Here is a 47,724-nt window from a genome sequence, read left to right as displayed (position 1 = left end):
AAAAAAAAAAAATATCAATCTTTATCTCTAGAAAGAGTATGTTGTAGCAATTAAGGCATAGAAAGAGCCTCCTGTTGGTAAAGCATCTTTATCTAAAAAGATATCTTCTGATGATGCATCATATCTTAACTCAGGAATTATTGTTAGTTTTCCAACTTTATAATTCAATGAAACTGTATTTGCAAAAACGCTAGTTCCTGTTAATGTTCCTAAACTTGGAGCAGCATCTTTAGCATCAAAATATTCTATTCTATATGCTAAAAGCAAAGATGGTTTAAATGAATAATTAGCATATCCTACTAACGAAAACCATTCTCCGTCTAAAGTACTGTCAAAATCATTTTTAGTTTTGGCATACGTTGCGTTAAAACCAAGACCGAAACTATCACTTATTGTTTTTGAAGCGGTTAAATCAAACTGAGTTTTATTTTCATCAGATGGCACAACTAAACTTCCCGGCGTAGGGTTAGTACTGCCTGTTGTAAAATTCAAATAAGCACTTCCTGTTTCTCCTATATAGCCCAATTGTCCTATATATGTTTTTTGGCTTGAACCGGCATCCATTGCTGATTTAAAATCAGTTGGATTTGTTATTCCAAGCATTGCCGTAAATTTTCCTGCGGTATATTGTGCTTTTACCCCAGTATTAAAGAATGGCCCATATGAAAATGCATAAGACATGCTATAGTTTTTATTATCGACTGCATCTAATACTTCATAACCTATATGTGTACCAAAACTACCGGCTACTACTTTAAATTCTTCTGTAATCTGATATGTAAAATATAATTGTTTAATTAAAAATTTTGCGTTAATATCTTTATCTGTTGTTTCATTATATGAAAACTCTCCTGCTCTTTTTCCGAAACCTAAATCGACGAAAACAGAAGCTTTACCAAATGTGTGTGATGCTTCAACAGAAGCCATTCCTAATTCGAATGAATCTTGTGAGTTGGTAAAGCTCGTTAATCCATTCATTTGTTTTGAAAAATCATACTTATAATATGCATCTGCAGATCCTCCCCAGGTCGTTGCAGGTGATGTAGCTGTTTCAGTTTCGTCTTGTGCAAAAGCAAAAGAACTAGTTAACATCGCGGCTAAAATGTGAAAAGCTTTTTTCATTTTTAAATTGGTTTTAGTTAATAATTGATTCTGGTTAGTTAAATCTTTATATATGTATGTAATACTATAAGCCACTTCTAAAACCTCTTTTTCCCCTTTAAAACCTCTTCATTTTCATTAGCGAATTTATTAACTTTTGTATGAGTAAAAGAATTGATATCTGTTTTTTTGACGTTTTAGATAAAGAATTATGGATTACAAAAATTATTTTAACAATAATCGTGATTTGACATTTATAAAGATTTATTTTTGAAAATTCAATAACGGTTTTTCGTAAAAATCCATTAAAAAAACATGGTCAACAACAAAATTGAAACCATAAACAACCAAAAAACATCTACAAAAAGAAACAAAAACTATCACACCCCATAAAAAATAGGGGTGTGTGATTTTTAATTAAAATAAAAGAAAAATAACACCCCCTGAAACCGAAGCTTTATCGGTTATTTTTTTTAATTCAAAATTCTTACAAAATAAATTCAGCTTTAAACTCCAAAAAATGCTTTATGAATGTTATTTATAAACAAAAGACAAACAAAAAAGCCTGCTCAAAAATGAACAGGCTTTAATTATAAAATAATATACAGAAACTATTCTTGCGAATTGTATCTTCTTAAATACTCGCGAACTTTAATTCCGGATTCTTTTAAATCTTCTTTTTTCCATTTTCCTTCAGACTTCGCTGATTTATTCAGGATAGAACAAGTTTCATCTTTATCAGATACAGACCATGTTATCCAGCTTAGTTTACGTTCTTCCATCCAATCCATATATTCCTGCCATGCCTGATAATTTAACGGTCCATCGCCGGTCGCCTCCATTCCTGCAGATTCTGAAACGAAAATAGGCAATCCACTTTTTATAGCTTCATCCGTTTTTTCCCGTAATTCTTTTCCGTGCGTAGCTGCATAAAAATGCATAGTGTACATTAAATTATTGTATCCTTTTATAGGATCTGCTGCCGGAAGATTAACATCCTGATCCCAATGCGGCGAGCCAATCAAAATTATATTATTAGGGTCATTTTCTCTTATTACCTTAATTACCTCTTCGGCGTAAGCCTTAATTTCCGGCCAGGTTTCATGATCGGGCTCATTAAAAATCTCATAAATTACATTAGGGTATTTCGCATATTTTTTAGACATTTCTGCAAAGAATTCTTTGGCTTCTTTTAAATTAACATTATGACTATGCCAGTCAATAATTACATATATATCTGATTTTATTGCTCCCTTAATAACCGCTTCAATTTTTTCTTTTGAAAATTGTGGCTCTTTCATATAAGACATTTTCCCTAATTCAATACCCATTGCGGCACGAACAACATTGCAGCTAAAATCTTTTTTAAGCCACGCGACTGCTTTTTCATTATAAAATCTTGGCCACATGCTATGCCAGCCAAAACTCATTCCTCGAAGTACAATCGGATTATTATTTTTATCGACCAACTGTGTTCCGGAAACACTAAGCTGACCATGCTTTTTTACAAATTGTGCATTTGAAAAACAAAAAATCAACAAGAAAATAAAAGTAAAAAATTTAGTTTTTGATTTCATTATAATTGATTTACGGAATTAATCTCAGTGTAATTACATCGTGAGCAACAAGATCTGAAACGAAATTTTTCTTTGTGTTTCCAATTTCTTTATTTTTCCAAAGATCTTTTAATTTAAAAACTGTCTTGTTGAAATCGGCTTCATAACCAAAATCTGCATCCTTAATAATATGTTTTTTCCAATCGAAACTGATTTTTTTTGCCACTTCGCTTCTGTTTAAAAAAGTAACGGCCCAATTTCCATCCGATAAAGGTTTAACCCAAACTTCTAATCCGTCTTCAGCAGAATATTTAAATCCCTGAATCCCTAATTTATCCTGATCGACAGCTATTAATTCTTTATTAGTCAAAATTGCCAATGTTTCTTTTGACATTTTTCTGAAATCATTTCCCGCAACAAGCGGAGATGCCATCATACACCACATTGAAAAATGCGATTTATCTTCGGTATCATTCATTTCGTTGCCAACTTCCATCATGTCAAAATCGTTCCAATGGTCGGGGCCGGAATATTTACGAATGTCTTTTCGCATTTCTACGATTTTCATAAATCCCCAAGATGACCAATTTTCGGGATGTTTGAATTCACAATCAAAACAAGGATAAATATCTCCTGAGATTCTCCATAGATTTCCAATTGGTTTTCCCCATTCCCAAGGCTGATTGTCTCCCCATTCGCAAAGACTGAAAACAATTGGCCTTCCTGCGGTTTTCAGGGCGTTGCTCATTGTTGTGTATGCTTCTGGTGCGGTAATTCCTTTTGTATTGCACCAATCATATTTTAAAAAGTCTATTCCCAGTTTGGCATAAAAACGGGCATCCTGATATTCGTAACCACGTGTTCCGGGATAACCGGCACAGGTTTGAGTTCCCGCGCAATTGTACAAGCCAAACTTTAAACCTTTGCCGTGAACATAATCGATTACGGCTTTCATTCCGTTAGGAAACTTTACCGGATCAGGAACCAAATCTCCGTTAGCATCGCGCTCTTTGGTCATCCAGCCATCATCTAGCACAATATAATTATAACCTGCAGCTGCCATTCCAGAGGAAACCATTATATCAGCAGTTTCTTTTACCAGTTTTTCATCAATATTTGTTGCAAAAGTATTCCAGGAATTCCAACCCATTGGCGGAGTCATGGCTAAACCTTCAAATTTTCCTCCAGATTGCGTATGTGTATTTCCTTGGCTAAAGCCTAAAAATGAAATACTTAATATGAATATTAAAATTATTCTTTTCATCATAAGTGAATTTAAAAATATACTATAAAAAAAGTATTCCCTAATTGAGTAGATTAGGGAATACTTAAAACAAAACTCAAAATATATAATCTTATAAAAATCCTATATCATCAAAATAAAGAATGCTTGGATTTCCCGGATCTACCGTAATTCCGTTGGAGTATTCTTTAATAAAAAGCGTATTAAAAGTTGCGCCAACTTTATCTGTTTTCAAGTCAGAGAACGGAATAGAAATATTATTCCATTGTCCGGCTGTTAATGTAACGGTTGTCCCAAACTCATCGGCAAAATCAGAATTTAATGAAACTAAGATTTTAGTACTTTGGGTTGGATAAACAGAAATTTTTAAGTAGCCATAATCAGCTATATTTAATGTATTGAATCCAATATTAAAACCACTCCATGCATCGGCATATTTTTCAATTGCATACGTTCCTCTGCTTACTTTTACTGTACTTTGAAAATCAGAAGATCCTCCCCAGCCTCCAGAAGATTCTGGTGTTGCAGATCCTGAAAAATCATCTCCGTAAAGTAAAAATTTAACTCCAACAGTGGCCGTATTTGAGGTACCAAAAGCAGTTTGTACCTTTATAAGTGCATAAGATCCAAAATCAGCAGGAACAGTAACCTCAATTTTTGAGTTTGAAACTGTTTTGAATGTAGCCTCTTCTTCTCCAAATTTCACTGAAGTTACATTTACAAAATTGGCTCCATTAAGTATTAAAACATCACCAGGAGAAGCAAAAGCCTGCGAAACACTTGTAATTGATGGTGATGGAGGAATTAATGAAATGACATTATCCAGAACATGTACAAATCCATTTGTTCCATAATAATCCAGACCAACTGCTGCTTTATCAGAACCATTAACTTTTAGAACACCTTCTTCAACTTTTACATCAAGTAAGTATAAATCTGAATTTGCGAGGTTTGCCAATGTTGTTAATTGGCCCGTTTCCAGATAATCTGCCTCAACTCCTGTTAACTTTCCTACTCGTTTTTTGACTCCTTTTACAACATGACTTAAAACGATTTGTTTTAAAACATCGACAGGAACGAGATTAATATCAGGATAACCAAGTGTATTTACATAACCGTTTTTTACAAGAAATGCTTCAAATGCGGCATCTGTTGGCACAAAAAAGGTAAAACTATCTGCGGTATCTAATGTTGTCTCTAATTTTGTTAATCCAATTGCTTTATAATAAAGACTTAGATTCGTATTTGCTTTAAGTAAGCCGTAAACCGAATTATAATTCTGCTCTGCGCCACCAACATCCGGCAGTGAATCGTCGCATGAAGCCGCCATGGCAACCAAACACAAACACATTGCAATTTGCTTAATTTTATATATTATTTTCATAAGTTTATTTTTGATATTAAATCACTTTCTAAAAGATTCCAATTCAATAAATGAAAATCATTAGAAAGTTTTTAAATTATTATTTTAAGACAAAACCAAAATCATCAATAAGAATTGTATTTCCTCCAAAATTTCCAGACTCCTGAAACGTAATTTCTGTTATTTCTGTTGGATTTCCCACTGCACTAAAAGGAATTTCAATATAAGTCCAATCTGTTTTGAATGCTAAACTGAATGTTGCGCCATAATTTCCGTTTACGATCATATTCGCTGTTCCTGTTTTTTCTCCTTTTAAATTAATCCTAATACCCTTGTATTTAGTCATATCCACCTTAGTTTTGTCGATACCAACATACAAACCATTCCATCCGCCAGCTTTCCATTGAATACTTTTAGTTCCTTGCTTAGCATCTTTATCATAAGCTACATTATAACCATCGGCAGCATTCCATAAACCATCATATGCTTTTATCGAAGTATAAGCATCATCGTAAATAGCGCTTCCAAAAGATTGCGAAGCAACAGTAGTTCCTGAAACATTCGTTATTGATAAGTTTTTATATTGGATATCATTTGGAACCTGAACTTTAATTTCTGTCAACGTAGAAGATATTGGCTCTACAGTAGTAGTGCCAAAATTAACTACAGGTCTAAGAAAATATTCTCCTGTTATGGTAATAATATCACCTGGATTTGGGTTAATTGGAAATCCATTAATATTAGGAAATGGAGGTCTTATTTTTACATTATATACTAATGTACCAATGTTGGTTACGATTTTTAATTCGTCCATTTCATTGTAATACGGTGTTTTTTGATCTACACTAACTACAATAGCATTATCAGTAACAAAAGTTGGATTAAAAGTAGATTCTAAACCATTAAAAGAAATCGATTTTAAAGTTGCAAAACCGGAACCTCTAATAATATAGGTATTTCCTGCATTAATGACATCAGTAGGTACATCAACTTGCCTGTCACCTTCTATTAAAGGATCATCAATAACTGATTTGCTAATTCCGGTAACGGCTAAAGTACCCGATGAACCTCCATCATCATTGGAGCAAGCACTTAGTAAGATTAAAATTGAAGCCAGAAAATAAAACTTCAACAACATTATATTTTTTAGATTTTTCATAATTGTTTTCTTTAAAGTTTATTTAAAAACATAAGGAACCGGAGCTTCTTTTAATTTTGGATTTTTTCTAACATCATTTGCTGGTTTAGGAAAAATAAAATCTGTTTCTACCGGCGTATAATGTTTTACTCCTTCATAATCCGAACCTCTGTCTTGTTTCGAAATAATATCAATTGCCTCTGCTCTTGGTAATCTGCCTAAATCATACCAGTACTCTCCCTCAAAAGCAAATTCAACTCTTCTTTCATGAAATAAACCTGTATGTGTCAAAGGTGTATTTGCATCTAATTCGCTCAAACCTGCTCTTTTTCTAACAAGATTGTAAGATGCTTTTGCAGCAGCATTATTAGTTTCATCTGCACCTGCCATAATTGCTTCGGCATGAATTAATAAAAGATCAGCGTAACGCATGATATAATTACAATTACTCATAGACGCCCAGTTGTCTGCAGGTCCCGTTTCTCCGGTAGCCTCACCTACAACATATTTTTTTACTGCCGCGCCTGTTGCATCCAAAGCGTTTGGATATTTTGTTTTATCAAGGGTGAAACCAACAACGCCGTCTCCTTGCATTCCAGGATATGTGTCACCGTAAATCATATAAGATTCTTTTCTTCTTACATCTCCGGTTTCAAATGCTTCCTGAATATCATTTGAAGGAACGTAAACAGCTCCATAAGATGCATTGTTTAAAATTTCCAAACCATATTGCACATTCGATGGGTTCCCTGCCTGATACTCATTTACAGCACCAGACCATTGCCATGAATAAATAGACTCTTCGTTATTGTTTTTGCTTGTTAAAAATAAATCTGAATAATTTGGTACAAGTGCAAACTCGCCAGAATTAATTACTTTTTCTGCCATTGTTTTTGCATTTGGATAATCTTTTTGATAAAGATAAATCTTTGCCAAAAATGCTTCAGCAGTTCCCTGAGAAACAAAAACATTTTCTGAACTTGCGCCTCTGGCTCTAACTTTTGCTTTAAGATTTGCTGCTGCATATTTTAAATCATTTTCAATGAACTTATATACATCTTCAATTCTGTTATTGTTTACCAACGGATTTTTTGCAAGTGCTAAATTATCCTCAATAATTGGCACAGGACCAAATAAACGCACTAAATAGAAATAAGAAATTGCTCTGAAAAAATGCGCTTCTGCAATTGTATTTTTAATTACATCAGGGCTTACACCAGCTTTAGCATTATTATTTAAATTATTAATCAAATCATTTGATTGTGCAATGACTCCAAAACATGATCTCCACGGATCTGATAATATATAACTATCAGAAGTTAATTTAAACTGAATAACTTCATTTCCGTCAACATTCGACCAGCAATTTCCCGAAGACATTTCTGAAAGTGCAAAAAAACATTTTGTGAAAAATGGCGCCCACATTCTTCCATACATTCCATAAGTAGTACGCTGAACTTGTTCATCTGATGTATAAAAGTTATCACTTACATAACCATCCTGGGTAGGTCGATCTAAATAATCTTCACTACATGAAGCAGATAAAGTAAGCAAAACGCAAAGCGCTACGCTTTTAAAATTTATTTTATATATTTTCATAATCGTTTTATTAAAATTCTACATTCATTCCTAAAGTAATTGTTCGGTTCGTTGGGTAACGTCCGGAATCAATACCGCTCAATAAAGCATTTTGGTTATAATCTCCAATCTCCGGATCATAACCCGTGTATTTTGTGAAAGTGTATAAATTTTGAACACTTGCATAAAATCTAAGTTTACTTAATTTAGTTTTAGAAATAACATCCGATGGTAAGCTGTAAGCGAAAGTTAATTGCGAAATTTTCAAATAAGAACCATCTTCAACATAACGGTCAGAAATTGCAATATTTGGATGTCCGTCTCCGCCATCAGGTCTCGGATATTTAGCATTCGGATTATCCGGTGTCCAAAAATCAGCAGCTTCAGCCAATTGGTTTTCATATAAACGCTGATTTTTTGTAGCAGCTCTTCTGGTAAGGTTCATTACTTTATTACCTTGAGATCCTGTAAGGAAAATGGTAAGATCAAGATTTTTGTATCTAAATGAATTCGAGAAATTATAAGTAAATTTAGGTGCCGGATTTCCAATATAAGTCAAATCTTTTTCATCAATCAATCCGTCTTTGTTTTGATCTACATACTCAACATCTCCCAAAACACTTTTTACTGCTTTGTTTCCTGTAAATGGAATTGGTGCATTTGCCAATTGCTCATTTGTTCTGATAATTCCAACCGTTTGATAGCCGTAAAACTGACCTATTGGCTGACCAACTTCACTTTTTGTTACCGTTTTTGTGGTATAACCATTAACCTGAACATCTTTAATTAAGTCAAAGTTATCAACCAGACTTAATAATTTATTGTTGTTTTTTGCGAATGTAACCGTAGCATCCCAAGAAAAATCTTTACTAAAATTGTTAGAATATTTTAAAGTAGCTTCGATACCTTGATTTCTTAAACTTCCTAAGTTTACTGTAGGAGCCGCCAAACCACCTTGATATTGTTCTAAACCTGTAACATAAGTTGGCAAAGGCAATACAAACAAAAATCCTGATGATTGTTTTCTATATACATCTACACTTGCATTCAATTTAGATTTAAACAAACTAAACTCTAATCCCAGATTGGTATCTTCTGCCGTTTGCCATGTCAAATCAGGATTTGCAATATTACCTGCTGTAAAGAAATTTCCTAAAGCCGATTTAATGGTTTGGATGTTAGAAGCGTATAATCCGCCGCTAATATTTTGGTTTCCTGTTTCTCCATAACTTGCTTTCAATTTAATATTATCTACAAAGTCTTTTGTTCCTTCCATGAATTTCTCATTAGACAATTTCCAAAATCCTGAAATCGAAGGAAAGTAACCCCATCTTTTATCTTCGGCAAAATTAGAACTGCCGTCAGCTCTTATTGTAGCCTGTAAATAATATTTATTGTCATAATTATAGTTAAGAGAACCTGCAAAAGAGTACAAAGCATTTGCACCTTTATATTCGCTCGCTACCAAAGTCTTTTGATCTCCAAGGTTTATAGAGTGTACATCATTACTTAACAATCCGCTTATAGACTGGCTTCCGCCAAACCAATGAGAATCGTTTGCTTCCTGAATACCCATTAAAGTAAAATTATGTTTTCCTAAAGAAGTATTGTACGTCAACATATTTTTAAGCGTTAAACCATACCAGGTATTCGCTCTTTCCTGAAGATGATTAACTTTATTTACAGCTGCTCCCCATGTATAAGTAGGTTGAAATCCATCAAAATTTTGAATATTGGTAGAACCACCAAAATCAAAACGATAATCCAATCCTTTTGCCAATCTAATGGTTGAATAAAAATTACCCTGAAAATTCTTTTGAACCAATTTATTGGTATTCATCAAAGTACTTGCAACCGGATTAATCCAGGCTCCCTGTGATCCGTCTTTTGGCGGACCAGCATAAGTTCCGTCTAAATTTTTAACTGCAACATCAGGAGTCGATAATATTGTAGTACCAATAATACCATCGCTATAGCCTTCGATAGTTATATTTTGATTTGTTATACCAGCTGTTATAGAAACGCCCATTGTTAACCAATCTTTTACCTTTGATTCCAGATTAGTTTTAAAAGTATATCTTTTAAAATCAGATCCAATAACAACACCTTCCTGATTTAAATATCCACCAGAAATATAATAATTATTGTTATCTTTTGCTCCTGAAAAAGACAATTGGTGACTGTTCATTAAAGCAGTTCTGTATATTTCGTCCTGCCAGTTTGTCCCACTACCCAAAACAGAAGGTACTGCAAACTCATCTCTAGGCGCAACACCATAATAACTTGCCAATGCATTTTGCTGTGTGGCGTATTGGCTTAAATTCATTGTATCCAGCAATCTCGTAACCTTTTGAGTAGAAAGTGCTGTGTCATAAGTTATTTTTCCTGTACCTTTTTTACCTCTTTTAGTCGTAATAATTACAACTCCGTTTGAAGCTCTTGAACCATAAATTGCAGTTGCTCCGGCATCTTTTAAAATATCCATGGTTTCAATATCACTAGGATTCAAAAAAGCCAGCGGACTATTGGTTACAGAACCTGTATTTGTACCTATATAACCACTTACAATTGTTCCTCCAGTTGACTGATTTGTTGCATCTCCTGAAATAGGAAGCCCATCTACAATATACAAAGGTTCATTTGATCCGCCTAAAGAGGCAGCACCACGAATTTTTACAGAAACATTTCCTCCCGGCCTGCCAGAGTTATTTGTAACTACAACACCTGCAGCTCGTCCTTGCAATAATTGTTCTACCGTAACTTGTTGGGAATCTTTAAAATCTTTGGCTGTTACAGTAGAAATTGAACCCGCAACATCTTTTCGTTTCTGGCTTCTATATCCTACGTTTACAAGTACTTCACGCAAATCTTCAGCACTAAGCTTTAGAACAACATTTATTTTACCTCCGCTTTTAACGTTTATAGTTTGGGAAACGTATCCAATAAATGAAACCGAAATATTTGAATTTGCAGGCACATCAATAGAATAATTTCCATCAAAATCTGTAGAGGCAGAAATTTTACTTCCTACGACCATTATATTGGCTCCGGGTATAGAAAGTCCCTGAGCATCAGAAACTATTCCTGTTACTTTTACCTGAGCCGTAACAAAATTACATGTCAGTAACAAGAATAAAATCAAAGGAACTAATCTGTGGTTAGCGTTCCAATGAATGAAGTTAGTCATTAGTCTTTTCATAATAAATGTTTGGTTAGTTTAAATTTGTTATTCATAATTCAGTAATAAAGGGTTGTGGTTTACTTTCTAAATTATTTAACAAATCTATAACACAAGAAACGATTAAATTAATAGTATTATATCATTTGATGATAATATTTTTACTATAGCGCTTTAAAAAAACATATATGAAAAATAAAATGAATCTTTTTTACATTATTCGCAATGACTTACCCTTAAACAACTTGAAATTATAAATAAAAATTAACGAATGAGCGAAATGCAAACGTTTTCGTTAAAAATAATATTTGTTTGTGCAAAAAAAGTATCACTATAAAATTCGCTTTAATCCAGAAAAATCTTCCCTATACTGACTTGGTGTACAATTTTTAGTAGCTTTAAAACTACGATTGAAGTTGGCAATATTGTTAAAGCCTGATTTAAAGGCAACTTCAGAAACACTCATGTCTTTTTCTACAAGCCAGCGAGCTGCATATCCTATCCTAATATCATTTATGTAATTGACAAAAGTTTTTCCGGTGCGCTTTTTAATAAAGCGGTTAAATGAAATAATAGACATGCTCGCAACATTAGCAACATCCTCTAAAGTGATCTTTTCGGCAAAATGTTTCTGCACATATTCATAAACCAATTTCATTTTATCATAATCATCAAACGTATCATAATCTACTGTATAAGTAGAAAGCAGACGCTGATTTCTTGAATTTGCCAGATCATATAATAAAGAAGTAATTTCCAAAAAGTAGTCCATACCATCTAGTTTTGAGAGTTTTACTAGTCTTGGCGTTAATTCTTCAGTAACTTTTTTAGAGAATAAAATACCATGAATCGATCGATTAAACATATCACGGATCGGATTCATAATTCGTCTCGACAATAAAGATTCATGAAATAAATCATTATGGAACTGAATCGTAATTTCATGTATTTTTTTACTCGTGCACTTACTAAGCTCCCAACCGTGATATAAATTGGGACCAATCAAAACCAGTTCAACATTGTCAATTTCTTCAATATTATCTCCAACAACACGCTTCACTCCTTTTCCGTTTAAAATAAAATTGATCTCAAATTCCGGATGATAATGCACCGGAAAATCAAAATTATCTTTTACTCTGTCAAACACCAAAAAGCTGTCTCCCGCAGAAAGCGGAGCAATTTCTCTGTAAAAATTCTTAGCATTACTCATCCTGAAAACTGTTTTATAAAAATGACACTCAATTTTTTATTTGCAATAATATGATATATAATTGATAAAATAATATTAAATAGACTATAAACATCCGTTTATCTTTGAAAAATAGAATTATCATTATTTCAAAAACAACATCAATAATAAACATTAATCATTTTTAATAATATATCTTTTTAAAGTTTTAATAATTTTATATAAAAAACAATATCAAATTAAAGATCGAAAATTGAATTATAAAAAAGTCATTATTAATTTACCTTTTTATATCATATTACAGGAAAACAACTAAACTCTAAAATGAAAAAAAACATAATAACCTTAATAATTGCAGTATTTATAGGCGGTTCTTGTTCTTCTCAAAATAATAAGGCTAATACTAATTTGTCACTTTCAGATCATAAAGCAACACCTGAAACCGTTTTTCTATACAAAAAACTCAATAAACTAAGTCAGAAAGGATTTCTTTTTGGGCATCAGGACGATCTCGCGTATGGTGTAAAATGGAAATATGAAGATGACAGAAGCGATATAAAAGATGTTGTTGGAGATTACCCCGGAGTTTATGGCTGGGATTTGGCAGGGCTGGAAAAAGACAGCCCTAATAATATAGACGGAATTCCATTTACCAAAATGAAGCAATATATAGAAGAAAGTCACCAAAGAGGCGGAATTACAACTATAAGCTGGCATTTTGACAATCCTGCAACAGGAAAAAGTGCCTGGGATAACACACCAAATTCATTGAAAACAATTTTACCAGGCGGGGAAAATAATCAAAAATTTACCGTTTGGCTGGATAAAGCAGCCGCTTATTTGTTATCCTTAAAAGATAAAAAAGGGAAAAACATTCCAGTTCTTTTTAGACCCTATCACGAACTTACCGGCGGTTGGTTTTGGTGGGGAAAAGGAAACTGCACGCCGGAAGAATTTAAAGCTGCATGGAAATTTACCTTTGAATATTTACAGAAAAAGGGCGTTCACAACTTAATTTATGTCTACAACACAAGCAGTTTCAACACAAAAGAAGATTTTTTAGCTCATTATCCCGGAGACAATTACGCAGATATGATAAGCTTTGATTCTTATCAGAATAATGACGACAAAGAGGGGCAAAAATTCATCACCGAAGTTCAAAATCAGTTGAAAATCATTAACGAAATTGGTATTGAAAAGCACAAATTAATTGCTGTTGCAGAGGCTGGTTATGAAGCAATTCCTGATCCAAAATGGTGGACAGGAACTTTACTTAAAGCCATTGGGGATTATAAAATATCGTATGTTTTATTATGGCGAAATCACGGCTGGCAGGAAAAAGAACAAAAAATGCATTATTACGCACCCTATACCGGACAAATAAGTGAGAAAGATTTTGTTGATTTTTATAATTTGGACAAAACTTTATTTGAGAAGGATATCAATAAAAATTGAGAATTAAAAATTAAAAATCCGCTTAAATCCGCGTCATCCACGTGCTAAAAATTCAACACACAGAAACATTAAAACAACTAACCAAATCTAACCACAACCATAAAAAAAGACCTAAATGCACGATAAAATTAGTTTAAAAGAAAAAATAGGTTACGGTCTTGGAGATGCCGCATCATCCATGTTCTGGAAAATTTTCAGTATGTATCTTTTATTTTTCTATACCGATGTTTTCGGATTGGCGCCTGCCGTTGTAGGAACCATGTTTTTGATTACCAGAATCTGGGATTCCTGTTTTGATCCGATTGTGGGAATCATTGCCGACAGAACAAAAAGCAAATGGGGAAAATTCAGGCCCTATTTATTATGGGTTGCCGTGCCTTTTGCCGTAATTGGCGTATTAACTTTTTACACACCTGATTTTGACGAAAAAGGAAAAATAATCTACGCATACGTGACATATTCCGCAATGATGATGATTTATTCATTAATCAATGTGCCATATGCATCCCTTTTGGGCGTAATGTCCTCTGACCGAAAAGAAAGAACCACTTTATCATCTTACAGAATGGTTTTTGCCTTTGGCGGAAGTCTTTTGGCACTTTGGTTAATCGAACCTTTAGTACAATATTTCGGCGGAAGCCTAAACTCCAAAACAGGCTGGCTGGCAACAATTTCCGTTTTTGGAGTTATAACAACCGCTTTTTTCTGGGGATGTTTTTTCTTTACCAAAGAAAGAGTAAAACCAATTGGTGATGAACAGGCGAATTTAAAAGAAGACTTAAAAGATCTACTACAAAATAAACCCTGGTGGATTTTACTCGGAGCCGGAATTGGTGCTCTGGTTTTCAATTCCATTCGTGATGGAGCGGCCGTTTATTACTTTAAATATTATGTAAGCAGCAGTGTAAACTTTGATTTTTCACTTTTCGGAACCGATTTTCATATGACACCAACTTCTATTTATTTGGTTTTAGGGCAAGCAGCAAATATCATAGGAGTTATAATTGCAACGCCAATTGCAAATAAAATTGGCAAAAAGAAAACCTTTCTGGGCGCAATGGCATTGGCTGCACTTTTAAGTTTAGTTTTCTATCTCTTCGGAAAAGAAGATGTTTTCTTAATCATGAGTTTCCAGATTTTAATCAGCATTTGCGCAGGTTGTATTTTCCCGTTAATCTGGTCTATGTATGCAGATAGTGCCGATTATTCGGAGTGGAAACAAGGCCGAAGAGCGACAGGTTTGGTTTTTTCTGCCTCCTCAATGTCACAAAAATTTGGCTGGACAATTGGCGGTGCGGGAGCCGGATGGCTTTTAGGGTATTTTGGTTTTCAGGCCAATGTAGAACAAACCGTTGCCACCCAAAACGGAATTCAATTAATGTTAAGCATACTTCCTGCTCTGGCAGCATTTATATCAGTCGCTTTTATTTTTTTCTATCCTTTATCTGAAGAAAAACTTCAAACGATCGAACAGGATTTAAATGAAAAAAGAGACCTGACAAATTAAAATATTACGGATACAGAAATCGATTTATATGACTACAATAACATCTTCGACTATTTTTCAAGACAGAAAAATAGCATTAGAAAAAGAACATACAACACTGATTGAGCAAAAAAATAAGCCTCAGGATCAGGCTGGAAACGGGATATATGAACGTTACAAAAACCCGGTTGTGACTGCAGCTCACGTACCATTAAACTGGCGTTTTGACCTCAACGAAAAAACAAATCCGTTTTTACAGGAACGAATTGGCATGAATGCCGCTTTTAATGCCGGAGCCATCAAGTGGAACGGAAAATATTTACTGGCCGTTCGTGTAGAAGGAATAGACAGAAAATCTTTTTTCGCTATAGCGGAAAGTCCAAACGGTATCGATAATTTTAAGTTCTGGGAAAAACCATGTGTAATTCCACAAACTGAAGAACCGGACACCAACGTTTATGATATGCGTTTGATCAATCATGAAGACGGTTGGGTTTACGGTATTTTTTGTACCGAAAGAAAAGATCCAAAAGCACCAAAAGGCGATACAAGTTCGGCTGTAGCCAATGCCGGAATCGTGCGCTCAAAAGATTTAGTAAATTGGGAAAGATTGCCCGATTTAATTTCAAATACCGGACAACAGCGCAACGTGGTTTTACATCCTGAATTCGTAAACGGAAAATATGCTTTATACACACGTCCGCAAGATGGCTTTATTGATGTTGGTGCCGGTGGCGGAATTGGCTTAGGTTATGTTGAAGATATGACAAACCCAATTGTAAAGGATGAAAAAATCATCTTCGGAAAACAATATCATACCATTTACGAATTGAAAAATGGTCTTGGCCCAGCTCCTATCAAAACAGAAAAAGGCTGGTTGCATCTCGCACATGGCGTTCGTAATACCGCTGCAGGATTACGCTACACTCTTTATATGTTTATGACAGATTTAAACGATATTACAAAAGTAACACATGTTCCGGCAGGTCATTTTATGGGGCCAGAAGGCATTGAAAGAGTTGGCGATGTATCGAATGTTTTATTTTCAAACGGATGGATTGAAGATACTGATGGAACTGTTTATGTATACTACGCATCATCTGATACGAGAATGCACGTTGCTGTTTCATCTGTAGAAAAATTAGTTGATTATGTGACCAATGCTCCCGCAGATACTTTTATTTCTGCAGGTTCTGTAAAAACGATCATCAATCAAATTGAAAAAAATAACGCAATATAATTCACCGTGTCAACAAAACTAAAGCAACTTAAAACCGAATTATCAGCTGAATTGGATTCAATTTTAGACTATTGGTCGAAAAATTCAATCGATACTAAAAATGGTGGTTTTATTGGTCAGATTGATAACGATGAAAATGTTATTGAAGATGCAGAAAAAGGTTCTGTTTTAAACGCCAGAATTTTGTGGTCGTTTTCATCAAGTTATCAAATCACAAAAAATGAAGAGCATAAAGAGATCGCAAAACGCGCTTTTGAGTTTCTTTCAGCTTATTTTTATGATATTGAATTTGGCGGATTATTTTGGAGTATCAATGTTGATAAATCACCAAAGGATACAAAAAATCAAATCTACGCTTTAGCTTTTGCCATTTACGGACTATCTGAATATTATGCTATCTCTAAAGATGAAAAAGCTTTGGCAATAGCCATAAATTTATATTTAAGAATAAAAAAGAATAGTTACGACCCAATAAACAAAGGTTATCTGGAAGCTTTTACAAGAGATTGGCAATCTATCGATGATTTGCGTTTGAGTGAAAAAGATGCCAACGAAAAGAAAACAATGAACACACATTTGCATATTGTTGAGGCATATGCAAATTTGTTTAAAGTTTGGAAGGACAAAGCCCTTCAAAACGATATTATCGAATTATTACAAACTATAGAAGAACATTTCATCAATACCGAAACCGGACATTTACGTTTGTTTTTTGATGAAAACTGGATCGAAAAACCAGATGTGATTTCATACGGTCATGACATCGAAGCAGCGTGGCTTTTGCTGCAATGCGCCGAAATTTCTGAAGATGAAACTTTAATCGCCAATTACAAAAAACACGCCATTCAAATGGCAGAAGTGACCAAAGAAGGTTTAGATACTGACGGCGGTTTATGGTACGAATTTGATCCCGAAAAGAATGAACTAATTGCCGAAAAACACTGGTGGGTTCAGGCCGAAGCTTTAATTGGCTTTTACAACGCTTATCAATTAACAGGAAATGAAATTTATTTAGATATAGTTTTGAAAAACTGGGATTTTATAAAAAACCACATTCTGGACACTAAAAATGGCGAATGGTTTTGGGGTATTTATCGCGATAATTCCCTGATTGAAAAAGACAAAGCCGGATTCTGGAAATGTCCGTATCATAATAGCCGGGCTTGTATGGAACTTATTCACCGCATTAAAACAGCATAAAAATGAAAAGTACTTTTCTCAAAATAGCATGTTTAAGTCTTTTTGTTTTGCCTTTTATAAATTGTTCTTCGGATAAAGAAGCAGAAAATGAAATTATAGTAGATCCTCCTACACAGGATGATGCTTTGACAACGCAAAATGTTACCAATTATATGGTTGATGCTAATGCTACAAAAGAAACTATAGCTTTATTTTATAACTTAAAAAATCTTGCAAAAACAAAAGTTGCCATTGGTCAGCAAGATGCTTTTAATAGTTTTTACCAAGATGTTGCAGGCGACTCTGACATTAAGAAAAATACAGGTTTTGATCCAGCCGTTTTAGGCTCTGATTTTATGTTTATTACCGATAAAAACAACAATAATCAGGCTGATAACTGGTTTTATCAGCAAGAAATAAAAATTACAAATGATGTGAAAATTGCTTACGCCAAAGGCATGATAAATACTTTTAGCTGGCATTTGAGAGAACCTAACAATGAAGATTCTTTTTATGCTGCCGATATGTCATCGGAACAAAAAACCACTGCTTTTAAAAGTATTTTGCCTGGCGGAGCAAATCACGAATGGTACAAGAAAAAACTCGATAAAGTTGCCAGCGTTGTTTTAAATTTAAAAGGCGCAAATGGAGAATTGATTCCGATAATTTTCAGGCCGTTTCATGAATTTGACGGAAGCTGGTTTTGGTGGGGCGCTAATTTTTGTACCCCCGATGAATACAAAACCGCATATCAATTTACGGTTGATTATTTGAAAAACACAAAAGGCGTTCACAACATTTTATATGCATTTTCGCCTGACAACTCCTATACTACAGAAACCAATTATTTAAGCCGATATCCAGGAGATAAATATGTAGATATTCTGGCAATGGATAATTACGGAGATTTTGACAATCAAGGTTCTGCCGGAGCTGCAAAAGCAAATTTGAAACTAAAAACTATTTCTGATATAGCAAAAACGAAAGTAAAAATCGCCGCTTTGTCAGAAACTGGTTTTCGCGTTACAAGTTCTAATTCGCCTATAACGGATTGGTTTTCGTATTATTTATATAGTGCGTTAACATCAAATAGCGTAGAAATCAGTTATGTAATGTTCTGGAATAACAACACTGACGGCTATTATGTCCCGAATGGTTCTGTTTCGAATGCAGCTGATTTTAAAACATTTGCAACAAAGCCAAAATCGGCATTGGTGAATTCGTTGCCGAAAATGTATGAATTGCCGAAGTAAATTAGTACAGAAATAGCACGCGGATTTGACGGATTAAAACTAATTTACACAGATTTATTCTTATTTTTTGTCTTTTTTTGTCATTCCGAGGAACGAGGAATCTTCGTAAGAAGCTCGACAAAGATTGGCGATTCTCTGGATGGAGTTACTTGCGGAGATTCCTCGTTCCTCGGAATGACAAAACAGTGGAATTGGAATCAATTAACGAAACTGACAAAAAAGAACTTCTTATGAAACCTAAAGCCATAGCCCTGATAGAAGTGAAAATCCTTTTGTGAAATGAAATGGAACAAAAGATTGTAACGGATAGCAGGAAATAGCTCCTAAAAAAGATAATAATGAAAAACACATTTTTAAAAACCTTCGGATTAGCTTTAATTTTTTCTGTAGTCGCTTGTAATGCGCAGGAAAGAATTACGGTAAAAGGAACGCAATTTTATAAAGGCGACAAACCATATGCCTACATTGGAACCAATTATTGGTACGGAAGTTTGCTGGCTTCAAAAAAAGTGGGCGACCGAAAAAGATTGCTTCGCGAACTGGATTTCATGCAAAAAAATGGTATTGATAATTTGCGTATTCTGGTTGGTGCCGATGGTGGAAAATACGATTTTACGGTTCGACCGGCGCTACAATACGAGCAGGGAAAATATGATGATGATTTGCTTGACGGATTGGATTTTTTGATTGCTGAAATGAGCAAACGTAAAATGTATGCGGTTTTGTATTTGACGAATAACTGGGAATGGTCTGGCGGAATGTCGCAATATCTGGAGTGGAATGGCAAAGGCACAATTCCGGTTCCGAATATTGCTCCAAATACCTGGCCTCAATTTATGTCGTATACAGAGCAATTTCATAGTTGTGAACCTTGTATGAAAGCTCTGGAAGAACATGTGAAATTTATTATTGGAAGAACAAATCAATATTCTAAAAAGAAATACAACGAAGACAACACCGTTATGGCGTGGCAGGTTGGGAATGAACCAAGACTTTTTACGGTTGAAAATGAAAAGAAATTTACAATTTGGCTAAACAATATTGTCGATTTAATTGATAGTTTAGATAAAAACCACTTGGTTTCGACCGGTTCTGAGGGAAAAAACAGTTCGAATGACAGCATGGAAATTTTTGAACGCACACACCAGAATACGAATATCGATTATTTGACGATGCATATTTGGCCTAAAAACTGGAATTGGTTTAAAGCAGAAAACGCTGAAGCCACAATACCAAAAACAATCGAAAATGCAGGAAAATATATTGACGATCATATTAAGGTTGCTAATAATTTAAAAAGACCGATTATTATTGAAGAATTTGGTTTACCAAGAGAAAATGAAAATTTGAATGCGGGAGCTTCTTCTGTTTATCGCGATCAGTTTTACAGTTATATTTTTGGAAGAGTTCTAGAAAGTCATAAAAATGGCGGTCCGTTACAAGCAGCAAATTTCTGGGGATACGGTGGCGAAGGAAAAGCAGTCAACGAAACTGGAAAATGGAATCCCGGCGAACCGCTAACAACAGATCCTCCGCAAGAACCGCAGGGTTTAAATTCTGTTTTTAATGGAGATAAATCGACTTTGGAAATTGTGAAAAAATACAATAAACAATTGAAGTAGTTAAAATTTTAAACCATATAAGTTCATTTAAGAGATTATAAGCTGAACTTTGCGCTATTAATTAAATGAACTTATATCACTTATATGGTGAAAAATATTCCAATATGAAAAATCTATTTGTTCTTTTTTGTTTCTTTTTCTTAAACCTTTCTTTTTCGCAAAAGAAACAAGACTTTATTTTAAAATCTCCTGATGGAAAAATTGAAATTAAAATTACTGTAAATGATAAAATTTCGTGGACTATTTCACATGAAAAAGATTTGATTTTGGCACCTTCTGAAATGTCTATGACTTTAGAAGGAAATACTGTTTTAGGAAAAAATGCTGTAGTTATAAATTCGAAAAAAGAAAGTGTTGATGCTTCATTTGAAACTCCGTTTTACAAAAAGAAATCGGTTCAAAATAAATACAATCAACTGGTTTTAGATTTTAAAAATGATTTTAGTATTGAATATCGTGTTTTTGATGATGGCGCTGCGTATCGTTTTATTACCAGAAAGAAAAAAGAAATTACAGCAATATCTGAAGAAGTTATTTTGAATTTCGATCAGGATTATAATTCTTTGATGCCATACGTTCGTGATTTAAGAAATCCGAAAGATCTTTATATTTCTTCGTTTGAAGCGCATTATGAGAACAAAAAAATCAGTGAATTTGCAAAAGATACTTTGGCGTTTTTACCATTTTTAATTGATTATAAAAACCATAAAAAAGCGGTTTTTCTTGAGGCGAATTTAGAAGATTATCCGGGTTTATTTATAACGAATAATAGTTCTAAATCTGGTTTTGAATCACGCTTTTCTAAATATCCGTTAAAAGAAACAAACGGTGGATTTAACAACCTCAACAAACTAATTACCGAAAGAGCTGATTATTTGGTTAAAACCAAAGGAGCGAGAACTTTTCCGTGGAGAGCAATTGTGATTTCTGAAAATGATTCGGCGTTAGCCAATAATGATATGGTACAGAAATTATCTGAACCAGCAAAAATAAAAGACGTTTCGTGGATTAAACCCGGAAAAGTTGCCTGGGACTGGTGGAATGACTGGAATATTTATAATATTGATTTCAAAGCCGGAATCAATACGCAGACTTATAAATATTACATTGATTTTGCATCAAAAAACAAAGTAGAATATGTGGTTTTGGATGAAGGTTGGAGTGTAGAAACAGATATTATGAAACACAATCCTAATGTTGATCTCGAAGCTTTAATCGCCTACGCGAAAGAACGAAACGTTGGTATTATTTTGTGGAGTTCGTGGATGGCGTTAAATAATAACATTGATGGCATTTTTGAAAATTATGCTAAACTCGGAATCAAAGGTTTTAAAGTTGATTTTATAGATCGTGACGATGCCAAAATGGTGAATTCCGTTTATGATATTGCACAAAAAGCAGCCAATCATAAATTGCTTTTGGATTTTCACGGTATGTACAAACCAACAGGAATTCAGAGAACTTTTCCAAATATTCTAAATTTTGAAGGCGTAAAAGGATTAGAAAACAATAAATGGACGCCAAACGACGATGTTCCATTATACGATACAACAATTCCATTTATCAGAATGATGGCCGGGCCAATGGATTACACACCGGGCGCAATGCGGAATGCTACCAAAAGCGAATTCAAACCGAGTCATTCTAATCCGGTAAGTCAGGGAACGAGATGTCATCAGCTGGCATTGTACACCATTTTTGAAGCGCCTTTGCAAATGATGGCCGACAGCCCAACGGCTTATATGAAGGAACAGGAATGCACTAATTTTATTGCTAAAGTTCCGACTACTTTTGATGAAACAGTTTCCTTAAATGGCGAAGTTGGAAAGTTCGTAACAATTGCCAGAAGAAAAGCAAACACTTGGTATTTAGGCTCGATCACCAACTGGGATTCACGAGAAATTACAATTGATTTTTCTTTCCTTGAAAAAGGCAAAAAATTCGAAGCTGAAATTTTCTCTGATGGATTAAATGCTGATAAAGCTGCAAACGATTATAAAAGAGAAATTATTACGGTTGATTCTAACACGAAATTAAAATATAAATTGGCAAGTGGTGGCGGTTTGGCAATGATTATAAAATAAATAGAAAATCCGTATTCTATGCTTTTTCAAACCCGACATGTTTTTAAAACCTGTCGGGTTTACGATTTTTTAATCCCACAAAAAAAACTGGACTAAGGTCCAGCTCTACAATATGGATCGAGCCAAAGGCTCTTTTACAGTTCCGAAGGAACAAATTATATTGTAGGGCTGGACTTCAGTCCAGTTTAGATTATGTATTGGAAATTAAGATAATATCTTTTCAATCGCATTCAATTCATCTTGTTTAAATTCCATGCTTTGTAAACAATCAATATTATTATTTAATTGACGTACAGAACTTGCTCCAATTAAAACCGACGTAATTCGTTTGTCTTTTTGCAACCATGCCAAAGCCATTTGTGCTAAAGATTGATTTCTGTTCTGCGCAATTTCATTTAGCTGCACTAACTTTTGAATGCGTTCCTGTGTAACCTCATCTTCTTTCAAATGTCCGTTTGGGTTATGTGCTCTGGAGTTTTCGGGAATTCCGTTTAGGTATTTATCTGTCAAAAGTCCTTGTGCCAAAGGTGAAAACGCGATACAGCCTACTCCTTTTTCTTCGAGAACATCTAGCAAACCGTTTTCTACCCAACGCTCTAACATTGAATATTTTGCCTGATGAATCAAACATGGCGTTCCCAATTGTTTTAAAACATCAACTGCAACTCTTGTTTGTTCTGCCGAATAATTACTGATTCCAACATACAAGGCTTTTCCGCTTCTTACCGCGTAGTCTAAAGCCTGCATGGTTTCTTCAATTGGCGTTTCGGGATCTGGGCGATGCGAATAAAAAATATCAACATAATCGACTTTCATTCTCTTTAAACTCTGATCTAAACTGGATAGTAAATATTTTCTTGAACCCCAATCGCCATAAGGCCCATCCCACATAGTGTAGCCAGCTTTTGTTGAAATGATGATTTCATCACGCAGATTTCCCTGAAAATTATGCCAAAGGATTTTCCCAAAATTAGTTTCAGCAGAACCTGGAACCGGACCATAATTGTTCGCTAAATCAAAATGCGTAATTCCTTTATCAAAAGCTTCGACAGCAATACATTCTGCATTTTCAAAATTATCTACCGATCCGAAATTATGCCATAATCCTAAAGAAATTTCAGGTAATAATAACCCGCTTTTTCCGCATCTGTTATATTTCATTGTTTTAATTTATAGGTTGTAGTTTTAATAGATTTTAAAAATACAAAAAACTCTTGAAGTTTGGCCACAAAGACACTAAGACGCTAAGCATTTTATTCAAATTAAAAATCGCCACGAATTCACGAATTAATTGTTTAAAAATTCATGGAGAAAAATAAACTACAATAATTAAAAATCTAATTCGTTTTTAATATTTTAAATTTGTTTAAATAATAAAACTATGGAAAATAGATCCCAAAATTTAATTTCGATAAACCCAGATATCAGATTTGGCAAACCTACGATTACAGGAACCAGAATTTGTGTTTCAGATATTCTTTTGTGGTTGTCAAAAGGAATGTCTTTTGATGAAATTATTGAAGATTTTCCTCAATTAAAAAAAGAACATATTCTTGCTGCTCTGGTCTTTGCTTCTCAAATATAATAACTCTCGCAGATTTTGCAGATTTAGGAGATAAAAAATCTGTCGAATCTGCTAAATCTGCGCGAAAAAAAAATCGCCAAAAATTCACGAATTTTTAAACAATTAATTCGTGAATTCATGGCGAAAAAAAAACTTCGCGTCTTAGCGCCTTCGTGGCAAAAACTATTCTTTTATCTCAAAACCACTCTCCAAACCTTTATCAGAACTTTCTCCAACCATGATTTTAAAAGTTCCCGGCTCAACTAAATAATTCCCTTCATTATCATAAAAACCAAGTTCTTTATTTGTTAAAGTAAAAGTTACCATTTTAGTTTCCCCTTTCTTCAAATTCACCAATTCAAAGCCTTTTAATTCTTTTATTGGGCGAACGATACTGGCAAATTCATCGTGAATATATAATTGTACGACTTCTTTTCCATCATAATTTCCAGAGTTAGTAACGGCAATGCTAACCTGAACATTTTCTCCTTTGGCAAAAGCCGTTTTATTTATTTTTAAATCTTTATAATCGAATTTGGTATAGCTCAATCCAAAACCAAACGGAAATTGTGGCGTTTTCTCCACATCCATATAATGTGACCAAAACACGTTTTTATCACTGTCAATTGGTCTTCCTGTACTGTATTTGTTGTAATAAATCGGCACCTGACCCACATTTCTAGGGAAAGACATTGGCAGTTTCCCACTCGGGTTATAATCTCCGTATAAAACCTGCGCAACGGCATTTCCGGTTTGAGTTCCCAATTGCCACGCTTCAACAATTGCCGGAACATTCTCTGCAGCCCACGGAATACTCAACGGACGGCCATTATTTAAAACCAAAACGATATTCGGATTCACTTTATAAATTTCTTCTAATAATTCTTGTTGTAATCCCGGCAAATTCAAATCGGTTCTGCTTCTTCCCTCACCGCTTTGAAAACCATATTCTCCTAAAACCATTACCACAACATCAGCATTTTTCGCAGCGTTTTTCGCAGCTTCAAATCCGCTTTTTTCTGTTGTATTAAAAACTGTTTCTGTCAGGAAAGTCGCTTTTTGAGATAATAAATCGACTCCTTTTTCAAACACCAATTGATTGTCTTTATATTGCTGCATTCCTTCTAAAACCGAAACCGCCGTATTATCATCAGCCGCAATTCTCCAGCTTCCAAGCGGACTATTTTTGTCATTTGCCAAAGCGCCAATCAAAGCAATTTTTTGTCCTGATTTCTTTAGCGGAAGCAAATTCTTTTCGTTTTTCAACAATACAATCGACTTTTTGGCCATGTCCAAAACGCCTTCATTGTTTGCTTTACTTCCCACAACTTCTTTTTCGCGCTTTTCATCGCAATATCGGTACGGATCATCAAATAATCCCAATTCAAATTTCACGCGAAGAATTCTGCGAACGGCATCATCAACCAAAGCTTCTTTTATTTTTCCTTCTTTCACCAAACCAGTCAATTTCGCCACATACAAATACGATTCCATATCCATGTCTGAACCTGCAATTACGGCTTTTGCCGTTGCATCGGCTTCATCTTTTGCGTAGCCGTGCGCGATCATTTCGCGAATCGAAGCATAATCTGAAATTACAAATCCGTCAAACTTCCATTTACCCTTTAAAATATCTCTTTGCAAAAACACATTTCCCGTTGCCGGAACGCCATTCAACGTATTAAATGAATTCATAAAAGTACGAACTCCCGCATCGACCGTAGCTTTAAAAGGCGGTAAAACAGAGTTGTACAACTTAGAATTACTGATATCTACAATATTATATTCCAATCCCGCTTCAACATAACCATACGCTGCAAAATGTTTCGCACAAGCCGCAATCGTATTTACTTTAGCCAAATCAGCGGTTGTTTCACCCTGAAAACCTTTTACTCTCGCGTAACCCACTTTGCTTCCTAAATACGGATCTTCACCCGCACCTTCCATAACACGTCCCCAGCGCGCATCGTTTGCAACATCGACATTAGGTCCAAATGTCCAGTTTATTCCAGATGCCGAAGCTTCATCAGCCGCAATCGCCGCCGATTTTTTAATCGCTTCCAAATCCCAACTCGCTGCTTCTGCCAACGGAATCGGACTTAACGTTTTATAACCGTGAATAACATCAAAACCAATAATCAACGGAATTCCCAAACGGGTTTCTTCAACCGCAATTTTCTGAACAGCGCGAACATCTTTTACACCACGAACCGTCAGCATTGAGCCAACCCAGCCTTTTCGCAAATGTTCGTATTTCAGTTCTGCTGTTCCGCCTTTTGGAGCCGGACCTGTTACATCCCAAAATCCATTATATTGATTCATTTGCCCCACTTTTTCTTCCAGCGTCATCAAAGACAAAAGCAAATCGATACGTTGTTCTATGGTTTTATTTTTATCTAAATAAGGTTTTTTCTGTGCATTCATATTTCCAACTGTAAACAGGGCAAAAACCCCAATAGTTATTATTTTTTTATTTTTCATTGGTTAGTTAGTTTAGTAATTTGGGCGTGTCCCTCCGGGTCGGGCTATTCGCTACAAGTCCTCGCACTTCCTTCGTCAGGCTGTGGGCTTTCCACTGCTATCCCTCACGCAAACCAATACACAAGAGCTTTTCGAATTATTTCTTTTTCCACAAATTTTGTCATTTTGAGGAATAAGAAATAACAAACTTTGAGTGCTTCACTTTGCGGGACTTCGACTCCGCTCAGTCTGACAAAAAAGGCGCTAAAAATCTAAGGTCTAAAATCTTTACTCTTTGTTCTTTTCTCTATATTCTCTCACTCCGTAATAAAACAAGACGCCGGCAAATTCGCTTTATTAAACAAATCAGATTGTATTGTATTTCCCCAAGCGAATCTTACTTTCACGGGATTTTCAACTTTCTTGCTTACCAAAATCACCTGATTATTTTTTATCGAAGCTTCTGCAGGAAAGAAAACCCCATCGGCTCCAGCCAATTCAAATTGATTCGAAATTTTGTTTTTAAAATGCAATCCTTCTGCATAATCAAACGAAACAATTACTTGATTTTTTTCGACTTTAAAATCTTTAAAAAGTGGTCCGTTTACCAAATTAGAATTTAGTCCCGAAGCTTCGGGATACGTTTCTGCCAAAGCCAAATTTGCCAAACGAATTCCGACATCTTTTTTATTCTTTGGATGAATATCAATTGTATCAGAAATATCAGAAGTTAAAACCATTCCAGTTTTCGGAACTTCTTTTAAAATTTTTCTTTGAGAATTTCTCACAATAACATTTGAGAAGTTGTTACTTCCGGTTTTATAAGGCGCGATTTGAACGAAATAAAAAGGAAATTCGTCCTGCCAAACTTTTCTCCACGAAGTAATTAAAGCCGATAATGTTTTATCATAAACCAATGAACCAACATTCGATTCGCCCTGATACCAGAGTGTACCTGCAATTTTAAATCCCGTAATTGGGTAAATCATAGCATTATAAGCACGTCCCGGTTGGCGTGGTCCGTATTCCTGTTCGTTGAGTTTTTTGGCATTTTCTAATAAAAGAGGATCATTTTGAACGACTTCTTCCGGCATCCAGATTTCTGCCGGAGTTCCGCCCCAGTTGGAAGATATCAATCCGATTGGAACATTTTTTAAATCTTCTCTTAAACGTTTGGCAAAAAAATAGCCAATTGCGCTGAAATTTTTCATCGTTTCCGGAGTCGATTCGACCCAATTTCCCAGCAAGTTATTTTGTGGCGTTGTGGCAGTTAATTTCGGAACGGTAAAAAATCTGATATTAGGAGTCGTCGCATTTTTCATTTCTTCTTCGCCATTGTCAATTCCCCAGCTTGCAGACATTTCCATGTTGGATTGTCCGGTGCAAAGCCAAACTTCGCCAATCAGAATATTTTTCAGAACAACTTCATTATATCCTTTTATAGAAATCGTGTAAGGTCCGCCAGCTTCTGGCGTTTTAATATGCAATTCCCATTGCGCCTGATTATTGGCAACAACTTTATATTCCTGATTGTTCCAGCTCGAAACCAATTTGATTTCTTCTTTAGGATTTGCCCAACCCCAAATTTTCACTTCAGCATTGCGCTGTAAAACCATATTATCGCCAAAAATATTCGGAAGTGTAACGTTTGCCATCATAGTACTGGAAATCAATAGAAAGAAAACAAACTTAAATATATTATTTTTCATTTAAGAGCTTTTTTAGAAATGGAGCATATTCAGCTGCTAAAACTTTGTGATCATTGACATCAGGATGTCCTAAACATCCTTTTGGAGTCATTGGTTTAAATTTAAAAATCAAGATTGGTTTATGTGTTTTGTCTTCTGCGAAAGCGTTTTTAACTTTCTTCAGACAATCTTCAAAAACTAATGCTCTTTCTCCGCCTACCATTGGGCTGTTTGTGATCACAATTTGTGCTTTCGGATTATGTTTGTACAACATTTTGATAAAGTTGATGTAATTCGAAACATACTTTTCAGCATTAAAAGGAAGACGCTCTTTTTTACCATCTCCACCAGAAAAATCATTGGTTCCCAAAGCAATACTGATAATATCAGGCTGAAAAGCAAAATCGTATTTAGGTTTAGAATTGTCTTTGGTTAAATATAAATTCTGATAAACATCAGGCATTATCGCTTCGTCTTTGTTCTCGTCGTTCCAGTTTCTATACATTCCAATTCCGGAAACAGAGCTTACCAAATAATCAACATCAATTTTTCTTGAAATTCTAGGGCCATAAGCAAAATAACCATTATGATGATCCATATATTCTCCCTTATCACAATCAACTGAATCACTCGCAGCAGCACAAGTAATGGAATCGCCAATAAATTCGATTTTCTTTTTCTTCTTTGTAGAAATTGAACTCAGTTTTGCGGTTGTCCCGGCAAATAAAATATTTCCGCTTTGAGCCTCGGTATTTTTATAAATTTCAAGTCTATGGACTTTTTTGTTAGTTGTAGTTTTTATTGGAAAAGACTGAACTGCGCCTTTTTCAATTCTTATTTTTCCCAAATATTTTCCGTCTAAGACCAACGAAACATAATTATGATGTTCGTATGAATCAACACTTTGAAGCGAAACTGAACATTCAGTTCCAGTAAAATTAAATGAAACAGAAGAAGCGGTTCCAATTAAAATTACTTTATTATTTTCAAGTTTATCAACTCTGCCGTGATAAAGAAATGTATTGGTTTTGTTTTGAGATTGAGAAACAACCGAAACCATCAAAAACAGAATTAAAAGCGGTATTTTTTTTAGAAACATAATATTATTCGTTAAATCTAAATGAGATTCACAAATATATCTGAAATAAGGTTTTAAAAAAGATACTAAAACATCAAAAGGCAATAAAAAATCACCAAAATAATTATATCATTTTTACGTTTTATTATTCACATAAAAACCTCGTAAAGAACTATTGCTTTGATATTCAAAAGCTACGTGCTATCTTTATAAATTAATGTTCTGATTCAACTTCAAAAAAAATGAAATCAAGTCTCTATATATTATTCTTTTCTGCCATTTTATGTTCTTCGTTTACTTGTAAAAAAGAAGATAAAACAGAGGCAATTCAAATTCAGAAACCATCAACTAAAATCGACCGCGATTCTATTGTCAGTTACGCTAAAAACTATATAGGCGTTCCGTATGTATATGCAGGAAGTGATCCGAAAAAAGGATTTGACTGTTCTGGATTTGTAAGTTACGTTTACAAAAATTTCGGAATGACTTTACCAAGAAGCTCCAGTGGTTATAAAGATTTGGGAACTGCATTAAATCCTGAAGAATTTAAAGTTGGTGATATTTTGGTTTTCTACGGCTATAAAGACAGAACTGTTGTGGGGCATCTCGGCATTATTTGCGAGGCGAACGGAATGCAATCTAAATTTATTCACGCTTCATCTGGAAAAGTGCAAAGCGTTACTATTACTTCATTAGACACGGAACATTACACAAAACGTTTTTATAAATGTATTGATGTAATTTCTAAGTAAGGTATTTTTTTGCCACGAATTGCACGAATTATCACAAATTAAATATCATGCTTTTCCGCCCATAAAATTGGTGGAAATTCGTGAAATTCGTGGCAGAACTTTTTTAAAATTTATTCCTCAGTCAATAATTTGATTAAACTATCATCTCTCTTGTAAACATCTTTATAAAAATTCAAATTTCCGTCTCGATCTACCCAGGCGGTAAAATAACCAATGTAAACGGGAACTTTCTTTTTTAGACTCACCCAGTTTTCTTTTCCTGCGTGCATTGCTTTATCAATTCTGGCAGGCGTCCACGAAGGATCTTGTTTTAAAAGTTCGATTGCCAATTCTCTTGGTTTTCCTACACGAACGCAACCATGACTAAAAGCTCTGTTTTCTCTTTCGAACAAACTTTTTGCCGGTGTATCGTGTAAATAAATATTATTTGAATTTGGGAATAAAAACTTTACTAAACCAAGCGAATTATTTTTTCCGGGTAATTGACGAACAGCACCATTATTCCACTCCAGATTTTTCTGAGCCAGGTAATTCTTGTTCTTAGCCATTCCGGGTTTTATTTCACTTTTAATGATACTTGGAGGAACATTCCAATACGGGCTAAATACAATATTGTTCATCATTCCGCTAAAAATAACGGTTTTATTCATTGTTTTTCCGACCACGACCGGAGACACAAATGCGATATCATGATTGCGAATTAAATACAATCTAAATTCGGGAATGTTCACTTCGATATATTCTTTTCCTTTTTCAAGTTCAGGATCTATCCATCGGCAACGCTCCATATTGGCAATTATCGTTTTGATTCTTTCTGAAACTGTAACGTTCAACTCAGCAATATGTTCTGGTAAAATCGTATTTTTTGGAGTTAAACCATGGTGTAATTCGTAAGTTCTAATAGCTTTTATTAAAGTAGAATCACATATATTACTTTTAGTATCTTCTTTAAGATCTCCGGTTACGTAAAGTCTTTCTCTTATTTGCCCAATTGAAGCTACAGAATCTCCTAATTTAAAACTTTTAAAATCGACATCAGTCTGAATGGCTTTCCATCCTCCTTTTTTTTCAATTTCTCTGTATTCATGCAGTGCGTCACGAAGCTTATAATATTGACTGAACATCTTGCTCTTTTTGTCATCGCTAATCGTAGCTTTGTTATAAATAGAATCTGAAAAAACCTGATAATTGACTTTTTTACGAGGTAAAAGCCATTCCAGCGCTCTTGAAGTTTTTTCATCTACTCCGGAAACTTTCTGAACGTAATAAAAATACAAGTTTGAAATCATTAAATCGGTATCTGATTTTGATAACTTATTTTCAACAGTATGTTCAAAAACTGGACTAATTTGTTCCTTATACGGGAAATTAGCTTTTAAACCTTCCTGATCCAATCCTTTGTATTTATTGAATAACGTATTTCCGTACTCAACAACACCTTTGTTGTCCAGCCACAATTGAGTCGATTTATTTTTCTTGTATAAAGCAAAAACCTCATTCTGAAACTTAATCAGTTTAGGATATGTTTTATAAAAAGCGGAAATACCAGAACTATCGATTTTAATTTTCAGTTCAGGAACTACTTCATCTGAAGGTTTTTTTAATATTTCTTTGCTTTCTTCTTTCTTATTACAAGAAAAAACAGCCATAAGAAGCACAAAAGCAACAATCGAATAGAAAATTTTCATAATGATTTTTTCAATAAAAATAGAAAAGTTTTGATACAAATAACGCTTTTACAAAAAATAAAGTCACTCACTTACGAACAATTATATTCTTTTAAAACAATTTAATTAATGAGCATAAAAAAACTCCGGATACATTACATATCCGGAGTTTTCCCCTTTATAATCAACCTTTTATTTTTAGATAACTGTTCCTTTTAATGTAAGGATTTTTGGTGTTTCTTCTGCACTTGTTGTTACAGTAACTGTTTTTGTAAATGCACCTTTATTAGCTGCATTATAAGTTGCTGTTACTTTTGCTGATTTACCTGGTAAAATTGGCTCTTTTGTGTAATCTGTTGCTGTACAGCCACAAGATCCTTTTACATTGGTAATTACAACGGCAGTTTTTCCTGTATTTTTAAATTCGTAAACAATTGCTTTTGGTGTTCCTTGCGGAATCTCACCTACATCAACTGTTTCTGCTTTCCAAACTATGGTTGATGCTGCAATTGTACTGTTTTCATTTGTGCAAACTAATGACTGAACTGGTGCTATAGCAGAGAAAGACATTAATCCTAAAGCTAAAGCCAGCATTGAAATTTTGATAATTTTCATAATAAATTTATTTAAAGTGGTTTATGGTTAAATTTCCTTTATCAAAAGTAGTTTAGATAAAAACAATTCGCTGTTAAGCGGTTTCAAATGTTTGTTAACGACTTGTTAACGGATATTTTTCATTTAGTTTCTTTGAATTTTTAGCTATATTACACTATCAAAATACTTTTCATTGAAAATAAATAAACTCAACAGTATCATTCTTTTAGGACTTATTGCTATCATAGGTATTTTGGTGGCACAATTACTTTGGACCAGAGAAGCCTTTACTTTAGAGCAAAAAAAATTAAGCCAAAAAACCCATATTGCATTGCTTGAAGTAGCAAAAAAGCTATACGAAGGCACCAATCACGAGTTGCCGGCACAGAATCCTGTTCAGAAAATTGCCAATGACTATTATATAGTAAATGTCGAAAATGATTTTGAACCTGATATTCTGGAATTTTACCTGAAAACGGAATTCAAAAAAATGAATATCACCACTGATTTTGAATATGCTATGTACAATTGTCAAAGTGACGAAATGGTATATGGAAATTATATTTCATTATCTAAACAAGAAAAAGGAAAACAATCCGTTTATTTTCCGAAGCATAAAAATCTCGTTTATTATTTTGCTGTTCGTTTCCCCAATGAAACATCTTATCTGTTTAGTTCGATGCGTTTTTGGTTTGTACTTTCAATCGTATTGATTCTTATTCTGTTAATTTATGTCTATTCTATTTTTACGCTTTTACAACAAAAAAAATATTCTGAATTACAGCGCGATTTTATCAATAATATGACGCATGAATTTAAAACACCGCTCTCTTCGATTTTAATCGCCTCGAAGTATTTAATTGAACAAAATCCGATTAAAGAAGATAAAAAACTGCATACTTATACAGACATTATTATAAAGCAAAGTCATAAATTAAACCATCATATTGAGAAAATTTTAAATACTTCAAAGTCTGATTATAAGACTTTGGAACTAAAAAAAGAATCTATTTTGATTGTTCCTGTTTTGGAAGAAACAATTGAAAATATTGTATTAAAGTACCCTGAAGCAAACATAAAAATAAGCAGTAAATCAAATGATTATAAAATTGAAACCGATGTTTTTCATTTTACCAATTTGGTTTACAATTTATTAGACAATGCAGTGAAATATTGTAATGAAAAACCTGAAATTACGATTGAGATAACTGAAGAAAATCAGGTTTTAAAATTAGCTTTTATTGATAACGGAATCGGAATTTCGATTAAAAATATATCTTTAATCTTTGATAAGTTTTACCGCATTCAAAATGAAAAAAGCAATGAAGTCAATGGTTTTGGCCTTGGTTTATACTATGTAAAAGAAATTTGCAATTTGCAAAACTGGAAAATAAAAGCCGAAAACAACGAAATAAAAGGTGTTACTATCACCATATCAATTCCTTATAAAAAATGAAAAATTTTAAAATTCTTTATACCGAAGATGATGAAACATTAGCGTTTCTGACCAAAGACAATCTCGAACAAAATAATTACGACGTAGTTCATTGCTGTGATGGAAAATCAGGTTTGGAAGCTTTTAAAAAAGAAGATTTCGACATTTGCATCCTTGATATCATGTTGCCAAAAATGGATGGATTTGAACTGGCAACCGAAATTAGAAAAAGTAATACCGATATCCCGATTATTTTCCTTTCGGCCAAAACCTTAAAAGAAGATCGCATTAAAGGACTGCGTTTAGGTGCCGATGATTATCTCGTAAAACCGTTTAGTATTGAAGAATTGTTATTGAAAATTGGAATTTTTCTGAAACGTTCGCAGAAAAATAATCAGACAGAAAGCATTGTTTATACTATTGGAAAATACCAATTTGATTTCACTAATTTCTTTCTTTTTAATGAAGATGAAAAAATAGGCCTTACACAACGGGAAGCGGAACTTTTAAAATTATTTTTTGATCATAAAAATATGGTCCTAAAAAGAGAAAAGATACTTTCGGCACTTTGGGGAAATGACGATTATTTTACAGGAAGAAGTCTGGATGTTTTTATTTCGCGGTTACGAAAAATTTTAATCAATGAAGAAGGCATTGCTATAGAAAACATACACGGTGTTGGTTTTCGTTTTAAGATGTAATTTATTGCTACTATTTATTTCAAAATTTTGTATTTTTAATATCTAAACTTTTTCAGATATGAAATTTCATCATTTAAGAAATGCCACTTTAGTTATAGAAACAGATGAACATGTTATTTTAGTTGATCCGATGTTAGGAAAAAGAAAAACGATTCCGCCTTTTACCATCTTTCGATACAAACCTAAAAGAAATCCATTAGTTGCTCTTCCTAAAAATAGTAGGGATATTTTAAGTAAAGTTACACATTGCCTGATTACCCATTTACATCCTGATCATATTGACAAAGCCGGCGAAGTTTTTTTAAGACGAAAAAACATTCCTGTTACCTGCAGCATTAAAGATGAAAAAACACTAACAACAAGAGGTTTAAATATTGTTCAAAGTTTGAATTATTGGGAACCACAAGAATTTTTAAACGGGAAAATTACTGGAATTCCTGCTATTCATGGTTACGGATTTATTGCAAAATTAATGGGAAATGTAATGGGTTTTAATATTGAATTAGCAAATGAAAAATCCGTATATATTAGTTCTGACACTATTTTTACAGAGCATGTTCAAAAAGTTCTTGTTGAATTTAAACCTGAAATTGCCGTTGTAGCCTGTGGAACTGCTCGACTTGACATTGGTCAGCCTTTATTAATGCGAATGAACGATATTTTGAAATTTGTTGCTTTGGCACCAAATCAGGTTTTTGCAAATCATTTGGAGGCTTTAAATCATTGTCCCACAACTAGAAAAGAATTAAGAGAAGCATTATCAGAGAATAATCTTTTGGATAAAGTTTCGATTCCTGAGGATGGGGAGAATGTTTCTTATTGAATTAAAATTTTGTTTTAAATTTTGTCAATCTTTGTCGAGCTACTTGCGGAGATTCCTCCTCCGTCGGAATGACAAACTTTGTGACAACTTTGTGTAATAAACTTAGATAATACGTTCTGTATGTCATTCCGACGGAGGAGGAATCTCCGCAAGCAACTCCGCAATACTATTCAAATAAATAATTCAAAAAATCGAAATCCGGATTACTTGTTTTTATCAGTTCTAATTTTTTTTCTCTCCTCCATCCTTTAATTTCCTTTTCACGAGTAATTGCATCCTGAACCCATGTGAACTTTTCGTAGTAAAGTAAAAACTCAACAATATATTTTGAAGCAAAAGTTTTATTCTTTAATAAAATATTTTCTTTATGTTGATTCAGTCTTATCCTTAAGTTATTTGTAACTCCAGTATAAAAAACCGTTTTGGTCTTATTTGTTATAATATAAATATAATAAGTATGAAAACCTTCTTGAAATTGCATAATTAATGAATTCTTATTCTGATGTAAAAATAAGAAAATTCTTTAATTTAAAATTTTATTTACGATTAAAAAAATCTACAAAACCAACAATCCAAACTCGCGTAAAATATTAATTGGTTTTGAATACCAAAACAATTCAAAATCATCTAATTGAGTTTCAAAGTCAGCTTTTATTTCTTGGAAAGTATAATTTTTACCGTTTGAAATAGTAATCTTTTTTAAGATATCAACTAGCCATTCTCCTTCATTTTTATTGGTTTGAATGTTGAAACTTTCTTTTTTATCATGAAAAGTAAAAGTCATCATTTCCCATGTTTGGCCTTTTTTTGATTTTGTAAAATATTCAACAGAAGGTTTTCCGCCCAACCAAACCACTTTTGCATTTGGTTTTGTGTTGAAATCGGCATTCTCTTCTAACGCATTAAAAATAAAATACGGGTCAATTTTAGTTTTCGGAATTTTAAAGTCGAACCAATCCTGAAGTTCATAATCAAAACAAATTCCGTGCATGAAATTAAAAAGCGATTTCTTTAGTCCGAAACTAAATTTATCGTGATTGATTCCTGTAGAATCGGTGTAATCAATATCATTATTGGCAAAAGTTCCAATGGTTTCTGTTGTTTTTGTTACGCCAAATTTCTCCGGATATAACCCAACCGGACTATGTGCTGTCATCGCAAATTGATGCCAAAAACCAGATTGTAAAATTCCGGCTTCGAATAACTGACGAACCATTTCTAAGCTGTCAATTGTTTCCTGAACAGTTTGTGTTGGATATCCGTACATTAAATAAGCATGAACCATGATTCCGGCTTCGGTAAAATTTCGGGTTACCTTTGCAACTTGTTCAACCGTTACGCCTTTGTCAATTAATTTTAATAATCGGTCCGAAGCAACTTCTAATCCTCCGGAAACGGCAATACAGCCCGAAGCTTTTAGTAATAAACATAAATCTTTAGAAAAACTTTTTTCAAATCGAATGTTTGTCCACCATGTAACGGCTAGTTTTCTGCGTATAATTTCTAATGCCAAAGCACGCATTAAAGCAGGTGGAGCAGCTTCGTCAACAAAATGAAAGCCATTTTGACCCGTTTGCTGCATCATATCTTCCATTCGATCACACAACAAATTAGCAGCAACAGGTTCATACACTTTTATGTAATCTAAAGAGATATCACAAAAAGTACATTTTCCCCAATAACAGCCGTGCGCCATTGTGAGTTTGTTCCAGCGTCCATCGCTCCACATTCTGTGCATTGGATTTACTATTTCGATAACCGAAATGTATTTATCCAAAGACAAATCAGAATAATCAGGCGTTCCTACTTGTGCTTGTTTATAGTCGTGTTTTAAGGAATTATTTTTATAAACCACTTTTCCATCTTCTAACAAAAAAGTTCGCTTATATGAATTGGAGTTTGGGTTTTCCAGATTAAAAATTAATTCTTCAATTGGCACTTCGCCATCATCTAAAGTAATAAAATCAAAGAATTCAAAAACACGAGCGTCAGAAAGAGAACGTAATTCGGTATTTGGAAAACCGCCGCCCATTGAAATTTTAATCTCCGGATGGTTTTGTTTTATCCATTGTGCACATCGAAAAGCGCTGTATAAATTCCCCGGAAAGGGAACAGAAATCAGGAAAAAAGTTGGTTTTATAATTTCAATTTTTTCTTTTAAAATCGAAATTAAAATTGAATCTATATAAGTTGGTTTCTGCTGTAAAGCTTCATAAAGTTCATCAAAAGAATTGGCGCTTCGGCCTAAACGCTCTGCATATCGGCTAAAGCCAAAATTTTCATCAACACATTCTACAATAAAATCCGAAATATCTTCAAGGTATAAAGTCGCTAAATGTTTTGCTTTATCCTGCGTTCCCATTGTTCCGAAAGCCCAATCAAGCTCTTCCAATTGCGCAAAACGAGAAGCTTCGGGCAGAAAATCTTCCTGACAAATCTGTAAAGCCAAAGTTGGATTTTTTCCCTGCAAAAACTGAATTACTGCATCAATCGTTTTAATGTATTCATCTTGTAAAGCAAAAATACGTTTTGAATTATCGGAGATTTCGTTTCCAACAACCTGACCCGAGACTGAAAGTCGAACTGGCGGAGCAAATCTGAAACCTGAAACTTCAAACAAATCAATTAAACCTTTCTTCGAAAACAACTCTAAAATCACATCAATACCCAAATCCGCCTGAACCGATTCGATATTTTTTGTATTTAAAAATCCTTTTATATACGCAGTCGCCGGATACGGAGTATTCAGCTGTGTAAAAGGAGGTGTAACGATGAAGAGTTTGCTTTTCAAAAGAATTATTTTTTGCAAAAATACGGGATATTTAGAGACTTTTTGTGAAAAGATTAAAAGGAGTTTTTAGTTTCATTTTTAAACCACAAAGTCCGCAATCCCGATAGTTATCGAAGTTGTGGACTTTGTATATGTTTTTGCAAAACTTTGTGGTTAAGATCCTAAAACTTATGCTCCTCTTTACTAATTACCAAAAATGAGATCAAAGAAATAAATGCTGCTCCCATTAAATAAAAGCCTACATAACTCACACTATATGTAGATGCCAGCCAAATTGCAATCATAGGTGCAAATGCCGCACCCAGAATTCCGGCCATATTAAAAGTTAAGGATGCTCCGGAATAACGAACATTTGTTGGAAACAACTCTGACAGAAAAGTTCCTAACGGACCATAAGTAAATCCCATTAAAGACATTCCGATACAGGCAAAAGTCGTCACCAAAACAATATTACCAGAACTTAAAAAGTATGAAAAGAAGCAGCCAAAAACGGCAATAGCTGCTGTAGCTATAATAAGCATTTTACGACGACCTATTTTATCTGCAACTACAGCCGAAACCGGAATAAAAAGGGCAAAAAACAATACCGAAAATAATTGTATTAATAATCCATTTCTTTTAACAATTCCTAAATCTGATGTAGCCCAGCTCAATGTAAAAACGGTCATTAAATAAAATACTAAAAAGGTTGTAATGGCAGAGAATGTCCCGAAAATTAATTGGTTTTTATAGGATTTAACCAGCGTTAAAAACGGAATTTTCACTTCTTCATGCGCATTTTTAGAATTCTCAAAAGAAGGTGTTTCTGTAATTTTAGTTCGGATATAAAAACCTACCACCACCAAAAGTGAACTGGCAATAAACGGAATTCTCCATCCATAATCCATAAAATCTTCATTGCTCATTGAATCTGTTAACAATAAAAAAGTTCCTCCTGAAAGCAGTAATCCTATTGGAGCTCCCAATTGCGGAAACATTCCATACCAGGCACGTTTATTCGGCGGTGCATTTTCGATGGCCAATAAAACAGCTCCTCCCCATTCGCCTCCTAAACCAACACCTTGTCCAAATCGGCAAAGCATTAACAATAAGGGAGCAGCAACACCAATACTGGCATAACTTGGCAAAAACCCAATGGTTACTGTTGAAATACCCATTGTTAGTAAAGCAGCTACTAAAGTAAATTTACGTCCAATTTTATCTCCATAATGCCCAAAAAAAGCAGAACCCAAGGGACGCGATAAAAAGGCAATTGAAAAAGTAGCTAAAGATTCCAGAGTTGCCATCGTCGAATCTGCACCCGGGAAAAATAATTGTGGAAAAACCAATACTGCTGCATTGGCATAAATATAAAAATCAAAAAACTCGATTGTGGTTCCAATTAAGGATCCAAAAAGAATATGTTTTAAGGAATTCTTTTGGGCAGGATTATTTTTCATGCAAAATTAGGTATATCTTTTTTTGATTACAAAAATATAGTTTCGTTGTGAATATTTCACATTTAGAACAATTAGTTTCAATACACTTATGCTTTTTTAACAAATTAGGCTTATTTTACATTTTAAATAAATTTGAATTTAATCAAAACTAAAAACTTGATTAGATGAGCTTTAAAACAAAAATCAAAAATCAAATCTTAAGCATTCGTTAAAAACACTTTTAAGTATATATTTTCATTAAATTTACAGCTGTCAAAAATAAATCTAAAATTATGCCCACCGACTGTATCAGCTACCAAAACTCAGGATATTTTTCTAAATTGATACAAGATTACTTAGATCAAAAACCCGAACTACAATCCCTATACAATCATTTTCCAACGCTGGAAAACTTTGAAAAACAAATCGTTGAAAAACAATCGAATTTTAATAACAATAACCGAATTCCGCTTGTTGCCACTTTAAAAAAGCAATATCAAAACATTGAAATTTCTGATTCTACGAAGCAAAATATCGAGCTTCTGTCACTAGAAAATACTTTTACAATTACTACAGGACATCAATTAAATTTGTTTAGCGGTCCGCTGTATTTTTTATATAAAATTATTTCAACGATTAATCTTACCAAAGAATTAAAATCAAAATATCCGACATATAATTTTGTTCCCATTTATTGGATGGCAACAGAAGATCACGATTTTGAAGAGATTAATTATTTTAATTTTAAAGGAAAAAAATTCAGATGGAATAAAGAAAGTACCGGTCCAGTAGGAAGGCTTTCAACAGAAGGCTTAGCGGAGTTTTTCGAAATTTATTCCTTAGAATTAGGCTCAAGTACAAATGCCGGCGTTTTAAAAAAGCTTTTTGAAGAAGCTTATTTAAAACACCACAACCTTGCCGATGCTACACGTTTTTTGGCTGATAAATTATTCTCTAACTACGGTTTAGTAATTCTTGATGCCGATGATGCCGATTTAAAACGTGCTTTTATTCCTTTTGTAAAAGAAGAATTAGAAAATCAAACTTCTTTTAAAGCTGTTCAGCAAACGATAGAACAATTGAAGGATTACACTGTTCAGGTTAATCCACGTGAAATCAATTTATTTTATATTGAAGATACTTTGCGTGAGCGAATTATTTTTGAAAATGATAAATACTTTGTAAACAACACTAAAATTTCATTTTCAAAAGAAGAAATTTTAAAATTATTAGAAAGTAATCCTGAAAAATTTAGTCCAAACGTAATTATGCGTCCGCTATATCAGGAAATTATTCTGCCTAATTTATGCTACATTGGCGGAGGCGGAGAAATTGCATATTGGCTGGAATTAAAATCATTTTTTAATGCCGTAAACATCACTTTTCCGATGCTTTTGGTTCGAAATTCAGTTCTCTTAAGCACCGAAAAACAAGCTAAAAAAGCTGATAATTTAAATTTAAGCTGGAAAGACCTGTTTACAAAACCTGCTGATTTAGTTAATGCAATCACACATAAATTATCTGCTTTTCCTATTGATTTAACGTCACAAAAAGAAACGTTGGAAAAACAATTTGAATATCTTTACGAATTAGCACAGCAAACCGACAAATCATTTACAGGAGCTGTAAAAGCGCAAGAAGTAAAACAAAAAAAGGGTTTAGAAAATCTTGAAAAAAGATTATTAAAGGCACAAAAACGAAAATTAGATTCAGAATTACAGCGCGTTACAGATTTACAATGCGAGTTATTCCCGAATCAAAGCTTACAGGAACGTCAATCTAATTTTTCTGAATTTTATTTAGAAAAAGGCGAACAATTAATTCCGCTTTTAATTCAAAAACTAAAACCGTTAGAAACGAATTTTAATATAATTATGATATAAAAAGTTTGCCACAAATTACAACTTATTCATTCTTATAATTCGTGGCAAACAAAAACAATAAAGTAATAATCATCAGAATAAATAACCGCCTCTTCTGAAATTATTGCCTCTCTAAACCAAATAGTAACCTTTAAAACAAAAACTAACCTATTACCAAAAAACTATGACCAGAGAGCGCTTGATTTCATTGGATGTCTTCAGAGGATTAACTATTTTATTAATGACTATTGTAAACAACCCCGGCGATTGGGGCAATGTTTATCCGCCACTTTTACACGCCGAATGGCACGGCTGCACCCTAACAGATTTGGTGTTTCCTTTTTTTGTTTTTATTATGGGAGTTGCAGTTCCGCTTGCAATGCCAGATAAAATCTACGACGAAACAACCTTCAATAAAATTTTGGTTCGTTCCTTACGAATGTTCTGTTTAGGGATATTTTTTAACTTTTTTGGCAAAATACAATTATTTGGACTGGAAGGAATTCCGCTTCTTATTGGTCGTTTAGCGATTACAATTGCAGTTGGTTACGCCTTAATGGGGAATTTCAGTTCTAAAGTCAAAAATATTCTGGCTTTTTCTATTCTATTTATATACTTATTTTTAGCCTATAGCGGAATTGAAGCGTATCACGACGTACGTCTTCCGGGAGTTTTACAACGAATTGCCATTGTGTATTTTGTAGTTTCACTGTTGTATTTAAAAACCTCTCAAAAAACACAAATTATAACAGGAGCTGTTTTATTATTGGGTTATTGGGCATTAATGACATTAATTCCTGTTCCGGGATTTGGTGCTGCCAATCTGGAGAAAGGAACCAATCTAGCAGCATGGCTTGATAGCGTTTTATTAAAAGGCCATATGTACCGCGGAACCGTAACCTGGGATCCGGAAGGAATTCTGAGTACAATTCCTTCAATTGTAAACGGAATTATCGGTTTATTAATCGGCCAAATATTAATGCGTGAAATATCTAAAACGCAAAAAGCTACAAAAATAGCCATTGCTGGTATAGCACTTATTATAGCTGGTTTACTTTGGAATATTGTTTTTCCAATCAACAAATCAATCTGGACAAGCAGTTACGTTTTATATACCACAGGATTAGCAGCCACATTTCTATCTATTTTATATTATGTAATTGATATCGCTGATTACAAAAAAGGGTTTAAACCATTTTTAATTTGGGGCGTAAATCCTATGATTGTGTTTTTTACTTCTCAGATTATTCCACAGGCTTTAGTAATGATCGAATTCCAAAATCCGCATAATCCTGAAGAAAAAATCAATCTTTTAAGTTATCTGTACGGTTTCGGAATCGCTCCATTCTTCAGTAATCCAATGACAGCTTCTTTGGCAGGCGCATTGGTATATGTTTGCATCTGGACATTCATTTTATGGATATTCTATAAAAATAAACTGATTTTCAAAGTCTAATTATTTCTTTTCACCATATAAGTTATATAAGTTCATTTTAGTAATGCTGCATATTTTTTAGATCGACAATCTATACGTAAGTAATTAAATGAACTTATATGGTTTAAAAAAATTACTCAAAACATCATTCTGTAGTGTTTTAATTATGAATTTATTAAAATCAATTCATAAAAAAGTCTATTTTTGCACAAAATTTAAAAACACAAAAATGGCAACAAATAGAACTTTTACAATGATTAAGCCAGATGCTGTAGCAAATGGACACATCGGGAATATCTTAGCAATGATTACAAACGGAGGTTTCAAAATCGTTTCATTAAAATTAACTCAATTAACTGTAGCCGATGCTAAAGCATTTTACGCAGTTCACGCAGAAAGACCTTTCTACGGAGAATTAGTTGAATTCATGTCACGCGGACCAATTGTTGCTGCAATTTTAGAAAAAGACAACGCTGTAGAAGATTTCAGAACTTTAATTGGAGCTACAAATCCTGCTGAAGCTGCTGAAGGAACTATTCGTAAAGCATATGCAACTTCTATTGGAGAAAATGCAGTTCACGGTTCTGATAGCGACGAAAACGCTGCTATCGAAGGTGCATTTCATTTTGCTGGAAGAGAGCAGTTCTAAATTTTAGATTTCTGAATTTAGATTTTAGATTAAAATAAAAAATCCCGTTTCAAATTGAAACGGGATTTTTCTTTATAAGCTATTTACAAAGTTCAGCCAATCTAAAATCTGAACTCTAAAATCTAAAATTATCTAAGAACAACCTCTTTAACAACCTCTCGCCCTAATTCCTCATTAATCATTTTAACGATTTTCGATTTTCCGTGACTCAATTCTTCTCTCAAAACTGCCGATCCAAGTTCAACATACAAAGTACTTCCCTTTAAAACTACATTTTTTGTATATGTGTTTACACCATTCCCCATCAATTGTCTCCAGGCTTCTTTTACATCAATCTGATCCATTCCCGGCTGCAATTTATTCACCTGGATAATCTGTTGCAAAACAGCCCCAATCGTACTTTCGTTATTTAGTCTTTTTGCCATCGTTTAAAATATTTATTGGTCCTGCTTTTTTATAATGATATTCTTTATCCTGATCATTCTTTACCACAAAAGTTTCATCAGAAATTGAAATTAATTCCTCGCTCCACTTTGCGTAATCTGTTTTATAATCCAGAAAAGTTCCTTTATCTGTAAATCTAACCGAAACATTCTCAAATGTATCCGTTGTCAAAAAAGTTCCGTCAAGCTGCGCCATCACTTTCGTTCGGGTTCCTTTATTTCCTTTCATCTGAAAAAAATCAAAGTTCTCATTCATTCCATACGCTTTTTCTTCACCTTTATCAAAAACCACTTTTTCAATTTCCCAGTAACCATTTAGTTTTGAAATATCCGCAGGTTTAATTTCTTGCTTACAGCTTACAAACAAAAGCGACAAAACCAAAATAATAAAGGTGTTTTTCATATAATAATATTTATAAGGAGCTATTTCCCGCTGTCCTTCCAATCTTTTGTGCTGAACCCCAGCACAAAAGGATTTTCCCTCCCATCGGGGCTAGGGCTCCAGTTTTCAAAAGAAAATTTAGTGAACTACAAAGTTAACTTTATATCACTCTAAAAGAAATAAAAATTCACAAAACCCATTAAACTATTTTACATATTTTTGGTCAAACCCTAAACCAAAACCAAAAAACATGACCAAAACTATTTTTAGCTTCCTGACAATCTTATTTTTGGCAGGATGCAGTTCAGATCCAACGGAACAAACACCAGCAGAAACTCAAAGCATGTACTTTCCTCCTTTAACAGGAAATACTTGGGAGACAAAATCTATTTCAGATTTAAAGTGGAATCAAAACGCAGTTCAGCCGCTTTTAGATTATTTAGAACTCAAAAATTCAAAGTCGTTTATAATTCTGGTCAATGGGCGAATCGTAATGGAAAATTACTTTAACGGACATTCTGCAACCACAAACTGGTACTGGGCAAGCGCCGGAAAAACATTAACCTCTACAATAACTGGAATCGCTCAGCAAGAAGGTTTATTAAATATCAATAATAAAGTTTCACAATATATTGGTACAGGCTGGACAAGCGAAACATTAGCAAAAGAAAACCTGATTACCTGTAAACATTTATTAACCATGACATCAGGTCTAGATGACAGTACAGATGATGTAGATCCGGCAAGCTTAATTTATAAAGCCGATGCCGGAAGCCGTTGGGCATATCATAACGTATATGTAAAATTGCAGGATGCTGTAGCAGCAGCAAGCGGACTAGCTTGGGAGGATTATTTTAATGCAAAATTAAGAGATAAAATTGGCATGAACGGCAATTGGGTTCAGATTGACGTAAATAGTGTCTATACCAGCACATCAAGAAGTATGGCACGTTTTGGGCTTTTAATGCTTAACAAAGGAAAATGGGACAATACCCAAATCTTAAACGAAACTTATTTTAATGAAGCAACCACAACTTCACAAAACGTCAATTTGGGATATGGTTATTTATGGTGGCTAAATGGCAAAACTTCTTATCATTTACCACAATCACAACTCACTTTTTCCGGAAGTATAATACCAACTGCACCAAACGATATGTTTATGGCTTTAGGCAAAAACGATCAGAAAATATATGTTGTTCCAAGCAAAAACATGGTCATTATCAGAATGGGAGACGCTGCAGACGATGTCAACTTAGCCTTATCTGATTTTGACGAAACTTTGTGGGAGAAAATTAGTGCGCTATATCAGTAATTAACGTTTAGTACGTAATCTTTTCAGGATTCCCATAAAAAATAAAATCAAACCTAAAACCAATAAAACATAGTAAAAAGACAGGCTTTTGTCTCGCAAAACGTTTGCTAAAACAAAACAAATAACGCTTCCAAAATAAAAAGTAAGAGGCGTTATATTTTTTAAAGAAGAAAAACTCATTGGAATTATCTGAAAAATATTATTTGAAAAAACTATCTACAAATTCGTATTTATTAAAGACCTGTAAATCCTCAATTCCTTCACCAACACCAATATATTTTACAGGAATTTGAAACTGATCTGAAATACCAATAACAACACCGCCTTTTGCAGTTCCGTCAAGTTTAGTTACAGCTAGAGAAGTTACTTCTGTCGCAGCTGTAAATTGTTTTGCTTGTTCAAAGGCATTCTGACCTGTAGAACCATCCAAAACCAAAAGCACATCGTGAGGCGCATCAGCAACAACCTTTTGCATTACGCGTTTTACTTTGGTTAACTCGTTCATCAAATTGATTTTATTATGTAACCTTCCGGCAGTATCAATAATAACAACATCTGCATTTTGAGCAACTGCTGATTGCAATGTATCAAAAGCTACAGAAGCAGGATCGCTTCCCATATTTTGTCTTACAATTGGCACATCAACACGATCTGCCCAAACTTGCAATTGATCTATCGCAGCAGCACGAAAAGTATCTGCAGCACCTAAAACTACTTTATAACCCGCTTTTTTGAACTGATAAGCCAATTTACCAATAGTAGTTGTTTTACCAACTCCATTTACTCCAACAACCATTAAAACATAAGGTTTTTTATCTTTCGGAATTTCAAATTCGGTTGCTTCGCCTGTATTGGTTTCAGATAATAACGCACCAATTTCCTCACGAAGAATCTGGTTTAATTCTTCTGTTCCTAAATATTTATCTTCGGCAACACGTTTTTCAATTCTTGAAATTATTTTTAAAGTTGTGTTTACACCAACATCAGATGCCACAAGAATTTCTTCAAGATCATCTAAAACATCGTCATCGACTTTAGATTTTCCGGCAACAGCTTTACTTAACTTTGAAAAAAAAGTAGTTTTTGATTTTTCAAGACTTTTGTCTAAAGTCTCTTTTTTATCAGTAGAGAATAATTTTTTAAAAAAACTCATTATTGTATATAGTATTAGATTGTTAGACTTTCGGATTATTAACGATCCAAAGCCTGAAAACTTAAAAAAGGCAATTTTGTTTTTAAACTAATTTAGATATTGTAAAATCTTTTATCCTAATAAAGTTAAGAATAAAAGATTGAAGTAAAATCATAATTTTTTGTTTAAAAAACCCAATTTGGGCTTCTCTAAATTTTAGACAAATATAAAAATAAAAAAGCTACTTTCGGAATGAAAGTAGCTTTTCTATATACTGTAATTGTTATTATTTCTTTTTCAAGAAAGTATCAACTTCTTCAGGAGCCATAATAGATTCTACGAATGTATATGCACCAGTTTTTGGAGATTTTACCATTTTGATGGCTTTTGATAATCTCTTAGAAGATGTTTGTAACGATGCTACGGTTTTCTTTGCCATGATTCAAATGTTATTTGAAGTTTCTTATAAAACTCGAAATGGCTAAACCATTTGAGATTTACAAAAATCTCTAATTATTACTTAATTTCTTTGTGAACAGTTACGCGTTTCAAGATTGGATTAAATTTTTTAATCTCTAATCTGTCCGGAGTATTTTTTTTGTTCTTAGTTGTAATGTATCTAGAAGTTCCTGGAACACCAGAAGTCTTGTGCTCAGTACATTCTAAAATTACCTGGATTCTATTACCTTTCTTTGCCATCTTGCTATATATTTATTTAGGAAAAGATTATTTGATAAATCCTTCTGACTGTGCTTTTTTCAAAACAGCAGTGATTCCATTTTTATTAATTGTTTTTATCGTAGATGCTGCTACTCTAAGAGTAATCCATCTATCTTCTTCTGGAAGATAAAAACGCTTTTTAACTAAGTT

39 protein-coding genes (1 of these 39 running past the window's edge) are annotated in these 47,724 nt (G+C 33.8%); 16 read left to right on the top strand and 23 right to left on the bottom strand.

Annotation, left to right across the window (positions count from 1 at the left end):
* Positions 1–27 precede the first annotated feature (27 nt).
* From RT99_RS13360 to RT99_RS13325, 8 genes are all read right to left on the bottom strand, one after another.
* Positions 28–1,122: an outer membrane beta-barrel protein gene (locus RT99_RS13360; RefSeq protein ID WP_042565261.1), complete on the bottom strand. Its 1,095-nt coding sequence runs from the start codon at positions 1,120–1,122 to the stop codon at positions 28–30.
* Positions 1,123–1,712: 590 nt separating this feature from the next.
* Complete coding sequence (locus tag RT99_RS13355) at positions 1,713–2,678, bottom strand: glycoside hydrolase family 5 protein (protein ID WP_042565248.1); 966 nt, start codon at positions 2,676–2,678, stop codon at positions 1,713–1,715.
* A gap of 10 nt (positions 2,679–2,688) precedes the next feature.
* Positions 2,689–3,921, bottom strand: coding sequence for a glycoside hydrolase family 27 protein (locus tag RT99_RS13350; protein WP_042565247.1), 1,233 nt, complete (start codon positions 3,919–3,921; stop codon positions 2,689–2,691).
* Positions 3,922–4,012: 91 nt separating this feature from the next.
* Complete coding sequence (locus tag RT99_RS13345; RefSeq protein ID WP_082036961.1) at positions 4,013–5,284, bottom strand: fasciclin domain-containing protein; 1,272 nt, start codon at positions 5,282–5,284, stop codon at positions 4,013–4,015.
* Positions 5,285–5,363: 79 nt separating this feature from the next.
* Positions 5,364–6,422 (bottom strand): IPT/TIG domain-containing protein, encoded by a 1,059-nt coding sequence (locus RT99_RS13340; protein ID WP_042565245.1) that lies wholly within the window; start codon positions 6,420–6,422, stop codon positions 5,364–5,366.
* 18 nt (positions 6,423–6,440) lie between these two features.
* Positions 6,441–8,000, bottom strand: a complete 1,560-nt coding sequence (locus RT99_RS13335; RefSeq protein WP_042565244.1) for a RagB/SusD family nutrient uptake outer membrane protein — start codon at positions 7,998–8,000, stop codon at positions 6,441–6,443.
* A 10-nt stretch (positions 8,001–8,010) separates the two neighbouring features.
* On the bottom strand, positions 8,011–11,178 hold the full coding sequence (locus RT99_RS13330; RefSeq protein ID WP_042565243.1) for a TonB-dependent receptor: 3,168 nt from the start codon (positions 11,176–11,178) through the stop codon (positions 8,011–8,013).
* A gap of 310 nt (positions 11,179–11,488) precedes the next feature.
* Entirely contained in the window at positions 11,489–12,367 is an 879-nt protein-coding gene (locus RT99_RS13325; RefSeq protein WP_042565242.1) for an AraC family transcriptional regulator, read from the bottom strand.
* A 303-nt stretch (positions 12,368–12,670) separates the two neighbouring features.
* On the opposite strand from RT99_RS13325, the gene RT99_RS13320 reads away from it, so the two are divergent.
* From RT99_RS13320 to RT99_RS13285, 7 genes are all read left to right on the top strand, one after another.
* Positions 12,671–13,801, top strand: a complete 1,131-nt coding sequence (locus RT99_RS13320; protein ID WP_042565241.1) for a glycoside hydrolase family 26 protein — start codon at positions 12,671–12,673, stop codon at positions 13,799–13,801.
* Positions 13,802–13,916: 115 nt separating this feature from the next.
* Positions 13,917–15,308 (top strand): MFS transporter, encoded by a 1,392-nt coding sequence (locus RT99_RS13315; RefSeq protein WP_042565240.1) that lies wholly within the window; start codon positions 13,917–13,919, stop codon positions 15,306–15,308.
* 28 nt (positions 15,309–15,336) lie between these two features.
* On the top strand, positions 15,337–16,527 hold the full coding sequence (locus RT99_RS13310) for a glycosidase (protein WP_042565239.1): 1,191 nt from the start codon (positions 15,337–15,339) through the stop codon (positions 16,525–16,527).
* A gap of 6 nt (positions 16,528–16,533) precedes the next feature.
* Positions 16,534–17,727, top strand: a complete 1,194-nt coding sequence (locus RT99_RS13305; protein WP_042565238.1) for an AGE family epimerase/isomerase — start codon at positions 16,534–16,536, stop codon at positions 17,725–17,727.
* Between the two features lie 2 nt (positions 17,728–17,729).
* Positions 17,730–18,959, top strand: coding sequence for a glycoside hydrolase family 26 protein (locus tag RT99_RS13300; protein WP_052483668.1), 1,230 nt, complete (start codon positions 17,730–17,732; stop codon positions 18,957–18,959).
* 338 nt (positions 18,960–19,297) lie between these two features.
* Entirely contained in the window at positions 19,298–20,581 is a 1,284-nt protein-coding gene (locus RT99_RS13290) for a cellulase family glycosylhydrolase (protein ID WP_042565236.1), read from the top strand.
* A 104-nt stretch (positions 20,582–20,685) separates the two neighbouring features.
* Positions 20,686–22,665, top strand: coding sequence for a glycoside hydrolase family 97 protein (locus RT99_RS13285; protein ID WP_042565259.1), 1,980 nt, complete (start codon positions 20,686–20,688; stop codon positions 22,663–22,665).
* 204 nt (positions 22,666–22,869) lie between these two features.
* Here RT99_RS13285 and RT99_RS13280 read toward each other — a convergent pair whose 3' ends face one another.
* Positions 22,870–23,826: an aldo/keto reductase gene (locus tag RT99_RS13280; RefSeq protein ID WP_042565235.1), complete on the bottom strand. Its 957-nt coding sequence runs from the start codon at positions 23,824–23,826 to the stop codon at positions 22,870–22,872.
* A 220-nt stretch (positions 23,827–24,046) separates the two neighbouring features.
* On the opposite strand from RT99_RS13280, the gene RT99_RS13275 reads away from it, so the two are divergent.
* A complete protein-coding gene (locus RT99_RS13275; protein ID WP_042565234.1) occupies positions 24,047–24,250 on the top strand; it encodes a DUF433 domain-containing protein in 204 nt (67 codons plus the stop codon).
* Between the two features lie 162 nt (positions 24,251–24,412).
* Here the strand turns inward: RT99_RS13275 and bglX are convergent, their stop codons facing one another.
* From bglX to RT99_RS13260, 3 genes are all read right to left on the bottom strand, one after another.
* Positions 24,413–26,710, bottom strand: a complete 2,298-nt coding sequence (bglX, locus tag RT99_RS13270; RefSeq protein WP_042565233.1) for a beta-glucosidase BglX — start codon at positions 26,708–26,710, stop codon at positions 24,413–24,415.
* 296 nt (positions 26,711–27,006) lie between these two features.
* Positions 27,007–28,398 (bottom strand): sialate O-acetylesterase, encoded by a 1,392-nt coding sequence (locus RT99_RS13265; RefSeq protein ID WP_042565232.1) that lies wholly within the window; start codon positions 28,396–28,398, stop codon positions 27,007–27,009.
* Positions 28,388–29,476 carry an SGNH/GDSL hydrolase family protein gene (locus tag RT99_RS13260; protein ID WP_042565231.1) on the bottom strand — a complete coding sequence of 363 codons (1,089 nt, stop codon included), beginning with the start codon at positions 29,474–29,476 and terminating at the stop codon, positions 28,388–28,390. The genes RT99_RS13265 and RT99_RS13260 overlap by 11 nt, the downstream gene beginning before the upstream one ends.
* Before the next feature lie 221 nt (positions 29,477–29,697).
* On the opposite strand from RT99_RS13260, the gene RT99_RS13255 reads away from it, so the two are divergent.
* Positions 29,698–30,207, top strand: coding sequence for a C40 family peptidase (locus tag RT99_RS13255; protein ID WP_042565230.1), 510 nt, complete (start codon positions 29,698–29,700; stop codon positions 30,205–30,207).
* A 110-nt stretch (positions 30,208–30,317) separates the two neighbouring features.
* On the opposite strand, the gene RT99_RS13250 is transcribed toward RT99_RS13255, so the two are convergent.
* Positions 30,318–31,895 carry a murein L,D-transpeptidase gene (locus RT99_RS13250; RefSeq protein WP_042565229.1) on the bottom strand — a complete coding sequence of 526 codons (1,578 nt, stop codon included), beginning with the start codon at positions 31,893–31,895 and terminating at the stop codon, positions 30,318–30,320.
* A gap of 177 nt (positions 31,896–32,072) precedes the next feature.
* Positions 32,073–32,489, bottom strand: a complete 417-nt coding sequence (locus tag RT99_RS13245) for a DUF1573 domain-containing protein (RefSeq protein WP_042565228.1) — start codon at positions 32,487–32,489, stop codon at positions 32,073–32,075.
* Positions 32,490–32,661: 172 nt separating this feature from the next.
* Here RT99_RS13245 and RT99_RS13240 point away from each other — a divergent pair, with 172 nt between their 5' ends.
* The 3 genes from RT99_RS13240 to RT99_RS13230 are packed head-to-tail and all read left to right on the top strand — an operon-like array spanning position 32,662 to position 35,427.
* On the top strand, positions 32,662–33,924 hold the full coding sequence (locus RT99_RS13240; RefSeq protein WP_042565227.1) for a sensor histidine kinase KdpD: 1,263 nt from the start codon (positions 32,662–32,664) through the stop codon (positions 33,922–33,924).
* Positions 33,921–34,604 carry a response regulator transcription factor gene (locus RT99_RS13235; protein ID WP_042565226.1) on the top strand — a complete coding sequence of 228 codons (684 nt, stop codon included), beginning with the start codon at positions 33,921–33,923 and terminating at the stop codon, positions 34,602–34,604. The genes RT99_RS13240 and RT99_RS13235 overlap by 4 nt, the downstream gene beginning before the upstream one ends.
* A 58-nt stretch (positions 34,605–34,662) precedes the next feature.
* Positions 34,663–35,427, top strand: a complete 765-nt coding sequence (locus RT99_RS13230) for an MBL fold metallo-hydrolase (protein WP_042565225.1) — start codon at positions 34,663–34,665, stop codon at positions 35,425–35,427.
* Between the two features lie 166 nt (positions 35,428–35,593).
* On the opposite strand, the gene RT99_RS13225 is transcribed toward RT99_RS13230, so the two are convergent.
* The 3 genes from RT99_RS13225 to RT99_RS13215 all read right to left on the bottom strand — a co-directional run bounded on the left by RT99_RS13225 (position 35,594) and on the right by RT99_RS13215 (position 39,657).
* Positions 35,594–35,908 (bottom strand): GIY-YIG nuclease family protein, encoded by a 315-nt coding sequence (locus RT99_RS13225; RefSeq protein WP_042565224.1) that lies wholly within the window; start codon positions 35,906–35,908, stop codon positions 35,594–35,596.
* Positions 35,909–35,983: 75 nt separating this feature from the next.
* On the bottom strand, positions 35,984–38,218 hold the full coding sequence (locus RT99_RS13220; protein WP_042565258.1) for a radical SAM protein: 2,235 nt from the start codon (positions 38,216–38,218) through the stop codon (positions 35,984–35,986).
* A 161-nt stretch (positions 38,219–38,379) separates the two neighbouring features.
* A complete protein-coding gene (locus RT99_RS13215; RefSeq protein WP_042565223.1) occupies positions 38,380–39,657 on the bottom strand; it encodes an MFS transporter in 1,278 nt (425 codons plus the stop codon).
* 272 nt (positions 39,658–39,929) lie between these two features.
* Here RT99_RS13215 and bshC point away from each other — a divergent pair, with 272 nt between their 5' ends.
* From bshC to RT99_RS13200, 3 genes are all read left to right on the top strand, one after another.
* A complete protein-coding gene (gene bshC / locus RT99_RS13210) occupies positions 39,930–41,519 on the top strand; it encodes a bacillithiol biosynthesis cysteine-adding enzyme BshC (RefSeq protein ID WP_042565222.1) in 1,590 nt (529 codons plus the stop codon).
* A gap of 163 nt (positions 41,520–41,682) precedes the next feature.
* Positions 41,683–42,954 (top strand): acyltransferase family protein, encoded by a 1,272-nt coding sequence (locus tag RT99_RS13205; protein WP_042565221.1) that lies wholly within the window; start codon positions 41,683–41,685, stop codon positions 42,952–42,954.
* A 208-nt stretch (positions 42,955–43,162) separates the two neighbouring features.
* On the top strand, positions 43,163–43,582 hold the full coding sequence (locus tag RT99_RS13200) for a nucleoside-diphosphate kinase (RefSeq protein ID WP_031456090.1): 420 nt from the start codon (positions 43,163–43,165) through the stop codon (positions 43,580–43,582).
* 128 nt (positions 43,583–43,710) lie between these two features.
* On the opposite strand, the gene RT99_RS13195 is transcribed toward RT99_RS13200, so the two are convergent.
* Together RT99_RS13195 and RT99_RS13190 are read right to left on the bottom strand one after the other, a co-directional pair.
* On the bottom strand, positions 43,711–44,007 hold the full coding sequence (locus tag RT99_RS13195; protein WP_042565220.1) for a DUF721 domain-containing protein: 297 nt from the start codon (positions 44,005–44,007) through the stop codon (positions 43,711–43,713).
* Positions 43,988–44,428 (bottom strand): hypothetical protein, encoded by a 441-nt coding sequence (locus tag RT99_RS13190; protein WP_042565257.1) that lies wholly within the window; start codon positions 44,426–44,428, stop codon positions 43,988–43,990. Before RT99_RS13190 ends, RT99_RS13195 begins: the two co-directional genes overlap by 20 nt.
* Before the next feature lie 229 nt (positions 44,429–44,657).
* Here RT99_RS13190 and RT99_RS13185 point away from each other — a divergent pair, with 229 nt between their 5' ends.
* Positions 44,658–45,722 carry a serine hydrolase gene (locus RT99_RS13185; RefSeq protein ID WP_042565219.1) on the top strand — a complete coding sequence of 355 codons (1,065 nt, stop codon included), beginning with the start codon at positions 44,658–44,660 and terminating at the stop codon, positions 45,720–45,722.
* Positions 45,723–45,921: 199 nt separating this feature from the next.
* Here the strand turns inward: RT99_RS13185 and ftsY are convergent, their stop codons facing one another.
* The 4 genes from ftsY to rpmB form a co-directional block, all read right to left on the bottom strand.
* Positions 45,922–46,875, bottom strand: a complete 954-nt coding sequence (gene ftsY / locus RT99_RS13175; RefSeq protein WP_042565217.1) for a signal recognition particle-docking protein FtsY — start codon at positions 46,873–46,875, stop codon at positions 45,922–45,924.
* 265 nt (positions 46,876–47,140) lie between these two features.
* The gene (locus tag RT99_RS24985; protein WP_007805819.1) at positions 47,141–47,293 is read right to left on the bottom strand and encodes a DUF4295 domain-containing protein; all 153 of its coding nucleotides are present in this window, start codon (positions 47,291–47,293) and stop codon (positions 47,141–47,143) included.
* Positions 47,294–47,370: 77 nt separating this feature from the next.
* Entirely contained in the window at positions 47,371–47,553 is a 183-nt protein-coding gene (gene rpmG / locus RT99_RS13170) for a 50S ribosomal protein L33 (protein WP_008253902.1), read from the bottom strand.
* Between the two features lie 27 nt (positions 47,554–47,580).
* A protein-coding gene (gene rpmB / locus RT99_RS13165) for a 50S ribosomal protein L28 (protein WP_008468080.1) crosses the window boundary here: on the bottom strand, positions 47,581–47,724 show its 3' portion. It continues 93 nt past the right edge of the window; the window shows 144 of its 237 coding nt (coding positions 94–237); the start codon falls outside the window, past its right edge; its stop codon occupies positions 47,581–47,583.

The organism is Flavobacterium sp. MEB061, from assembly GCF_000834715.1.
GTDB classification, from domain to species: domain Bacteria; phylum Bacteroidota; class Bacteroidia; order Flavobacteriales; family Flavobacteriaceae; genus Flavobacterium; species Flavobacterium pectinovorum.
This window is presented reverse-complemented; position numbering and strand designations above follow the sequence as displayed.

Coding starts and splice junctions, on each gene's coding strand:
- RT99_RS13285 (WP_042565259.1), top strand. CDS start 20,686: ATGAAAAATCTATTTGTTCTTTTTTGTTTCTTTTTCTTAAACCTTTCT.
- RT99_RS13230 (WP_042565225.1), top strand. CDS start 34,663: ATGAAATTTCATCATTTAAGAAATGCCACTTTAGTTATAGAAACAGAT.
- RT99_RS13350 (WP_042565247.1), bottom strand. CDS start 3,921: ATGAAAAGAATAATTTTAATATTCATATTAAGTATTTCATTTTTAGGC.
- RT99_RS13345 (WP_082036961.1), bottom strand. CDS start 5,284: ATGAAAATAATATATAAAATTAAGCAAATTGCAATGTGTTTGTGTTTG.
- RT99_RS24985 (WP_007805819.1), bottom strand. CDS start 47,293: ATGGCAAAGAAAACCGTAGCATCGTTACAAACATCTTCTAAGAGATTA.
- RT99_RS13185 (WP_042565219.1), top strand. CDS start 44,658: ATGACCAAAACTATTTTTAGCTTCCTGACAATCTTATTTTTGGCAGGA.
- RT99_RS13300 (WP_052483668.1), top strand. CDS start 17,730: ATGAAAAGTACTTTTCTCAAAATAGCATGTTTAAGTCTTTTTGTTTTG.
- RT99_RS13275 (WP_042565234.1), top strand. CDS start 24,047: ATGGAAAATAGATCCCAAAATTTAATTTCGATAAACCCAGATATCAGA.
- RT99_RS13260 (WP_042565231.1), bottom strand. CDS start 29,476: ATGTTTCTAAAAAAAATACCGCTTTTAATTCTGTTTTTGATGGTTTCG.
- RT99_RS13290 (WP_042565236.1), top strand. CDS start 19,298: ATGAAAAACACATTTTTAAAAACCTTCGGATTAGCTTTAATTTTTTCT.
- ftsY (WP_042565217.1), bottom strand. CDS start 46,875: ATGAGTTTTTTTAAAAAATTATTCTCTACTGATAAAAAAGAGACTTTA.
- RT99_RS13280 (WP_042565235.1), bottom strand. CDS start 23,826: ATGAAATATAACAGATGCGGAAAAAGCGGGTTATTATTACCTGAAATT.
- RT99_RS13325 (WP_042565242.1), bottom strand. CDS start 12,367: ATGAGTAATGCTAAGAATTTTTACAGAGAAATTGCTCCGCTTTCTGCG.
- RT99_RS13310 (WP_042565239.1), top strand. CDS start 15,337: ATGACTACAATAACATCTTCGACTATTTTTCAAGACAGAAAAATAGCA.
- RT99_RS13215 (WP_042565223.1), bottom strand. CDS start 39,657: ATGAAAAATAATCCTGCCCAAAAGAATTCCTTAAAACATATTCTTTTT.
- bshC (WP_042565222.1), top strand. CDS start 39,930: ATGCCCACCGACTGTATCAGCTACCAAAACTCAGGATATTTTTCTAAA.
- RT99_RS13315 (WP_042565240.1), top strand. CDS start 13,917: ATGCACGATAAAATTAGTTTAAAAGAAAAAATAGGTTACGGTCTTGGA.
- RT99_RS13360 (WP_042565261.1), bottom strand. CDS start 1,122: ATGAAAAAAGCTTTTCACATTTTAGCCGCGATGTTAACTAGTTCTTTT.
- RT99_RS13265 (WP_042565232.1), bottom strand. CDS start 28,398: ATGAAAAATAATATATTTAAGTTTGTTTTCTTTCTATTGATTTCCAGT.
- RT99_RS13195 (WP_042565220.1), bottom strand. CDS start 44,007: ATGGCAAAAAGACTAAATAACGAAAGTACGATTGGGGCTGTTTTGCAA.
- RT99_RS13355 (WP_042565248.1), bottom strand. CDS start 2,678: ATGAAATCAAAAACTAAATTTTTTACTTTTATTTTCTTGTTGATTTTT.
- RT99_RS13255 (WP_042565230.1), top strand. CDS start 29,698: ATGAAATCAAGTCTCTATATATTATTCTTTTCTGCCATTTTATGTTCT.
- rpmG (WP_008253902.1), bottom strand. CDS start 47,553: ATGGCAAAGAAAGGTAATAGAATCCAGGTAATTTTAGAATGTACTGAG.
- RT99_RS13335 (WP_042565244.1), bottom strand. CDS start 8,000: ATGAAAATATATAAAATAAATTTTAAAAGCGTAGCGCTTTGCGTTTTG.
- RT99_RS13235 (WP_042565226.1), top strand. CDS start 33,921: ATGAAAAATTTTAAAATTCTTTATACCGAAGATGATGAAACATTAGCG.
- RT99_RS13250 (WP_042565229.1), bottom strand. CDS start 31,895: ATGAAAATTTTCTATTCGATTGTTGCTTTTGTGCTTCTTATGGCTGTT.
- RT99_RS13225 (WP_042565224.1), bottom strand. CDS start 35,908: ATGCAATTTCAAGAAGGTTTTCATACTTATTATATTTATATTATAACA.
- RT99_RS13245 (WP_042565228.1), bottom strand. CDS start 32,489: ATGAAAATTATCAAAATTTCAATGCTGGCTTTAGCTTTAGGATTAATG.
- bglX (WP_042565233.1), bottom strand. CDS start 26,710: ATGAAAAATAAAAAAATAATAACTATTGGGGTTTTTGCCCTGTTTACA.
- RT99_RS13190 (WP_042565257.1), bottom strand. CDS start 44,428: ATGAAAAACACCTTTATTATTTTGGTTTTGTCGCTTTTGTTTGTAAGC.
- RT99_RS13205 (WP_042565221.1), top strand. CDS start 41,683: ATGACCAGAGAGCGCTTGATTTCATTGGATGTCTTCAGAGGATTAACT.
- RT99_RS13330 (WP_042565243.1), bottom strand. CDS start 11,178: ATGAAAAGACTAATGACTAACTTCATTCATTGGAACGCTAACCACAGA.
- RT99_RS13340 (WP_042565245.1), bottom strand. CDS start 6,422: ATGAAAAATCTAAAAAATATAATGTTGTTGAAGTTTTATTTTCTGGCT.
- RT99_RS13200 (WP_031456090.1), top strand. CDS start 43,163: ATGGCAACAAATAGAACTTTTACAATGATTAAGCCAGATGCTGTAGCA.
- RT99_RS13320 (WP_042565241.1), top strand. CDS start 12,671: ATGAAAAAAAACATAATAACCTTAATAATTGCAGTATTTATAGGCGGT.